This is a genomic window from Flavobacteriales bacterium (assembly GCA_016712535.1).
Taxonomy (GTDB): Bacteria; Bacteroidota; Bacteroidia; order Flavobacteriales_F; family PHOS-HE28; genus PHOS-HE28.
Genome location: JADJQW010000004.1, coordinates 115,344 through 173,014, shown reverse-complemented (window position 1 = coordinate 173,014; position 57,671 = coordinate 115,344). Strand labels below are relative to the sequence as shown.

The 57,671-nt window shown below is 61.5% G+C and carries 44 protein-coding genes (1 of these 44 only partly in view); 26 read left to right on the top strand and 18 right to left on the bottom strand.

Features of this window, described 5'->3' with window-relative positions; translation table 11 throughout:
- Positions 1-176 carry the final stretch of a dihydrofolate reductase gene (locus tag IPK70_15195; protein ID MBK8228504.1) on the top strand. The gene continues 364 nt to the left of window position 1, outside the view, so the window shows 176 of its 540 coding nt (coding positions 365-540); the start codon falls outside the window, past its left edge; the stop codon is at positions 174-176.
- Between the two features lie 39 nt (positions 177-215).
- On the opposite strand, the gene IPK70_15190 is transcribed toward IPK70_15195, so the two are convergent.
- Positions 216-1,676: a serine hydrolase gene (locus tag IPK70_15190; protein ID MBK8228503.1), complete on the bottom strand. Its 1,461-nt coding sequence runs from the start codon at positions 1,674-1,676 to the stop codon at positions 216-218.
- Between the two features lie 95 nt (positions 1,677-1,771).
- On the opposite strand from IPK70_15190, the gene IPK70_15185 reads away from it, so the two are divergent.
- The 5 genes from IPK70_15185 (at position 1,772) to IPK70_15165 (ending at position 5,750) form a co-directional block, all read left to right on the top strand.
- Positions 1,772-2,923, top strand: coding sequence for a T9SS type A sorting domain-containing protein (locus IPK70_15185; GenBank protein MBK8228502.1), 1,152 nt, complete (start codon positions 1,772-1,774; stop codon positions 2,921-2,923).
- 175 nt (positions 2,924-3,098) lie between these two features.
- Positions 3,099-3,845 (top strand): hypothetical protein, encoded by a 747-nt coding sequence (locus tag IPK70_15180; protein ID MBK8228501.1) that lies wholly within the window; start codon positions 3,099-3,101, stop codon positions 3,843-3,845.
- 206 nt (positions 3,846-4,051) lie between these two features.
- Positions 4,052-4,528, top strand: a complete 477-nt coding sequence (locus IPK70_15175; protein MBK8228500.1) for a DNA-binding response regulator — start codon at positions 4,052-4,054, stop codon at positions 4,526-4,528.
- Between the two features lie 109 nt (positions 4,529-4,637).
- Positions 4,638-5,165 carry a DUF4199 domain-containing protein gene (locus tag IPK70_15170; GenBank protein MBK8228499.1) on the top strand — a complete coding sequence of 176 codons (528 nt, stop codon included), beginning with the start codon at positions 4,638-4,640 and terminating at the stop codon, positions 5,163-5,165.
- A gap of 276 nt (positions 5,166-5,441) precedes the next feature.
- Positions 5,442-5,750, top strand: a complete 309-nt coding sequence (locus IPK70_15165) for a hypothetical protein (GenBank protein ID MBK8228498.1) — start codon at positions 5,442-5,444, stop codon at positions 5,748-5,750.
- Positions 5,751-5,783: 33 nt separating this feature from the next.
- Here the strand turns inward: IPK70_15165 and IPK70_15160 are convergent, their stop codons facing one another.
- Positions 5,784-5,951, bottom strand: a complete 168-nt coding sequence (locus IPK70_15160; GenBank protein MBK8228497.1) for a hypothetical protein — start codon at positions 5,949-5,951, stop codon at positions 5,784-5,786.
- 131 nt (positions 5,952-6,082) lie between these two features.
- Between IPK70_15160 and IPK70_15155 the strand changes: the two genes are divergently transcribed.
- Positions 6,083-6,478, top strand: a complete 396-nt coding sequence (locus IPK70_15155) for a hypothetical protein (protein MBK8228496.1) — start codon at positions 6,083-6,085, stop codon at positions 6,476-6,478.
- Here the strand turns inward: IPK70_15155 and IPK70_15150 are convergent.
- Positions 6,471-6,866, bottom strand: coding sequence for a hypothetical protein (locus IPK70_15150; GenBank protein ID MBK8228495.1), 396 nt, complete (start codon positions 6,864-6,866; stop codon positions 6,471-6,473). The two genes, IPK70_15155 and IPK70_15150, sit on opposite strands and share 8 nt — an antisense overlap.
- 9 nt (positions 6,867-6,875) lie before the next feature.
- Positions 6,876-8,006: an SRPBCC family protein gene (locus IPK70_15145; GenBank protein MBK8228494.1), complete on the bottom strand. Its 1,131-nt coding sequence runs from the start codon at positions 8,004-8,006 to the stop codon at positions 6,876-6,878.
- Between the two features lie 113 nt (positions 8,007-8,119).
- Here IPK70_15145 and hemG point away from each other — a divergent pair, with 113 nt between their 5' ends.
- The 9 genes from hemG (at position 8,120) to IPK70_15100 (ending at position 19,928) form a co-directional block, all read left to right on the top strand.
- Positions 8,120-8,665, top strand: coding sequence for a menaquinone-dependent protoporphyrinogen IX dehydrogenase (gene hemG, locus IPK70_15140; GenBank protein MBK8228493.1), 546 nt, complete (start codon positions 8,120-8,122; stop codon positions 8,663-8,665).
- A 200-nt stretch (positions 8,666-8,865) separates the two neighbouring features.
- Positions 8,866-9,825 (top strand): T9SS type A sorting domain-containing protein, encoded by a 960-nt coding sequence (locus IPK70_15135; GenBank protein MBK8228492.1) that lies wholly within the window; start codon positions 8,866-8,868, stop codon positions 9,823-9,825.
- Positions 9,826-10,444: 619 nt separating this feature from the next.
- Positions 10,445-11,068: a fibronectin type III domain-containing protein gene (locus IPK70_15130; GenBank protein ID MBK8228491.1), complete on the top strand. Its 624-nt coding sequence runs from the start codon at positions 10,445-10,447 to the stop codon at positions 11,066-11,068.
- A 19-nt stretch (positions 11,069-11,087) separates the two neighbouring features.
- Positions 11,088-11,747 carry a hypothetical protein gene (locus IPK70_15125; GenBank protein MBK8228490.1) on the top strand — a complete coding sequence of 220 codons (660 nt, stop codon included), beginning with the start codon at positions 11,088-11,090 and terminating at the stop codon, positions 11,745-11,747.
- A 197-nt stretch (positions 11,748-11,944) separates the two neighbouring features.
- Entirely contained in the window at positions 11,945-13,636 is a 1,692-nt protein-coding gene (locus IPK70_15120) for an Eco57I restriction-modification methylase domain-containing protein (GenBank protein MBK8228489.1), read from the top strand.
- A complete protein-coding gene (locus IPK70_15115; GenBank protein MBK8228488.1) occupies positions 13,633-14,337 on the top strand; it encodes a hypothetical protein in 705 nt (234 codons plus the stop codon). The genes IPK70_15120 and IPK70_15115 overlap by 4 nt, the downstream gene beginning before the upstream one ends.
- Positions 14,338-14,442: 105 nt before the next feature.
- Positions 14,443-14,676 (top strand): hypothetical protein, encoded by a 234-nt coding sequence (locus IPK70_15110; GenBank protein MBK8228487.1) that lies wholly within the window; start codon positions 14,443-14,445, stop codon positions 14,674-14,676.
- Between the two features lie 293 nt (positions 14,677-14,969).
- Positions 14,970-15,197 (top strand): hypothetical protein, encoded by a 228-nt coding sequence (locus tag IPK70_15105; protein ID MBK8228486.1) that lies wholly within the window; start codon positions 14,970-14,972, stop codon positions 15,195-15,197.
- 177 nt (positions 15,198-15,374) lie between these two features.
- Entirely contained in the window at positions 15,375-19,928 is a 4,554-nt protein-coding gene (locus IPK70_15100) for a hypothetical protein (GenBank protein ID MBK8228485.1), read from the top strand.
- 95 nt (positions 19,929-20,023) lie between these two features.
- Here IPK70_15100 and IPK70_15095 read toward each other — a convergent pair whose 3' ends face one another.
- The 4 genes from IPK70_15095 to fdhF all read right to left on the bottom strand — a co-directional run bounded on the left by IPK70_15095 (position 20,024) and on the right by fdhF (position 25,057).
- Positions 20,024-20,587 (bottom strand): hypothetical protein, encoded by a 564-nt coding sequence (locus tag IPK70_15095; protein MBK8228484.1) that lies wholly within the window; start codon positions 20,585-20,587, stop codon positions 20,024-20,026.
- Positions 20,571-20,897, bottom strand: coding sequence for a DUF4325 domain-containing protein (locus tag IPK70_15090; protein MBK8228483.1), 327 nt, complete (start codon positions 20,895-20,897; stop codon positions 20,571-20,573). The genes IPK70_15095 and IPK70_15090 overlap by 17 nt, the downstream gene beginning before the upstream one ends.
- Positions 20,887-21,963: a hypothetical protein gene (locus IPK70_15085; protein MBK8228482.1), complete on the bottom strand. Its 1,077-nt coding sequence runs from the start codon at positions 21,961-21,963 to the stop codon at positions 20,887-20,889. The genes IPK70_15090 and IPK70_15085 overlap by 11 nt, the downstream gene beginning before the upstream one ends.
- 169 nt (positions 21,964-22,132) lie before the next feature.
- Positions 22,133-25,057 (bottom strand): formate dehydrogenase subunit alpha, encoded by a 2,925-nt coding sequence (gene fdhF, locus IPK70_15080; GenBank protein MBK8228481.1) that lies wholly within the window; start codon positions 25,055-25,057, stop codon positions 22,133-22,135.
- 107 nt (positions 25,058-25,164) lie between these two features.
- On the opposite strand from fdhF, the gene IPK70_15075 reads away from it, so the two are divergent.
- The gene (locus IPK70_15075; protein ID MBK8228480.1) at positions 25,165-25,620 is read left to right on the top strand and encodes a hypothetical protein; all 456 of its coding nucleotides are present in this window, start codon (positions 25,165-25,167) and stop codon (positions 25,618-25,620) included.
- Between the two features lie 860 nt (positions 25,621-26,480).
- Here IPK70_15075 and IPK70_15070 read toward each other — a convergent pair.
- From IPK70_15070 to IPK70_15060, 3 genes are all read right to left on the bottom strand, one after another.
- Positions 26,481-26,642, bottom strand: coding sequence for a hypothetical protein (locus IPK70_15070; protein ID MBK8228479.1), 162 nt, complete (start codon positions 26,640-26,642; stop codon positions 26,481-26,483).
- 155 nt (positions 26,643-26,797) lie between these two features.
- On the bottom strand, positions 26,798-31,867 hold the full coding sequence (locus tag IPK70_15065; protein MBK8228478.1) for a hypothetical protein: 5,070 nt from the start codon (positions 31,865-31,867) through the stop codon (positions 26,798-26,800).
- A gap of 363 nt (positions 31,868-32,230) precedes the next feature.
- Positions 32,231-34,411: a T9SS type A sorting domain-containing protein gene (locus IPK70_15060; GenBank protein MBK8228477.1), complete on the bottom strand. Its 2,181-nt coding sequence runs from the start codon at positions 34,409-34,411 to the stop codon at positions 32,231-32,233.
- Positions 34,412-34,556: 145 nt separating this feature from the next.
- Here IPK70_15060 and IPK70_15055 point away from each other — a divergent pair, with 145 nt between their 5' ends.
- Positions 34,557-34,970 (top strand): hypothetical protein, encoded by a 414-nt coding sequence (locus tag IPK70_15055; protein ID MBK8228476.1) that lies wholly within the window; start codon positions 34,557-34,559, stop codon positions 34,968-34,970.
- A gap of 3 nt (positions 34,971-34,973) precedes the next feature.
- Here IPK70_15055 and IPK70_15050 read toward each other — a convergent pair whose 3' ends face one another.
- Positions 34,974-35,948: an OmpA family protein gene (locus IPK70_15050; GenBank protein MBK8228475.1), complete on the bottom strand. Its 975-nt coding sequence runs from the start codon at positions 35,946-35,948 to the stop codon at positions 34,974-34,976.
- Positions 35,949-36,053: 105 nt separating this feature from the next.
- Here IPK70_15050 and IPK70_15045 point away from each other — a divergent pair, with 105 nt between their 5' ends.
- The gene (locus tag IPK70_15045; GenBank protein MBK8228474.1) at positions 36,054-36,767 is read left to right on the top strand and encodes a hypothetical protein; all 714 of its coding nucleotides are present in this window, start codon (positions 36,054-36,056) and stop codon (positions 36,765-36,767) included.
- Between the two features lie 3 nt (positions 36,768-36,770).
- Here IPK70_15045 and IPK70_15040 read toward each other — a convergent pair whose 3' ends face one another.
- Positions 36,771-38,471, bottom strand: coding sequence for an ABC transporter substrate-binding protein (locus IPK70_15040; GenBank protein MBK8228473.1), 1,701 nt, complete (start codon positions 38,469-38,471; stop codon positions 36,771-36,773).
- 135 nt (positions 38,472-38,606) lie between these two features.
- Between IPK70_15040 and IPK70_15035 the strand changes: the two genes are divergently transcribed.
- Positions 38,607-42,104 carry a hypothetical protein gene (locus tag IPK70_15035; protein ID MBK8228472.1) on the top strand — a complete coding sequence of 1,166 codons (3,498 nt, stop codon included), beginning with the start codon at positions 38,607-38,609 and terminating at the stop codon, positions 42,102-42,104.
- Between the two features lie 2 nt (positions 42,105-42,106).
- On the opposite strand, the gene IPK70_15030 is transcribed toward IPK70_15035, so the two are convergent.
- Complete coding sequence (locus tag IPK70_15030) at positions 42,107-43,015, bottom strand: hypothetical protein (GenBank protein ID MBK8228471.1); 909 nt, start codon at positions 43,013-43,015, stop codon at positions 42,107-42,109.
- Positions 43,016-43,101: 86 nt separating this feature from the next.
- On the opposite strand from IPK70_15030, the gene IPK70_15025 reads away from it, so the two are divergent.
- From IPK70_15025 to IPK70_15010, 4 genes are all read left to right on the top strand, one after another.
- Positions 43,102-43,809 carry a ComF family protein gene (locus IPK70_15025; GenBank protein ID MBK8228470.1) on the top strand — a complete coding sequence of 236 codons (708 nt, stop codon included), beginning with the start codon at positions 43,102-43,104 and terminating at the stop codon, positions 43,807-43,809.
- A gap of 32 nt (positions 43,810-43,841) precedes the next feature.
- Positions 43,842-44,327: a GAF domain-containing protein gene (locus IPK70_15020; GenBank protein MBK8228469.1), complete on the top strand. Its 486-nt coding sequence runs from the start codon at positions 43,842-43,844 to the stop codon at positions 44,325-44,327.
- Positions 44,324-45,934 carry an Ig-like domain-containing protein gene (locus IPK70_15015; protein ID MBK8228468.1) on the top strand — a complete coding sequence of 537 codons (1,611 nt, stop codon included), beginning with the start codon at positions 44,324-44,326 and terminating at the stop codon, positions 45,932-45,934. The genes IPK70_15020 and IPK70_15015 overlap by 4 nt, the downstream gene beginning before the upstream one ends.
- A 76-nt stretch (positions 45,935-46,010) precedes the next feature.
- Positions 46,011-51,014, top strand: a complete 5,004-nt coding sequence (locus tag IPK70_15010; GenBank protein MBK8228467.1) for a gliding motility-associated C-terminal domain-containing protein — start codon at positions 46,011-46,013, stop codon at positions 51,012-51,014.
- Here IPK70_15010 and IPK70_15005 read toward each other — a convergent pair.
- Positions 51,011-51,790, bottom strand: a complete 780-nt coding sequence (locus tag IPK70_15005; protein ID MBK8228466.1) for an amidohydrolase — start codon at positions 51,788-51,790, stop codon at positions 51,011-51,013. The two genes, IPK70_15010 and IPK70_15005, sit on opposite strands and share 4 nt — an antisense overlap.
- On the bottom strand, positions 51,778-52,926 hold the full coding sequence (locus tag IPK70_15000; protein MBK8228465.1) for an aminotransferase class I/II-fold pyridoxal phosphate-dependent enzyme: 1,149 nt from the start codon (positions 52,924-52,926) through the stop codon (positions 51,778-51,780). The genes IPK70_15005 and IPK70_15000 overlap by 13 nt, the downstream gene beginning before the upstream one ends.
- 89 nt (positions 52,927-53,015) lie before the next feature.
- Here IPK70_15000 and dcm point away from each other — a divergent pair, with 89 nt between their 5' ends.
- The gene (gene dcm / locus IPK70_14995; protein ID MBK8228464.1) at positions 53,016-54,305 is read left to right on the top strand and encodes a DNA (cytosine-5-)-methyltransferase; all 1,290 of its coding nucleotides are present in this window, start codon (positions 53,016-53,018) and stop codon (positions 54,303-54,305) included.
- 5 nt (positions 54,306-54,310) lie between these two features.
- Here dcm and IPK70_14990 read toward each other — a convergent pair whose 3' ends face one another.
- Positions 54,311-55,267, bottom strand: a complete 957-nt coding sequence (locus IPK70_14990; protein MBK8228463.1) for a hypothetical protein — start codon at positions 55,265-55,267, stop codon at positions 54,311-54,313.
- Here IPK70_14990 and IPK70_14985 point away from each other — a divergent pair.
- Complete coding sequence (locus tag IPK70_14985) at positions 55,266-56,735, top strand: 1-acyl-sn-glycerol-3-phosphate acyltransferase (GenBank protein MBK8228462.1); 1,470 nt, start codon at positions 55,266-55,268, stop codon at positions 56,733-56,735. The two genes, IPK70_14990 and IPK70_14985, sit on opposite strands and share 2 nt — an antisense overlap.
- Positions 56,736-56,905: 170 nt before the next feature.
- Here the strand turns inward: IPK70_14985 and IPK70_14980 are convergent, their stop codons facing one another.
- Positions 56,906-57,601 (bottom strand): two pore domain potassium channel family protein, encoded by a 696-nt coding sequence (locus IPK70_14980; GenBank protein MBK8228461.1) that lies wholly within the window; start codon positions 57,599-57,601, stop codon positions 56,906-56,908.
- Between the last annotated feature and the right edge of the window lie 70 nt (positions 57,602-57,671).

The window sequence follows — 57,671 nt, the reverse complement described above, 5'->3', positions numbered from 1 at the left end:
TGCAGCGCTTTTTGCGGGCTGGCCTGATCGATCGGCTCATCGTCACGCAGGTACCGGTGCTGATCGGGAAGGGCATCCCGCTCTTCGGTCCGCTGGAGAAGGACCTTCGCTGGAAGCTCGTGACGAGCCGCAGCTTCCCGGGCGGGCTGGTGCAGAGCGAGTACGCGCGGCGCTAAAGTGGGGGCGCGGGCTGAAGCGATGGTGGTCTAACCCGATCACCAAACGCACCACAACCGTGTCTCAGTGCCACGAAGGTCAACCCGCTGCACGATGTAGGCGCCGGGTCGCACGGTGCGCGATCCGCCGGAAACCAGATCGAAGCGCTCGATGAGCCGACCGCTCAAGTCAAGCAGCGCTATCGAGGTTGATCCTGCCCCGGTCCAATTGATCCGGTCGTCCACGAGCAGCAGCTCCGCGTTTCGGGCATCGTCAGCAATCGTTGTTGATAGGCATGCGGGCAGGCTCCACTGGAGCAGCTCGGCGTAGACCTCCTCTTCCACGCCGTAGAACGCGCTCGTGGTGCCGAAGCTGTAGGCATTGCCGGGCGTGTACCCGTTGGTGAGGAAGACGAGGCCGAAGTCCGAGGCAGGATCCACGTACAGGTCGCTGATGAGGCCGTAGGCCTCACCGGCATGGCCGAAGAGCGCTGCGCCGGGAAAGACCACATCGCCACCGGGCTGCGCGGTGATGCGGTGCACGCCCAAGCCCCAAGAGCGGAAGAGGCCGTAGTAGTTGTCTCCGTTGCTGCCGTTCCACGTCCACTCGTTGCCCAGCATCAGGGCCACGGTGGCCGGCTGCAACAACACCGTGGCGTCGTAAGTGCCAGCGTTGGCCAGCAGGATGGCGATGCGCGCCAGTTCCAAGGCGCTCACGCGCAGACCACCCTGTGGAGCGAAGAAGAGCCCGTTGCTCCCGATCACGTACTGGCTCAGGTCGGGTGCGATCGGCACCACTCCATTGTAGTTGTCCGACTGCGGCGCGCTGTTGCGATAGAGCACGGCGAGATCGGTCACACCAGGAAGGTCCTGGACATTGTAGCTGCCATGGATCCCGAGTGGAAGGAGCACCTGCTGGCGCATGTACACGTCAAAGCGCTGTCCGCTCAGCGCCTCGATGAGCGTGCCGAGGATGCCGAAATTGGCGTTGCTGTAAGTGAAGTAGGTGCCCGGTGCTTCGGTGCGCCACATGTTGCTGGTGTAATAGTCGCCGCCGGGCACCGCCAGTTCACTGATGGGCGGCGGGGGCGTGGTCCCATAGGTGGCGCTCAGGAAGTCCGCGTACCCGGTACCGTCCTGGAAGCTGCTGGTGTGGCTCAACAGCATGCGATAGGTGATGGGCGTGGCGGGATATGCGGGGTTGCGGAAGCTGAAACCGAGCGTCGTGCTCACATCGTCATCGAGGCCGAAGGCGCCCTGCTCGTACAGGCGCATGAAGCCGATGGCGGTGACGAGCTTGCTGATGCTGGCGATGCGGTAGCGCGTGCTGTCGTCCACATCCAGGTTGAGCGCGAGGTTGCGCTTGCCCGTGTGCACCACGTCCTGCACGGCCGTGCCGCAGGTGGTGACCACGCTCATGCCAATGAGCCCATTGGCGGTGGCGACGCTCTGCAGCTGCTGCTGCAGGTTCTGGGCGTTGGCAGCAAAGGGCAGTAGAGCAAGGAGGGGAAGCGGACGCATCAGGCCGAAGGTAGTTGCTGTCTTCCGTGCGTTCGCTCGTGCGGGTGGCTTACTGATCGATGATGCGCCCGTACCTTGTCCAACACGACCTGTGCATGCGCAACCTCTTGTTCTTCGTCCTCCTTCCCTTGGGTGCTCCACTGCAGGCGCAATCCTATGTTCCGGGCCAGGCCTACTTCAGCGCGAACGGCCATATTGAGTACCGCTGCGGCGACCTTCCATTGGTGATCTCCGTACCGCACGGTGGTGCGTTGGCCCCGGCAGACATACCGGACCGCACCTGCAATGATCCGGTATACGATGTGGACGCCAATACCGTGGAGCTCGGCGACGCCATCGATTCGGTATTCGCGGTCACGGATGGGTGCCGGCCACATGTGGTGATCAACCACCTCGCGCGGCGCAAGCTGGATGCGAACCGGAACCTCGCAGATGGTGCGTGTGGCGATCCACAGGCTGTGCTGGCGTGGCAGGCCTTCCACGCCTTCATCGATAGTGCGAAGGCTCGCGTTACGGCCACAGCAGGCAAGGGCTTCTACCTGGACCTGCACGGCCACGGCCACACCGTGCAGCGCTTGGAGCTGGGCTATCTGCTGTATGAAGATGAGCTGGCGCTCCCGGACGCCACATTGAACACCTCCACCTACATCGATTTCAGCAGCATCCGCGCACTAGCGCTGCAGAACCAGTTGGCGCTCCCCCATGCGGAGCTGTTGCGAGGTCCACTGGCCTTGGGCACGCGGTTGGCCAGCCTGGGCTATCCCTCCGTTCCCAGCCAGCAGGATCCCTTCCCACTGCAAGGGCAGCCCTATTTCAGCGGAGGCTACAATACAGCCCGTCACGGCAGTTACAACGGCGGCGCGATCGACGGGGTACAGGTTGAATGCAACTTCACAGGAGTGCGCGACAGCCCGATGAACCGTGCGCTGTTCGCCGACTCGCTACGGGTGGCGCTCAGCACCTTCCTGACCGATCACTATTTCACGCAGCCGACGAACTGCACGGTCGGACTGGCCCCAGATGACCAGGCACCAACAATCTGGGTGTGGCCGGATCCGGCGGATGATCTCGTGCAGGTGGAGGTCAGAGGCAGGGCCGCAGGTGATGCCGTCCGCATCATTGATGCAAGTGGCCGCACGCAGCGCTATGGAACCACCGGAACGCCCATGGATGTGCGGTCGCTGCCTGCTGGAATGTATATCGCCCTGATAGAGACCAGTGAAGCAATCACGTTCTTCAAGCAGTGAGCGTGGATCATCACGCTTGCGCGTTGGAAGAACCACCGCAGGAGCACCCCCGAAGGCGCGGTGCCTCTGAACGCAGTCCCATCTCCGTGGCGCTCGCTGTGCGGAAGGGCATGGGGTGAGTTCCTCGCTTGATCGTGATGGTCATGCTCGAACACCGATCTTGCGACCGTGACCGATGACCATCCGGGGGCCTATCACCAAGCTCGATCGGACGTCGTACTTCGATGAGGACGGCATCCGCAGGTTGCGGTATTACCTCACCGTGGGTGAACAGCAGGTCAAGCTGGAGATACGCGAGTCGGACCCCCTGGGGCTGAACGTTGGTGACGAGGTGGTGGTGGTGCGCGGATCGGATGGTGTGCAGGTCAGCTCGCTCTACAACGTGCACGCCGATCAAGGATATGGCCCGCAATGGAAGGAGTTGAAGCGTTCGCTCGGTCAGTGGGCCGGTACGCGCGTGATCAGCGGCACCGTGAAGCACAAGGAGCGCAACCGTGCGCGGGACGACCTGTCGCGCGAGGGCTACCACACGGTGGTGTACTTCGTGGTCGAACTGGAGGATGGGGAACGCTTCCTGGTGGACGAACGGGCCGGTGGACCGGTGCGCCCCGGCCATCGGGTGGAAGCGCTCGTGGGGCGCGGCGGCCGTGATGAGTTCGACACGTTCGCCTTCCGCGACCTCACCGCGGGCACGGACAGCATGCCTTCGCCTTGGCCTGCTCGGGTGGCGTTGATCGCGAGCCTGGTCACGGTCGGCTTCCTGGTCCAAGTGGTGCGCACCAATGCCATGGATGGTCCGCGCTGGTTCATGCTCCTGTTGATCCTCGCGGTCCCCGGCGGGTTGTGGTGGATGTTCGCTACCAGTCGGTGGAAGTCGCGACGTGCGCTGGACCGGCTGACCGCTGCGGCTCACGCGGCATAGCTCGCCCAAAGCATCATCGCAGCGATCACGCCCGGCACGATTCAGCAGCCGGTGATTCACGAGCCTTCCAGGCAATCGAGGCCCGGATCACGCGGATGATGATGGATGGTCACCTGTGATCCCTTGGGATACTTCGCGGCCAACCGGTTCGCCGCGCCCGAGTACTTGGATGGGCGTGATGTGGCGAATCCCGAACTTCGGGCCGCATGTCCGCAACCGCCGAACCGCGCAGCACCGGATTCTGGCGCACCATGGTGCTCTACGGCCTGGCCATGGCCGCCTTGGTCTTCGCGCTGAAGTACGCCGAGTACAAGTTCTGGATCCGCGACCTGCGCATGGAGGTGTACATCGGCGTGGTGGCCCTGCTCTTCACTGCGCTGGGCATCTGGGTGGGGAAAAAACTGCTCGAAGGCCGGCAGGCGGCGGCGCCGGTAGCTGCCACGGACCACGCTCCTTCCCAACCGCCGAACAAGGCGGCCATCGCCGACCTGGGCATCAGCGCGCGCGAATTGGAAGTGCTCGGGCTCATGGCCAAGGGCTGCTCCAACCAGGAGATCGCCGACCGGCTCTTCATCTCCCTGCCCACGGTGAAGTCGCACTCATCCAGCCTCTTCGTGAAGCTGGATGTGAGCCGCCGGACCCAGGCCGTTCACAAGGCGAAGGAGCTGGGCATATTGGCATGAATCCGTCCGACCGAAGTATGGATCTTCGCCTTGAGCGTGCCGATCCATACCAAAGGATGAGGGTCGGGCGGCCCCGCCAGCCGTGCTTCGCAGCCAAAACAGCGAACCCATGAACAAGACGGTCCTCACCTATGGCCTCATCGCCGGCCTCATCGTAACGGTCATGATGTGGCTCACCCTCGGCAGCGGCGAGCACGATTTCGACAACGGGCTCTGGATCGGCTACACCACCATGGTCGTGGCCTTCAGCACCATCTTCTTCGCGGTGAAGTCTTACCGGGACAAGCAGAACGCCGGGGCGATCACCTTCGGCAAGGCCTTCCTGATCGGGCTGTACATCACCCTCATCGCCTCCACCATGTACGTGGCCTCCTGGATGGTGCTCAGCGCCACCACCGGGCAGGAATTCATGGCCGAGTATTATGAGCACGAGAAGGCCCGGATGGAGAGCAGCGGCATGCCCGCACCGGAGGTGGAGGCCAAGCTGAAGGAGATGGATGAGATGATGGAGCTGTACAACAACAACCCGGTCTTCAAGGCCGGTATCACCTACACGGAGATCCTGCCGGTGGGACTGTTGATCAGCCTCGTATGCGCGGGCTTGCTGAAGAGACGGGGCGTTGCACAGGCCGGGTGAGAGGCGCGATCGGCGCAGGCATGGCGCAATGGCTCATCCAACCAGGCATCAACGACTCCTGCACCTTCCTGTCGATGAGCAGCACCTCGTCGAGCACCCTGCATGCGCAAGGGCTTATACCCGCATTCGCGCTTCGGAGCCTTCAAAGGCCCGGTATTCCTAAAGGGGCCTGGGGGCCAGTTGCATGAACGAATGCGCAGACCAATGCGGCGGTCCGCATGTAGCGTTAAAGACTCCCATTATCGGCCAGCTGCGGCCAAAGGCATCATAACCTAGATGCCTATTGCTGGAAGCATGCGCGTGAAAAGCTCGGTTCTCCTGGTCCTGGCAATGGTGTTCTTGCTGAGCTCGTTCCATCATGAAACCGTACCGGCCTTCCATGCACAACGCTCAATTCATGCGGATGCGGATCCGTTCGGGTTCGACATCGTGCAGCGCACCTGCGCGCTGGAGGTGGTGATGGAGACACTGGCTCCGGACCGCGTGGAACGCATCGAGAACGAACCCGACGACAGCTTGATGCCAATGCCTTTGGATTCACATCCAGTGGGCGCCCAGCTGGCCTGCCTGCCGCCTCCCCGGTAGTTGTGTTCCTGCTGTTCAGGCCGCAGGTCAAGCTCAAGCGAACAGCCCGCGCGCCTTCGCCATCAACCAAGGAGCCATCGCTGTCACGATCGGCAACAGCGACCAGATGCGGCCCTGCGCAAGGTTGTAGTCGTAGAGCAATTCGCTCCATGGCTTCTTGAATAGGAAGTGCCCGGCCCCGAACTCGAAGGCGAGCGTCATCACCAGTCAGAGCAGTCCGTTGCTCCAAGCCTGCTTCGCATGAGCAGGACCCAGCCATCGGATGCCGATCCAGGTGGCTCCGAGATCCTTGCCGATTGCGCCATTGCATTCTGTTGGATACGTTCGCATCGATGGCCCTTCGTTCGATCACCTCCGTGCTGGTCGCTACCATATGGATTGCCACCAACGAGTTCATCCGCAACCAGTTGGTGCTGGTCGAACATTGGTCTGCGCACTACACGGCGCTTGGTCTGGCCTTCCCCGCGGAGCCGATCAATGGCGCGGTGTGGGGCATCTGGTCGCTGGCCTTTTCACTGGTGATCCTCATCCTCTCGAGGCGCTTCACATTGGTGGAGACCGCGACGCTGGCGTGGGGCATCGGCTTCGTGCTCATGTGGCTCGTGATCGGCAACCTCGGCGTGCTGCCCCTCGGCATCCTTACCATAGCCATTCCCTGGAGCATGGTGGAAGCCTTCGGCGCGGCGTGGATCGTGAAGAGGATTGCGCCTGCCAGCGCTGCTAGTTGAACAGCCCTCGCACCTTCGCCATCCACCATGGAGCCATCGCCGTCACGATCGGCACCAGCAACCAGATGCGGCCCTGCGCGATGTTGTAATCGTAGAACAGTTCGCTCCATGGCTTCTTGAAGAGGAAGTGCCCGGCGCCGAACTCGAAGGCGAGCGTCATGGCGAGCCAGAGCAGGCCGATGCCCCACGCCTGTTTCGCATCAGCTGGACCCAGCCAGCGGATGCCGAGCCAGGTGGCAACGAGGATCAGCGCGCACAGCATCACCGTGCTGATGGCGAGGCCCATGGTGAGCCCGGTGTGCGGGATGATGAACTTGATGCGCACGGTGCCATTGCCGATGGCGAGCGCCATGAGCAGGAACCAGAAGAGGAGGGATTTCCACCACATGGGTCCAACCTAGTGTTCAACCGATTGTGATGGAGCAAACCGTTCGCAAGCGCGTTGCTCCGCCAATCGCTTCAGGTTCTTCAGCTGCACCCGTTGCATCAGCGCATGCACCGGCGGGAAGAGCACCGCGCCCTGCAACCACGCTGACCACGGCGGTGTGCCCTCACCGCGCACACGCGTGACCAACCGCGAGGCGTCGCTGCCGATCGGCTCCAGCGCGAAAGCCCACGTGGTGCGGATATGCCCGCCCATGCGGTCGGCCTCCGCGCCGAGCACCAATGCCTGTTCATGTTGCACCTCCCTCACCGTATAGCCGCCATCCAGCGCCGGGGTCGCGTGCACGGTTTCTCCCACACGGCGTTCGGTCCAATCCGCGCGCAATTGCTCCACGCTGGGTTCTCCGCCGTGGTCCAGCGCATCGATGCTGTACCAGCCGCCGCGGTCGCAGCCCAGTTGCATCAGCCAGGTCCATACAAGCGCGGGCGGCGCCTCGATGTCGATGGCGTGTGTGAGCCGGTAGGGCGCATCGGGGATCAGCGCATCGCCGGGCAGCGCGCGGTCGTCATCCGCGGGAAGGTCCGCCTTGCCCAGTTGCGCCTCCAGGTGCGCCATGGCCGAAGTGCGGATCAAGTGCGAGAACGGACCGATCAGGTGGAAATAGGTCGTCTGCTTTCCCCAGCTCGCCTCGTCCGTTGCTGTGACGCGCAGCTCCAGGGTGATCCAGCTGCCTTGCTCGCGCGGTTCCACATGGATCGACCAGGACACTTTGCCCCAACCGTTCTCGTTGAACGCGGCGAATCCCTGCGGGCTGACATCCTTGAACGGGATCTCCAGGTGCCAGAATTGGCCGACGGCACCCACGACCACTTCTTCACCCGGTCGCTCGTCCAGCAACATGAAGCCGTGACCATGCGAAACGATGTCATCCACACCTAGGCCGCTCTCACCAGCCCTTGGTACGGTCTTGCCCTGCAACCGATCGGGCAGCGTGCGCAGATCGAAGAGGAAACGTACCCACGGGATGGTGGCGCCGTCGAAATGACGGGCCACTTCCCACGCTTGCTGCGGTGGCGCCTTCACCGCGATGCGGTGGATCTCGGTGTGGCGGGGGCGGGGGAGGAAGTGCTGGATGAGCCGCATGTTGGTGAAAATGCTCGTCCGGCCGCATACCCGGACTGACCTCCGTCAGTTCGCTCAGCCTAGGCCCCGGTTAGGTTCGGATCGCTGGATCAACCGATTCCGGCATCCGACCCATGCGCATCCTCATCCTCTACGGCACCGTCGAAGGCCAGACCCGCAAGATCGCCCGCTTCATGGAGGATCACCTGCAGTCCCTTGGTCATGCGGTCACGTGCTGCAACGCCATCGATGAGCCGCCATCGCCGGAGGGCTTCGAGCTCGTGCTGATCGGCGGACCGGTCCACGCGGGGCACTATCCCACGGCGCTCAAGCACTACATCCTGGCGCACAAAGCCGCGATCGACCAACGGCCCAACGCCTTCTTCTCCGTATGCCTGCACATCGTCACGGGGGAGGCCAAAGCGATGAGCGAGGCCCTGGAGGTCGCCCGCGCCTTCACCGACTCCTGCCAATGGCTGCCGTACCGCATCGAGCAGATCGCCGGCGCGCTGAAGTACCTCGAGTACGATTACTTCAAGCGCTTCATGATGAAGATGATCGTGAAGAGCCAGGGCGGCAGCACCGATACCACGCAGGACCACGAGTACACCGATTGGGCGCAGGTGAAGCGCTTCGCGGAGGAGATGGCCGCGATGGTGAAAGAGACTGCCCCAGCCTGAACGGCCCGCAGCCAAGAGGATCCCCGAAAGGTGGGTCCGCATGGCTCCGCAATGCCCGCATTCCGGGGTGATGGCGAAAGCGAAAACCCTGGCGAGGTCCGGGATTGGGAGGAGACCCTGCGGCGGTTTGGATAGAACGAAGGTTATATGGACAAGCAGGAACCACCGCATTTGATTTGTGCCACATACGAACCATGGTCATGAACAACCTCCACACATTGCTGATCGCCACTGCGCTCCCTTCGGTCCTAAGTGCGCAGAGCGTGCTCATCTACCAGAACAGTTTCGTGACACCGCTCACGGCACCGGTAAATGCTTCATGTCAGCAGGACTTCAGTGCCACGCCCGTGAACACCCTTTGGCAGGGTACGGGTTCCGGCACCTTCAGCGGCGCGTTCCAGCAGTCCAATACAGTAGAGACCCTTCTCATCAATGGCCCGGCCGATGTCTACGACGACCCCGCTGCCGCGAACGGGGATTTTTGCCTGGGCATGCTCAACACTAATTTCTTGGACAAGCTGGCCTTGCTGATCGACCGCGAGAGCCTGCCCTTCATCAATATCTCGTTGGACATGTCTGCCATCAATACCACATGCGGTGGTCCATTGACCCTGGGCACGCCCAACTTCCTGGTGGAGGCCCTTGATGCTCCCGGCGGTGTGTTCAACATCAACTCGACCGCTCCGCTGTCGAGCGATACGCTCATCGGCATCGCCCCGAACGCACCGACCGGGGCGGGCAGCTTCGTGTTCAATTGGGCAACGGACATCGGATCCCTGGATGTGGCCGGCAGCACTGACGACTTCGTGGCCATCCGGTTCACGCTGCTGAATACCGGCCTTACGCCCACGACAGCGATCTACGCCGCCTTCGACAACATCTACATCGAGGCTTCCAGTAGCGATGTGATCAGCGGCATCGTCGAACAGGCGCTTGCGCCGATGAACATCTGGCCCAACCCTGCAACGGACCGCGTTACGATCGAAGGTCTTGTCAGTGGCACGCCGGTGGAGATCTTCTCCCTCACGGGACAGCGTGTGGCGGTGCGCATGGCACCTCAAAGCGCCGCGATCGATGTCTCCGGGCTTGCCCCCGGCACTTATGTGCTGCGCACACGCGTGGATGGATCGGTGCGCAATGCGCGGTTCATCAAGTGGTAGAGCGCAGCAGCAGCATTGCCCCAGTTTCCATGGCGCGCGTCATCTGATCGCGGCGCTTTGAGGTGCCATGCGCGCATGGAATGGTGCCGGCAAGAAGAAGGGGCGGAAGCAGAGCGGACGGGTTCCTTTAAGCAGAATCATGGCCATGTGCCCAGTGTCGTCCGCTCAGAGCAGCGGACAGACCGCTGCTGAGGTGGGAGGAGGCTCTGCAATGGTCCAGGATGTGCGCTCGTCTTCACCCGTGCCGGACCATTTCGGGAATGCCACAGATGCGGATCACCACACGGTTCAGATGTTGAGCCGAGCGGCGTTGTTGCGCATCCATGCGATGCACCATTCAGGGAACAGTGATCAACCGATCATATGAGCGATATCCCTTACGGGGGACATGGCGTGAACGATCGACAACGTCGTGACCCATTCAGGGAACGTGGTCAGGACGATCGCTTGTGCCGTGGTCCATTCGGGGGACGCCGCTGCTACGAGCGGCTTAAGCATAGACCATTACGGGAACGCTGCTGAGGTGCGCGCCTTGATCGGGGATATGCCGCAATGAAGCTCGTTCCCCAAATGGAACCTGCGCACCGCACCCATCGTTGCAGCGCCCAACTCCGCGACCATGAACGTTTCCTGCATCCGCGCCGGTGTCAAGGACCTCCCTACCGGCGAATTGATCGCCAAGTCCGTCTATATAGAGGCTTGCATGACCGGCAACCCGCACTTTCCGGCCCCAATGCCCAGCCTCGCAGAGATCGCCGTGGTGCGCACCGCACTCGTGCACTGGCTCAGTGAGGCTGAGGGCGGAGCGCGCGCCGCGGTGGCCACACGCTGGGCCATACATGCGAAAATGGAGCGACTCCTCGTTCAACTCTCCAAATACGTCATGGCCCAGGCCCAAGGCGATATCGACCGGCAGGTTACCAGTGGCTTCGAGCTGCGCAGGCCCCCGCAGCGGATCACGGTCCTCACAGCGCCCGAGCAGCTAGTTGCCAATAGATCGGAACACGAGGGCGCGGTGAAACTCGCTTGGAAGCGCGTGCATGGCGCCCGCGCCTATCAGGTGTTCGTCAACGCGGGCGACGCGCAGTTGGAGGACGACTGGCGGCTGGTGGCCAGCACCACGCGCATCCGCCACGAAGTGCGGCACCTCGAGCCCGGGCGCTACCACCACTTCCGCGTGCGGGCCTTGTTCGCCGCCGGCGATGGGCCCCTGAGCGCGATCGTCGGCCGCCGCGCCTACTAACCCTTGATCCCAAGCCGCCATGCTCGTCCACACCATGACATTGCCGGAGATGGTCGCCGACGCGCGCCGCGACTACAAGGCGCTCTGGAACAAGGTGAACGCCCTGCTGCCGGGCATGCGGCGCATCCACCTGAAGGCCCGCGGAGAGACCATCACGCACCTGGTGCCCTGGACCTCGCCGCGCAAGAACCATTGGCTGCTGCATTTCAGCCTGCGCAAGGCCGGGCCGCTCATGCACCCCCTGGTGTACAGCTACGATGCGAAGGGCCGCCTCTTCGGCCTCATCGTCACGCCCACCGGCAGCAGCTATTGCATCGATAACCACCTCATCCAGCGCTACGGCGAGCGCTTCGACCCCACGGCCAATCCGCTGGACCGCCTGCAGAGCTTCTTCCACGAGAACTTCTTCTACGCCACCGAGACCCTCCACGAGCGCAGCCCCGGCGTGCGCGAGGTGCGCGTGGGCATGAACCACGGCCTGGGCCTTGGTGACTGGGACACGCACACCGACATCATCCACATCCGCACCTTCGTGAGCTTCGGGCAGCTCTTCCCAGAGCAACAGGAACTGATGGAGCGCCTCGATGCGCAGCGCGCCTGGGACAGCCTCACGCGCGGCCAGCAGATGGAACGCCTGGCAAGGGCGAAGCGGGAGGAGGAAAGGCGGAGGGCGGCGTAGTGTGGAGCACTGCCTATGGGTCGCAGGGTCGTCCGCTCAGAGCAGCGGACAGACCGCTGCGGAGGTGGGAGGAGACCCGGCGATGGTCTAACAACGGATGGAGGCACAGAGGGTCACGGCGCGCTTGATAGCGTTCATCCCTTCGTTCATTACTTTGAGCTCCAATGATTGACGGTCTTCCCGTCGCTCAGTTCCGAATGCCCCCCGCCCAACTCACCCTCCTCGACCAGAGCGAGCTTTTGGAGCTCGTCCCGGCCCTGCCCGCCATCGAGGAAGGCGACAACCATGGCGCGGTCTTCACCAAAGCGTGGGTGGTGGACCTGATGCTCGACCTCTGCGATTACCGCGCTCAGCGAGACCTGTCGCACATCCGCCTATTGGAGCCCTCCTGCGGCGATGGAGCCTTCCTCCAGCGGATCGTGAATCGGTTGTCGGATTCGTTGCGCACCCACGGCCGGGCCTTGACCGATGCCCGCGATGCCATTCGCGCCTATGACCTCCAAGGCCGCAACGTGCAGACGGCTCGGCAGCGGATCGCCGAGCTGCTTGTGGCCGAAGGTTGGGCCAACGTGGATGAGATGGTCGCGCATTGGGTACGCCATGCGGACTACCTGCTCGCTGCGGATGGTGCCGACTTCGACCTCGTGATCGGCAACCCGCCCTACATCCGGGCACAGGAGATCCCCGAAGAGCGCCGGGAACGGTACATGCGCCTGTGGAGCACCATGACGATGGGCACCGACATCTTCGTCGGCTTCATCGAGAAGGGACTGCGCTCCTTGAAGCCCGGTGGTCGGCTGTGCTTCATCGTGGCCGACCGCTGGCAGCATAACGCCTACGGACGCAAACTGCGCAAGCTCATCAGCGAACGCTACGCGGTGGACGCCATGTTCGAGATGCACGGCGTGGATGCCTTTGCAGCGCCTGTGTCCGCTTATCCGGCCATCACCATGATCCGGAACGGGAACCAGGGTCGCGTGCTCTACGCTTCAGCCCAGGCTGCGCTGGATGCGCATGGTGGCGAACGCTTGAAGGATTGGTTCACGAGGGAGACGCCCGGCTCGGTCGCCGACCCGATGTTCTCCGCCTGCGTGCTGCCCGATTGGTTCCGCACGGAAGAGATCTGGCCGAGCGGTTCGCCCGAAGTGCTCGCCTTCCTGGAGGACATGACCGAGCGGTTCCAGCCCTTAGAGGACACGGCCACGGGCACCAAGGTCGGCATCGGCATCGCCACCGGTGCGGATGATGTGTTCATCACCGATGATGCGCACGGCGTGGAACCCGATCGGCTCATTCCCTTGCTCACGTCGGCGGACATCACCACCGGTCGCGTGCAATGGCAGGGCGAGTACCTCGTGAGCCCTTGGGATGAAGAAGGCCAGTTGGTGGACCTGATGGCCTACCCCAAGCTCAAGGCCTACTTCCTCCAACATGCCGCTGTGCTCAAGAAGCGCCACGTGGCCCAGAAGCAGCAGCACCGCTGGTACGCCACCATCGATAAGGTGCACCGCGGCCTGCGCGAACGGTCCAAGCTGGTGTTGCAGGACATGAGCAGCACCATCTCGCCGGTGCTCGATACGCAGCACTACCCGCACCACAACCTGTATTGGATCACCAGCACCGGCTGGGACCTTGAAGTGCTCGGCGGCCTGCTGCTCTCCGAAGTAGCCGAGCTCTTCGTGCGGGCCTATGGGGTGAAGATGCGCAACGGCACCATGCGCTTCCAATCGCAATACCTGCGCATGATCCGCGTACCTGCGCCCGGCAGTTTGAACGATGACCTGCGCAACGCGCTCAGGCAAGCCTTCCGCGACCGCGACAGGGCGGGTGCTACACGGGCGGCACTCCTGGCGTATGGACTGAACGCACTTCCCCGTTCCACGAGATGAAGAAGGACCCGCGCAAGGAAGTGCTCGCGCTGTGGAAGCTGCGCAGCAAGGCGGAGAAGAAGGCCCGCGAAGGAGGCAGCAAGGACCTGGGCCTGCGCGCCGGTGTCACCTCGGGCCGTCATCTGGATCCGCTCTCTGAGCTGGTCCGGAGCATCTTTATCGATGCCGGTATGCCGCCCGAGGGCGTGCATTGCGGCGGCCGCAACCTGGAGATCCCCGGCTTCTACCGCCCGCAGAAGAAGTGGGACGTGGTGGTGGTCCACAAGGGCGTGCTGGTGGCGGCCGTGGAGTTCAAGAGCATCCTGGGCAGCTACGGCAACAACATGAACAACCGCACCGAGGAATCCCTCGGCAACGCCACCGACCTGCTGGAAGCCGCCGAGCAAGGGCTCATCGGCACGCGACCGCCGTGGCTGGGCTTCGTGTTCTTCATGCAGGACGACGACAAATCGCGCGGCGGTGGCAAGAGCCTCAAGCAACCGCACTTTCCGTTGGACGATGCTTTCGTGGGCGCCACCTACCAGCAGCGCGCGGCCATCTGGTTGCGGCGCTTGCTCATGAAGCGGCTCTACAACGCTGCATGGTACGCCGTGGTGAACCCCAAGCAAGGTGTTAATGGCGTGCGTGAACCCGATGCGGACCTAAGCTGGGCCAAGTTCGAGGCGGCGATACGGGGGAGGGTTGGGGAGGTGTTGGCGTGAGGCTATGTGCAGGCGTAATGCGTGGTGACGCATTCGTGTTATCCGGCGTGGGCTTCTGAGCGCCGATACGGGGAATATTCTCTACGTTCGACATGTCGAAGTAGCATGGAACAGGCTTGGCAACTGATATTGATGATAGCGTCGGTGGTTGCTGCCACAGCCTACGTGCTAAATGCGTTCCATAAGCAGAAAAAGGAACTGGAAGGGAAGATCCAGGACTTAGAGAAGAAGGTCGAAGCACACCAAGACGTGTACGACGTGCTAAAGCGCACGATGCTTGAGGGGTTGAAGGAGAAGTTTGACCCTGCAACCAAAAACAAGAAACTGAAGAACTCATGAGCTCCTTAACTCAAGGGCAGAACGAGCGGCTTCAGTACCTACTGTACCGCATCAATCAAAACCAAGCGACCGCAACGGAGCAACGGGAGTACTTGGATCTCCTCTATACCGGTGGTTACGTGTCCGAATCGGACTACCGTGCCAACCTTGCTCAATTACCACAGGTGGGTCCATCATTTGGGGAAGCCCTAGTGGGGATTGGCGTTGCTGTCTTACTGGGGATGGCGATCTCTGAGCTAATCAAGGGACGGAAGCAATGAGTGCTTCAAGTGTTGAATAGACCTGCGGAACTAATGGAGCACACCCAATGGGCCAAGGATGCCGACCTACCGGCCTTGGCCGAGCAGCACCGCGATGCCCTGGCCGAGGAGATGGCCGACATTGCCATCCTGCTCACCTACCTGGCCCATGACCTGCGCGTGGACCTTGAAACCGCAGTGCGCGAGAAGTTGGTGAAGAATGCCGCCAAGTACCCTGTGGAGAAGGCGAAGGGGGTGGCGACGAAGTATGATCGGTTGTAGCCAACTGCTCAGAGCAGCGGCTAGCCGGCTGGGGAGGTAGAGATCCTGATTGGAGTTGGGGCATATCGGTCGACAGGAAGCCCTGAGCAGGAAGGAACCTACGGCGCGAAGTACGACGAGAGGCAGGGAACCTTAATTTCCCCCGTGCTATCCCCTCTAACGCCAAAGCCCTTTGCCATGCGCCCCTATTTCATCCTAAGCGCTGTGCTCCTATGCCTGGCCACGCAAACGCTGGGTGCTGTAAACCTGATTGTCAACAGCGGTGTGGTCCCAACATCCATGAACCGTGGCGGGACCTACTCATTAAGCATTACGGTGAGGAACACCGGAACCACCGCCACCGCGACAAGTTTCCCAATCAACGTAAGTATCAACTCTACCTCGACTTACGGCGGACACACATACCTAGCCGACCTCTGGGTCAACGGCGGTATTGGTGCGATGCAAAACAAGACCGTAACGGGGAACATCACCATCCCGTGTACTTATCCTACGGGATCAAAGTTCATCCTCACCAGTGTAGACCCGACGAACATAATAGCCGAATCGAGCAATACCGATAACGACTTACCCTTTGGGGTACTCATACAAGCTACGGCGGTGGACCTTGTTCCGCTCAACTATTCCGTTTCACCATCGACCATCACGGCCGGGCAGAATGTCACTGCAACATTTGCAGTGAATAACACTGGCGGTTCGTCGACCGGAAGCAGCTTCAGTGTTGGGTTTTACCTCTCGGCGACAACTACTCTCAATGTAGGACAGGCAGATAACCTCGGTAGCCAATCAGTGTCAAGCCTAAGTGGATGCAGCCAGTCTGTTCCTTTCAACAAGTCACTGACTATACCCAGCGACAAGTGCACTAACACGTATTACCTGTTCATATGGGTTGATAACGGTCAGGTGATACCAGAAGGGACTAACGACAACAACAACTTTCAGTACCAGGCGATCCAGGTCAACGGCATTTCTCCGTCTGCTCCCGTTGCACTCTTGCCTCTTTCGTCAACCATTACGGCAACAAGCTTCACCGCACGCTGGAGCAGTGTTCCGAGCTCAACGTATCGCTTGGATGTAGCGGACAATCCTGGCTTCAGTCCCGTACTACCGGGTTACAACAACCTCTCGGTCGGGAGTGCCACAAGCCATAGCGTGACCGGGCTCACATGCAATGAGGATTACCACTACCGGGTAAGGGCCTATAATGGATGCGCCTACAGCACTTACTCAAACGAGATTCAGGTTGATACAGACCCTGGCACACCTTCCGCACCCGCCTCCATCTCGATAAGCAACGCGAGTGCGACATCACTGGTAGCGAACTGGACCCAGGCCATTAGTGCTACAGGATACTCCATTGATGTCTCACTAAGCCCAAACTTCAGTTCATTCGTCCCCGGATACCAGAGCCTGCCGCTCGGAGACGTCCTTAGTAAAACTGTCACCGGGCTAGCTTGCTGCACGACCTACTATGTACGAGTGAGGGCGAGCAACCCATGTGGCCTCGGCCCCTACTCTGACGATCAATCCGCATCAACTTCCGCGTGTTCATGCTCCTTTGATCTCAGTCTGAGCAACGTTTCAGTCCCATTCCTAGGAGTCAATAGCCAAGTCAATGTTGAGACTGATCAGTGCTGCAGTTGGTCGGCGCACTGTGCGGCGACCTGGGTGGAGCTTGCAGCTGACGTAGCAAGCGGAGTACTCTATATCGATGTCCAAACCAATACAGAACCTTTTGCACGGAGTGCGACGATTAGCGTTGAAGGCGAGACCATTGGTATTAACCAAGCGGCCAACCCCGTTCCAGCTTCAATCCACTCACCACTTCCTTCGGTTGCTCAGTACAGTGGGGTTCTGCAATCCGTGCTGCCTTTTGCTCTGTATTCTTTCTCAATTGGTGAACAGTGTCTTGGGAATCAGTTTACGTGTAGCTCGGTGTTCTTCCAAACCCCTTATGCCAGTGCACCAACCATCGCAAATGGGAAGACCGCGAATGAGTATATCCCGAGGGCGACAGATTGTTTCAGCGCAGCGCAACTCGAGAATCGATGGGAATTCAGGCAACGAGGATTCATCACGGAGAACCTTGGGATTATGTGCAATACCATTGCATGCCCTCTGAATCAATCAACAGTTAGTCATTCCGCTAACGGATGCGGGCAAAAGGATGACAGATATGCATGGGACGTGAATCTCGCTACCGATGCATGTGACGCCCACATTTCAGTCTATGCCGTAGAGGACGGCATTGTAGACCAAGCGGCAGGAAGTCATGTACGCATACGGCACACCACACCAGATGGAGAGTGGTACTCGTACTATGACAATATTGACATTGCGCCCGGTCTTCCGGTTGGGGTGCAGCTTGGCCAAGAGATTGGTGTAATTAAAAAGACGACGGCCTATCCCCCCCACTTGCATTTTGGCGTCTATTACCGCAGTGCCGAGCCTGAAGATTCGCCGATAGTTTCCGTTAACCGGCTCATTGAGCCGGAGTACGTAAACCCGTTGACGCAAGAGGCGTATGCTCTTGGAAGTTTGGAAGGGGTGTGCAGTGGAAGCATTTTGAGTGCGGCAAACATTTTCGTTCAGCGTTCTGGTCGATGGAATTGGGCTGGGATAACCGACGAGAATGGTCGGTTCAAGCTGACGGTGATACCTGCTTTGGCTGAAGGAGATAGCATTAAGGTCGTCGCATCCGGATACGAGACGCTAGCGATAGCGTTGGGATTAAGCGATATCCAAGGCCAACGCATGAGTATCCCGATGCTCCCTAGCGCGGCTAACACTACAGTCCGGAATGCCCGCGTCGCGGTATTGGAGAATGCTCCTTACTTCAGCACATCAAGTGTGGAACTGGGTATCTCAGGTGAGGGATACACATACTATGACGTGGTGCGGATCTACTACACGGAAGATTCGCTTGTTTCCGTGCCATTGAGTTTGAACCATCCAATCAGTGAACACACGGTTGGTATCAATCTTCCAGACACCGGAATGAACGTCGTTGGTGTGTATTTCAGGGGAATCGATACTGTGCTGGTTACTCAACAACTCGAATATCTCCCTGGCTCGCCGAATTATCCCCTAGAGATTCAATCGGACAACTCCGTGCTGCATGCGGAGGTATATGTGAACGATAGGTTCGTCAAACGGATTAATGGGGCGACTGAGACCTTCTCTCTATCGAACCGAGGTCATTTCATTCATGTGACAAAGCCAGGATATCGGGACACGACTTTCACAGTCGACTCAGCAGCTGTCGTGAATTTGACTCTTTTAGCGCAGCCAACTGGCGTCGGCGTGTCTTGCGATAGTACTGTCATCAACTTTCTCACTGAGGGCAAGATTCAGCACCGAAAGGGTGTAACGGTCATGGACAGCGCCCAGGCCAGCGTGATTACCTTCAAACGATGCTATGACGAGCTACAAGGACTCGGGATTGTACCCAATAGTGAACGATTCGATCTGCGCCGCCTGTCGATCTCATGGTCTCCCCTTCGATTCGCTGCCGCACTTGATCAGGCAGAGGTCTTGAGCCCGGACAGCGTTTACTTGCTGACTATTCGTGACGACACGACCTTTCAAAAGGACCTTTTCACCGAAGCGGGAAACCTTATCGCCTTCGACTCTCTTTCCCAAAAGCTCTCATGCCGGCACTTAGGCAATTCGAGCGCCTCCATCTTGAAGGAATCGGTTGTCATTGCCAAACGCAAAGCGCCAGTGCCCACCGGCGTGCTCAACATTGAAGTAGCTCTTGGAGGGACGCTAAGCCTCCCTCTTGCAAACTTCTTCATGGACCCGGATTCTTTGGAGGATGACATGCTAGTGACCGTTGAGGCGACCGAATCCGGGCTGACGGCTACAATTACCGGCGATACGATCACAATCGGCGCTTCAGGCATCCCTGGACAGTTAGACCTGACCATACGCGCCGTCCACGATGGCCTGGAGCGCCTTGCTATCCTCGATGTTCTAGTCGTGGTTCCCAGCGTGGCGGTGTCCCCCAGAGCTATGCTTGACGGCGCGCTCAATCTGGCAGCGGGGCTGCTTTCAGATAGTCTGAGGGTAAAAGGCCTCATTCCCTTGACCGAGCCTTACACTGGTCTGGGTTACTCCCACCAAGGTGGTGGTGGAGGGGAGGCCACATCTGGTACCGCGCTCGCCGTCACAGGGCCGAACGCCGTTGTCGACTGGGTGGTAATTGAACTCCGGGATGTTGGGGATCCTGCCCACGTTGTTCAATCGCGCTCGGCGCTACTACAACGCGATGGTGACATCACCGGCGCCGACGGCACATCAGCTGTTGTCTTCTCGGTCATCCCTGGCTTCTACCATGTTGCCATTCGCCACCGAAATCATTTGGGCACGATGACGGCGGATGCGGTTGCGCTCTCAAGTACGATAACCCTGGTAGATTTCACTTCGTCGGCACTGGCTACCTACGGAAGTGATGCGCGCAAATCAAGCGCTGGTATGATGGCCCTATGGGCAGGGAACACTCTGTGGGACTCGAAACTTGCATATGTCGGAGCAGCGAATGATCGCGACCCGATCCTTGTGCGCATTGGTGGCTCGGTGCCTACGAACACGACGCCCGGGTACTATCGAGAGGATGTCACTCTAGATGGCATTGTGAAGTACGTTGGGTCCTCGAATGACCGCGACCCAATCCTGGTGAACATTGGGGGCTCTGTTCCCACCAACACTCGCATCGAGCAGTTACCGTAGCTCGAACTCCCCGTCTCGAGACCATTCTGCGTAATAGAAGAGAAGCTCATGCGTTGGCAAAGACCTTCAAAGGGAGTAGCGTCGGAATGCCCTGATTAACTCTTCCTGTTAATACGGACGACAAGCTTGAAAAGGAGTTCTTCAACCCTACGCTTTGACTCGTCGAAGTACTTCCGCTCGACCTCGTCAAGCTGGAAGCAACCTCCTTTCTTCTTGCCGCCTGTGGATAGCTTCTTGAGGGTGATGCTCTCGGTATAGAGCTTCTCCATGTGCTCCTTCACACTATCGGCACCAATGGTCTCCTCAACCAAGCACTCGAGCGATCGGTACTCGGCAAACCATTGGCGAAACCATGCAATCGACGCTTGAAATGAGAGCTTGCTCTGTCCCTCAAGGAAGTCCAGCCCCCCAAGCCGATGCCTCATACCGTTGAGATGGCTAATCATCAAGTCTCGTTCGACCCTGTGTGCAGTCAAGTTCCGTTGAACAACGTGCGCGATGTAGAATCCCAGCACGGTAGTGACGAAAAGCGCGAGTAGATCAACGACATTGATCTCTCGCGCAATATTGATGAGGTGAAATTGGGTTGATAGGTAGCCGACAAAGCAGCCCACCCCGAAGATGAGCGTGGATAGGAGGAGATTAGCCCTTGAGAGCATCGGCAACGTACTCCGTGATCTCGTCAATTAAATAAGGTTCCTCTGCCGAAACGAAATCGATGTAATCCATAATCTTCAAGCCTTGGGCCTTCAAGTCCCTCTGGAGCTTCCCAAAGGACCCCTCGAGAAAGGATGTCGCATACCCCGCAGTGCCGTCCAAGAAAACGGTTAGCCGCTCACCTCTCTCGCGCGCTTGATTGAAGCGCGGCAGGAGAAGCCGTTCATAAAATTCCTCCGCACTATAATCCCCCTCACCTCTATCCCGCGGTCCTGGGAACCGGGAGAACTCGGATGCGATCTTAATTTCCATAGCCCGGTAAGTTGTCGCTGTTTGCTGTCACTTTCCATTGCAGAAAGGTGCCGTTGAAGGTCTCCTTCAGTTCTTGGTAGGTCTCATTGTCCACAAAGGCGCGCACGTTGTTCGAAATGATCACGAGATCACAAAGTTGCTTCCGTTTCATGGCATCATGGATGCCAGGCAAGCCTTTTCCGCGGTTGACCAGTTCGGTTCGGGTGCCTTCCGTTGAGCTTTTTAGCTCCCCGTTAAGGATTTGCTTCAATAGCTCCGGGTTGGGGCTGTCCCGGAACTTGTCGAAGAACAACCCGAAGAGCCCTTTCTTCTTCTTCTTCACCAAGCTCTCAAAAATTCCGACGCCATAGTCCACGAAGCTGAAGGTAACCTCGCGAGTAGCGTCGTCGTGGTGAACAGAGAGCCACCAGCGCTCCCCCATATTTCCGTAAGGGTTTGAGTGCTCCTTCGTGTTCCCCATGCACTCGATAAGCGACTTCTGCACGCCGGGACATCTTCTTTCCTCACCCCAGATCGTCCGGGCTGCCTGGCCAATAATCTCGGCTGTCTTCTCCGACCGCACGCGTTTGTCACCTTTGGTTGTGATCTCGTCCTTGCTCTCCTGATTCCGTTCAAGGACCATTCCTTGTACATGCTTGAAGAACCCCGAACGCTCGAACTCATCGCATACTTTCTCATTCTCAGGCTTGTTACCTTCAAACCGAAGGCGCTTCTTACTGAACTCGTGCGCTACCGAGCACAGTATGGCCGTGGCGTCATTCGAAAGCTGCTCGACGCCTTGAAGATTCACATGTGCGCCATGGCCTCTCTTCGCCAGTGCCATCAATCGATTCACGAACTTGATGCTCGGTTCCGTATTGTCCCTGAAGGAAAAAACATCCGGTGCCTTAACGATCTCAACCTTGTGAGAGTGCACAGCTTCTTGCCTTTCCTTCCTGCCTAGCCCATTTAGCCGTTTGTTCTGGTCGGTCTTCCAGAGCAACCAGAGCTCTCTGTCTCTCGCAGCGCGTCGTGCCCGTTTCCGGGTGAACCTCTTGTGTTTATGTTCTTGATAAACGCGCTTCATAGCATCTCAACTGTACAAACATCGGAGCAACACAGTGAACTCGGTCCGCTGTGAATTTCGCGTGACGGATTCGAGCGGAAAGCCCGCAAACGAGGAGGAAGGACGAGTGCGGACTAGTAGCGGAAAGCCGGACCCCGAGGCTTTTGCGAGGGGGCACGCCCAAAATGACCTACGGCTTCTCCACCACCTCCCCCGCCTTCCGCAAATGCGCCTTCTTCGCCTTCCGGATCCTACACGTCACCACCTTGTACTCCGGGCACATCGCGAGACTGTCACTGACGCTACTCGTGATGATGTTCAACATGATCTCCGGGAAGTGGAAGGTGCTGCTGAGGATGCCCGGCTTCACCTCGTCGGTGATACGGGCCTTGATGTCCACCTTGCCACGCGGGCTCTCCACGCACACCATGTCGCCCTCGGCGATGCCGTTCCTCTCGGCGTCGGCGGGGTTTATCAGCAGCACGTCCTCGGTGAGGATCTCGCCGTTGCCGGTGCGCCGCGTCATGGCGCCGCAGTTGTAGTGCTCCAGCTCGCGGTTGGTGGTGATGATGTAGGGGTAGTCCTTCTCGTTGGTGCGCACCTCGGGGCTCTTCTCCCACTGGTTGAAGATGAACTTCCCCAAGCCGCGCTTGAAGGTGTCGGTGTGCAGGATCTGGGTGTCGGTGCCATCGGGCTTCACAGGCCATTGCTTGCCGTTCTCCCCGAGCTCGTCCCACTTCACCCCGGCGAAGAAGGGCACGATGCGGCTGATCTCCTCCAGCACCCAGCGTGGGTGGTAGTCCTTGCTGGCGTTTCCGCTGCGCCTGCCGGTCTTCTCGGCGTAGCGCTCCATGATGTCGCAGGTGATCTGGCCGTCGGGCTTGGTGCCTGCGATGGGTTCGACCGCTGCGTTCACGCGTTGGATGCGGCGCTCGCCGTTGGTGAAGGTGCCGCTCTTCTCCAGGAAGCTGCTGGCGGGCAGTACCACGTGGGCGAGCTTGGCGGTCTCGGTCATGAAGAGCTCCTGCACCACGAAGAGCTCGAGCTGGCCCAGGGCCTTGCGCACGTGCAGCGTGTTGGGGTCAGTCTGCGCCATGTCCTCGCCCGCCACCCAGAAGGCCTTTAGGGTGCCCTCCAGCATGGCGTCGTACATCTGCGGGATCTTCTTGCCCGCGTGGTGGGGCAGCTCGACGCCGTAGAACTGCTCGTACATCTGGATGTTCGCGGGCTCGTCCACCGCGAAGTAGCCGGCGCCCTGGTGCGGCTGGCAACCCATGTCGGCGGCGCCCTGCACGTTGTTCTGGCCGCGCAGCGGGTTCACGCCCACGCCGCGGCGGCCGATGTTGCCGGTCATCATCGCCAGGTCGGCGATCTGCATCACGGTGAAGGTGCCCTGGTAGTGCTCGGTGACGCCCAGGCCGTGGAAGCTCATCGCGGCAGGTGAGCTGGCATAGGCCTTCGCGGCCTCGCGCACGAGGTTGCGATCAACGCCGGTCTCGCGTTCCATCGCGGCGATGTCCACCGACAACACTTCCTTCTTGAAATCCTCCCAGCCTTCGGTGCGTTTGTCGATGAAGTCCTTGTTGACCCAGCCCTCCTTCACGATGTAGTGCATCATCATGTTCAGCAGGGCCACGTTGGTGCCGGGCTTCAACTGAAGGTGGTACTTGGCGTAGCGGGCCAGCTCGGTACGGCGCGGGTCGATCACGATCAGGGTCTTCCCCTTCATGATCTGCTGCTTGATCTTGGCTCCCGTCACCGGGTGCGCGTCGGTGGGGTTCGCACCGATGATCATGATCGTGTGCGTGTCCTTCAGGTCGTCGATGCTGTTGGTGGCCGCGCCGGTGCCGAAGGTCTTCTGCATGCCCAGGGCCGTGGGGCTGTGGCACACGCGCGCGCACGCGTCGATGTTGTTGGTGCCCACCTGCGCGCGAAAGAACTTTTGCATGAGGTAGTTCTCCTCGTTGGGGCAGCGCGCGCTGCTCACGCCGGCCAGCGCGTCCGGACCGTGCTGCTCGCGGATGCGGATGAAGCCATCGATGATGTAGTCGTAGGCCTCGTCCCAGGTCGCGGGAACGAGCTCCCCGTTCTTCCTTATTAGCGGTGTGCGCAGCCGCTCGGGGTGGTCGTAGAAGCGGAAGGCGTAACGGCCCTTGAGGCAGGTGTGGCCCTGGTTGGCCTCGGCGTCGTAGGGCGCGGTGATGCCCGCCACCTTGCCATCCTTCACCTTCACTTCGAGGTTGCATCCCACGCCGCAGTACGTGCATACGGTGCGGGTGACCTCATCGGCCTTGGTCTCTTTGCTCTTGAACACATCGGTGATGGCGCTGGTGGGACAGGCCTGCGAGCAGGCGCCGCAGCTCACGCAATCGCTGTCCTTGAACGATTCGTTGGTGCCCTTGACGATGTGGTTGTCGAAACCGCGGCCGGCCATGGTGAGCACGAACTCGCCCTGGACCTCGTCGCACGCACGCACGCAGCGGTAGCAGCTGATGCACGCGCTGAGGTCGCTCACCATGTACGGGTGGCTCGTGTCCATCGGCGTGCTCATGTGGTTCTTCCCCTTGGGGTAGCGCACGCTATCGATGTCGAAGCCGATCTGCTGCACCACATTGTACAGCTCGTTGCGGCCGTGGTCCTCGGTCTTCAGGCGCTCGGTGTCGTAGTCGGTGAGCACCAGCTCCACGATGTTCTTGCGCAGCCGCTCCATGCGCGGGCTGTTCACGGTGATGTACATGCCCTTGCCCACGGGGGTGTGGCAGCTGGCCATCACTTTGGCAGGACCCAACTCCAACTCCTCTGTCATGCCGGGCCCCGACCCGGCATCGCGAGAAGCATCACGCTTTGGCATCGCCATCTGCACTTCAACACTGCACACGCGACACGATCCGAAGGGCTCAAGGTTGGGCGCGTCGCACAGCGTGGGCACGGGGTTGGGACCCTTGTGCCGCTTCAGGAAGGCGAGCATCGTTTCGCCCTTGTTGATCGGGTAGGCGATGCCGTCGATATAGGCGACGTCGACCTCAGTGGCCACTCGATTGGACGAGGCGGGGGCGCTCTGGGTCTTGGCCGCCGGAGGGGCAGCGGTGCCGGTCTTGGACTGAGGCTGGTTCATGACGGGAAGCGTGAAGGACGAAGATAGAGTGACCGTGGATCGGCCCCCTACCTTGGCTGGTGATGCGCGTGGTGCTGCTGATTTCTGCTTTGGCCTCCTTTTCCTGCATGGGACAAATCCCGGATCCGCTCGCGCATCGGCCCCGCCACTGGCAACGTGATGAGATCACCCTGTTCACCGCCTACCACCAAGGCCGCTTCGGTTTCGCGGAACTCGGCATCGGCAGGAACATCTATGGCACGGTGCATCACCCATTCGGTGTCGGCTACCATGCGGGCGCCGAACTGCGCGTCGATCGGCGGTCACTCGTCGGCTGGAAGGTGGGGGCTTACGCTACCGGCGGTGTTGCCATGGGGCTTCAGCTCATCAGATACCAAGAGGATGCGAGGGCGTGCACAGTGATCAGGCCCGAAATCGGCATCGGCATCTTCAAGGCGAAGGTGTGCTATGCGTACAACATCAATCTCTCGCCCTTGCGGCTCGATGGCATCAGCACGCACATGGTTACCTTGAGCCATGCATTCAGGCTGAGCCGGCTGTCGGAGGAAAATGCCAAGGAGTGAATCGTTGCACGGTGACTCTCGAGACGTGTGCTCTCGCCTCGTGATCAAGGAACGCGGTTCAATGCGCCCATCATTCGGTGAACGATTTCGTGTGCTGCCATGGAAGGGCTAACCGCACGGATGCATCGCATGATGGAGATCGAACACGGCTCGGGCATCAATCGAGGTCATGTTGCGATGTGGTGTCGAGATCGGTCTAACACGACCGATTCGATGTTGAGAGCGCGCCCAATCGAGGTGCTGCTGAAAAAAAATCAGTCGTGATTGGGCCATCTCAGCATGTCGATGAAAGGTGCTCATGAAGGTGATCCACGACCGGCTTCTCCATGCGCGGAACGAACTTGATCGCAACGTGGATCATGCATCGCGATGCATCGATGATGACTGCGCGTGATTGGTCGAGACCTCCTGAATCCCTTGTCCGGCAATGCTTTCAGGAGGTGCATCTGTTGGTGCGTGATGCATCGCAACTGAGATCATCGCGCGCATGAATGATGATGAACGACTAAGGCGATGCATCGCGATCATCATCATCGATCATCATCGCGAGCGCATCGTCGGATGAACGTTCCGACGATTTCAACAAAAGATGGTGAGCAACATTCTAGTCGCATGTAGCGTACACATGGTCAAACGATGCTAGGTTTGGCATCAAACCCATTTCACCATGGCTAAGAAAGCTGCAAAGAAGGCGACGAAGAAAGCTGCCAAGAAGGGCGCCAAGAAGGCAACCAAGAAGGCCGCGAAGAAGAAGAAGTAGTGTCGGCTCACCGACGCACGAAGGGGTCCGGTTCGCCGGGCCCCTTTGCTTTTTCACTCAATCGCTCATGCGCGCCATCGCAGCCAGCGAGGCTTCCGATTCATCGCAGCATAGCGATCGCACGCGTGCCTTCATGGCCGTCAACGGTCGCGGATCGTTCGCGCGACGGATGCACGGATCCGAAGTCGCCCAGGGCGGTGATGCCTTTCGGCGAGCGCTCATTCACGCTGATCTGATCCTCCAAGCTCTTCGGCTCCAGCAAGTGCAACCTCTGATCAGTGGCTACCACATCCGGCAAAGCCTTGGCCTTCCCGGATGAGATCGCCTCATGCGCGACGGTGAAGTGATCCGATCGGCGCCAAGAAGAAACGGGGATGAGCCTTGGCCCATCCCCGTTCGACCGATTCACCAAAGCCTTTATTCCACGATGATCCGCTCCTGCAGCAGCAGCTGGCCCATCTGCGCGACACATATGTAGAGGCCCGCAGGAAGACCTGAAGCATCCCACTCAAGGCGCTTGCCGATGCCGGCCTCGATACTGCCATTCGCGATGACCGCTACCTCAGCACCCGTAGCGCTCAATATCGTGACCCTGAGGTCGGTGCCAACCTCCAAGGCCGGCAGCATGATCCATGTGCTGCTCCGCGTGGGGTTCGGGTAGACCTGCATCCTGGCCTCTCCGTCCTGGAAAGCGCCATCGCCATGCTCGTGCACCATCAACTGCGGTGGGCAGGTGAGGAAGCCGTTGTTCATCGCGGCGCCCTGATAGCCATTGTTCAGGTTCGTCACGGCCTGGCTGATCGTCGAGAGCGGATAAGTGGCTGCGCAACCGCCCACGTGCTGGTTCGCCAGGTTGAGGAGCTGTTCCGCGGTGAGGCCAGCAAAGGTGCCCGAGGCCACCGTCATGTTCCTCAGGAGCAGGTTCGACGGGGCGAAGGATGGCAGCAGCTCATCCATCCGGATATTCAAGGTGAGCGACACGATCTGCCCAACGATGGTGTTCTGCACGGTGCTCCCGGGATTGGTGGTGACACCAACCGGCAGCAATGATGGCGTGCCGTAGTTGGGAAGCGTATTGATCACAGCCTGAGCCGAGGTGAACCGCATGGTGCGCGACCCGCAACCGATGGTGATGCCATTGGGGAACGCCGCGCTCCAATTGGTCGTCATCAATCCCGCCACGTTCCACTGCGTAGCGTTCGCGCCCCAGGTGCCTTGCGCCTCGGTCCGCAATCCGCTGCATGCCCCTGTGGAATTAGAGAGCGTGATCGTTGAGCTGCATGAGCTGGAGCATCCGTTGGCACCGGTCACCGTGACGGAATAGGTGCCCGAAGCGCTCACCGCGGCTGTGGCCGAGGACTGCGAGGGGGACGTGTTCCAGGAATAGCTGTACGGCGATTGGCCACCGGTTGCCGTCACGGACACGGTGCTCGTGCTCGCGTTCGAGGAGCAAGAGACCGTGGGCCCTGATCCGGTGGTCAGGCTCACGGCATTGCTCGTGGTGCTGCATGTGCCGTTGCCCACCACCACCGTGTAGGTGCCGGCGAGGCTCGCACTATAGGCTGAAGAGGTGGCCCCGGAAATGCTGGTGCCATTGCGCCGCCACTGATAGGTGAGGCCCGATCCGATATTCGCGCTCAAGGTCAGGGTGGCGCCATTGCAGAGGGCGCTGCTCCCATTGTAGCTGATGGAGGCTGCCGGTGCCGCGCTCACCGTAACGGTGATGCCTGATGAAACCGTGCTGCACCCGCTGCTGGTCACCAGCACCGTGTAGGTGCCGGATAGCGTGGCGGCATGGGTCGATCCCGTAGCGCCGCTGATGCTGGTTCCGTTGCGCCGCCACTGATAAGTGAGGCCGGTACCGGTGTTCGCGCTCAAGGTCACGCTGCCGCCCGAGCAGAAGGCCGTGGCGCCGCCTGCAGTGATCGTCGCGGCTGGCGCGCTGCCTGTTGCCACGGTGGTGGCGGCACTCGTAGCGCTGCATGCTCCGTTGCTGACCACCACGGTGTAGCTGCCGCTCCCCGTCGCGGTATAGGTCGAGCCCGTTGCGCCGCTGATGTTGTTCCCGTTGTTGCGCCATTGGTAGGTGAGGCCCGTGCCTGTATTGGCGCTGAGCACCACGCTGCCGCCGGTGCAGAAGCTCGTTGAGCCGCCGGCGGTGATCGTGGCGGTGGGCGAGGTGCTCGCCGTGACATTGGTGCCTGCCGATGTCGTGGAGCAGCCGCTGCTGGTCACAACGACGGTGTAGGTACCGGTCGTCGTGGCAGCATAGGTCGACGCTGTGGCCCCGCTCAGGTTCGTGCCGTTGCGCCGCCACTGATAGCTGAGGCCGGTGCCGGTATTCGCGCTCAAGGTCACGCTGCCGCCGCTGCAGAAGGTGGTCGCCCCGCCCGCGGTGATCGTCGCGGCTGGCGCACTGCCGACGGCAACTGTGGTAGCAGCGCTGGTGGTTGTGCAACCACCATTGCTCACCATAAGGGTGTAGCTGCCTGCCAACGTCGCGGTATAACTGCTCGAAGTGGCTCCGCTGATGTTCGAGCCATTGCGCCGCCATTGATACGTGAGGCCGGATCCGGTATTCCCGCTCAGCACCACATTGCCGCCTGTGCAGAAGCTGGTTGGCCCACCAGCGGTGATCGTGGCGCTGGGCGAGGTGTTCGCAGTGACGTTCGTGCCAGCGGAAGTCGTTGAACATCCATTGCTTGAAACGACCACGGTGTAGGTACCGGTCGTCGTGGCAGCATAGGTCGACGCCGTGGCCCCGCTCAGGTTCGTGCCGTTGCGCCGCCATTGATAAGTGAGGCCTGACCCTGTGTTCGCACTGAGCGTCACGCTTCCGCCGCTGCAGAAGGTGGTCGTCCCCCCTGCCGAAATGGTCGCCGAGGGCGCAGTCCCGACGCTCACGGTCGTAGCTCCGCTGGTTGTGCTGCACCCACCGGTGCTCACCACCACGGTGTAGCTGCCCGCCGTGGAAGCCGTGTAGCTCGAAGCGGTGGCACCACTGATGTTCGTGCCGTTGTTACGCCATTGGTATGTCAGGCCGGTGCCCGTGTTCGCGCTGAGCACCACGCTTCCGCCGGAGCAGAAACTCGTTGATCCACCAGCCGATATCGTGGCCGCAGGCGCGCTGGTCGTAGTCACGTAGACCGATGATGAAGTTGCGCTGCACCCACTGCCATTCGTCACGGTGACGGAATACTGCGCGGTCGTGCTCGCTGTGTAGGTCGATGAGTTCGCCCCGATGATCCATGCCCCATTGTTGCGCCACTGGTAGGTGAGGCCGCTGCCGGTAGGCGCGCTCAACAGCACGCTTCCTCCAGAGCAGAAGGTCGTAGGGCCTCCAGCGGTAACCGTCGTTGAGGGCAGCGCATTCACGGTCACGGTCACCTCCGACGAGGTGCTGCCGCAGGAACCGCTGGTCACCACCACGGAGTAGTTGCCGGCCAATGTGGCCGAATAGGTGGCCGAGGTGGCGCCGCTCAGGTTCGCGCCATTGCGACGCCATTGATACGTGTAGCCCGTACCGGTGCTCGTGCTCAGCAGGACTGCGCCACCGCTGCAGAAGATGGTGGACCCACCGACGGTGATCGCCGCAGCGGGCGCCGTAGAGGTGCCCACGCATTGGCAGCTCGCGTTCAGCGCATCATTGACCGTGCAGGAATTGCCATCGTTGCATGCCGCGCCTGGCTGCGCTGGCCCTCCGACCACGCCATTGCAATCCACGGCGGAACCAGAGGCCGTGGCGGTAGCGCCCAATGAAAGGTTGTAGTAGCTGCCGCTGGGCTCGACGGTGAGCTTCACCGCTCGTACCATGTATGACTGCCCTGCAGTGAACGGCACCGTGGTGCTCGTGTGCGATGTGCCGGGCAGCAGGCTCGTGGTGATCCGGGTGATCACGCCGGTGGTCGCGTTGATGCTGTACAGATGGTAGCCATCAACCGCTTCAGGCGATGCGGCCCAGGTGAACGAAGCGAAGCCGTTCGAGTTCCCAACGACCAGGCTTGACGGCGGCGCGACCATCTTCTGGCGCAATGAGGGGTCACCCATCAAGCCCAAATGGCATCGGCCGATGCTCCCTTGCCACCCATCGTGCAACGGGGTGTAGAGGCTCGAGTTGTTCATCGTCAACAACGTGCTGTACCCGATGTTGGCGCCCATGCCCATGTGATGGAAGTACCATCCTGGGATCGCCGACCATACGCTGGTGAGGGCCTGACCGCTGCACAATGGCGCGCGCAGGAAGTTGTTCTTGTTGTCCCAATCGCCGAAGTAGCTGCCGAACGACATGTTGAACACGCCGTTCATGTTGGTGGCCGCATACTCCTGCGTGGTGCCCACGTTCGCCGCTCCGTTATAGGTGAGCATCCCGTTCACCGTTTGCTGTGAGCCGCCACCGCAGCCGTAAGTCCAGAGATAGCTGTTGTTGTTCACCAGGTTCGACATCGGGTAAGCCACCTGATTAGCGATGGTGATGTTGGCGGTGCCCACCAGCGGAGCCATGCTTCGCCAGCCCGAAGCAGCCAGGGGATATCCGAGGTACTGGAAGTTGTCGAACATCATCCCGCGCTGGATCGGCGTCCACTGCTTCACCTTGTAGTTGTGCAGCTTGTTCAGGTAGGCGCGCGTGAGCTCGGTCTCGCTCAAGCTGAAGGCCGGCATGTCGAACAGGTCCACACGGCCCACCTGCAGCTCTACCGCGTTCGGGAAATTGCTCTGATCGAACTTGCCGTCACCAGGGACGTTCGCGTTCGCCGGACGCTGCGTGCCCCCGTTGTTCACCGTGTTGTCGGTCCAGGTTCCGTTCAATTCGCCATAGTAGCCATCGCAGGGCCATGCGCCGCTGTGCTCATCATGCCCGTCAGGAGCCTGATTGCCGGAATAGGGCACGGCCAAGTGACCCACGATGAAGAGCGCCTTGGTATTGGCCGGGTCGGCATTGTAATGCCCGACGATCGTGCTCTTCACGGTGGCCAGTGGTGTGGTGCGCGCCAGATCCGTGCGCACAACGGCCCAACCATCTGCACGCAGGTCAGTCACCAAGGTGGCCAGTTCGTTGCTCAAGCTGCTGCTGAAGGTGTTGTCCACCAAAAGGATCATGCGGCCCCTGAAATCGACCGGAGGCACCGCGATGCCCGATGCGATGTACCCCTGGCTCGTGACTCCGCCAGCCACGCGCACCACCCTGTACTCGTACTGCGTGCCCACAGCCACCGTGTTGTCGGCATAGCTGAGGGCGGAAGCTGCAGGCGTGGCGATGGCCGAGCCCCACGTGGTGGCATCAACCAGTTTCCGATAGATCGTGATCGACGTGGTGCTGGGCAAGGTGGTCCAGCTCAAGGTGATCCGTGCGGGCGACGACTGCACGGTTGCGGTCAAAGGCACTGAGGCTTTCTGCGAATGGGTCTGCGCGAGCGCTGACACTGTGGATGCCAGGAGCACGACGACCAATGCCGCCGATTGAATGAGTCCTGATCCGTTGCTCTTCATGTTCTCGATCTTGCTCGTTCCTTGGCTGATCTTCCAGTAATTCCATCCGAACCGTTGCCCCAACCCTTAAAGCCATCGAGCGCGATTCGGCTCGGCTGCGGACAGTATGATTCGGATTCTCTTGACCAACAGCGCCGAAGCTAGAAGGTTGCACCCGAATACAGAGGGTCCTGGGCCGCGAAAGAGGCTGTCTCCACCGCTCCGTTGCCCGATTCATCCGGCGTACTCCGGTGCTCGCACCGAAACCCGACCGGTTCGTCGGCTATATGCCCAATTCTACTAACGCGGCCGTGGCTTCGCCGAATGCGGCAGGAACGAAGAGGCCTCCGAAAAGGAGGCCTCTTAAGGGTTGTTAAGCAGGCATCACCGTTTCACGAACCTTGCTATGGAATTGCGCCCTTGACCATCGGTGGCGCGCACCAGATAAACGCCCTGCGACCACCGATCCAGGTCCAGTCGCACGGTTCGGTCTAAGACCTGATCATTGAGCATCGAGCGGCCATCGGCGCTGAGCACTTCATAGTACCGCGCGTCGGCCGGCAACTGCAAGGCGATCTGCCCATCCGCCGGATTGGGGTGCAGGATGATCGCATCGACCGGTGCTTCCGTCATGCCCACGCTGAACTCAACCGCAAGCACGCTCGTGTTGGTGCGGATCGGTTCGTTGAAATCAAAGAAGATGTCCGCCTCATTCTCGAGCACCTGGCCGATTCCCAGACCGCTCGCAGGACGCAAGCGGAAACTCGCGAAACCCTGGCTGCCGAGCAGGTCCGTAGTGCTGTCGGGCAAGTTGATCCCCGCGAAGTCGAATCGGAGCACGCGGCCTTCGAGCAACTGCGCAGTGAAGGCATGCGATGCGCCAAGGATCTGGAGCGAAGTGAGGTCGAAGAGCTCGGAGATGGTGTCCGTGAGATGCACATTGATCGCTTCTGCGGTGCCGGTGTTCTGGAAGCGGATGGTGTAATCCACATGCGCGTCGAGGTCCAGGAAGTAGATCTCGTCGCTCGTCCTGCTGCTGGTAGTGGCCAGTTTGTCGTTGGGGTCATAGGCGCCGATGATCGTGCGCGTAATGCTGTAGCTATCGTTCGAGGCGTTGCTGTCGGCAGGATCGGCCACAGCGCTGGCCGCGGCATCCACCACTGTACCGATCAAACCGGCATTCGCTGGAACAGCCAGGTTGACGACGAATTGCACCGTGCTGAAGGGCGCCAGCTCAGCAATGGCCCACTGCACCGATCCGCCGCCTGCTGCTGCAGGCGATCCGCTTGCTGACGTGAAGAGCAACAAGGGGTCGTACGCAAGCGCGACCTCAACGCCACTGATGGCGAAGGGACCATCGTTCGTGATGGTGAGCGTATATGCGACTGGGAAGCCAGGCCGGTGCACGCCAGCCTGCAGCGAAACGAAGGCGTCGGGCCCTGCAATAGGGTCCATCGCGGCATCGATCACCTCTGACATGTCCGCTGCGTCGAGGGAGAAGGCGGCCGGGAGTGCCGGGCAAAGCGCGTCGAACCCGGAGATGGCGGCATTCAGTTCGTAGTCGCCATAGAAGAGCTCCGTCCCGTAGAGTCCGTTCGCATCGGTGAGGATGAAATGCTCCCCGGGCTGCACGGTGAGCACGCGGTAAGGCAGGCCGATGTCCGACCCGTTCTGCAGGCAATCACCATTCAGATCGGCGAAAGCGACTCCGCTCAGCGCACCACAGGGATCCGATGAGACCGGCACATCGATCTGGAATGATTGGCTGCACCAGCCACCGCTCGTGCCCGGAGGCGTTGATGGCGTGCTGCCGGCGCTCACCCAGATCACATAACTCCCGGGTGCGAGGTTCGTTGCGGTGAACACGTTTCCATTGAGCACGCCATTCGCGGTGCCCGGATTCACCAGGATCGAATCCGCATCGGTGAACTCCACCACGAATCCGCCCGTGCTCCCGCCAGGGCAACTGCCCGTTACCACCAAGCTCACGATCTCCGGGTTCATCGGCCCCACCGCATCCAAACCGCTCACCGTGCCCGTGCAGCCATTGGCATCGCTCACCGTCACGCTATACGTCTCGTTCGCGCAGAGCGAATTGAAATAAAGGCCGTTCGGGCTGGCCCCGCCGCTAGGTCCCGGCGGATCGAAGGTGACCGTATAGGGCATCGTGGCGCCGCTCAGCGGGATGTAGTAGTTCCAGTAGGCATCACACGCACCAATGCAGGACCATGCCGGGAACGGATCGATGATCGGAGGGAACAGGTCCGGCGTGAGGATCACGGTGGCATCACTCGAAAGCTCATTGCCGAGGTTGTCGGTGACCGTGAGCGTGTAAGTGCCGGGCGGCACATCGGAGAGTCCCGTAGTGCCCTGGCCTTGCGGCGGCGGCGGGGTCCATAAGAAGGTGTAAGGCGCCGTGCCGCCCCATACCGACGCAATGATGCTGCCGGTAGCGCTTCCGCAGGTGGCGTGCTGAACGCTGAATGCGATGTTGAGCGGACCTCCTTGCGCGAAGAGGATCGTACTGAACACCAGAAGGAATGAAGCGAGTAAGGTCCGGAGCATGGGCGGTGGTTTGGTTGCAGGCAAGACGCATGTTGGGTGCAAGCGGGTTGCCCAAGATGAGTGGCCGTTAATACTTGCCAACCGTGAGCATCCCATGCGCTCGCCGCAAGGAGGTATGCGCGCAGAACGTCCTTCTTTTGCGCGCATGAACATTCATCCCAGACTGATCGAGACCCGTGTGGCCACGCTCGAGCGTGCCGCCAACGATGTGGTCGAGGTACGGATCAAGCCGGATGTGAAGCTGGATGCGGAGGGAGTCGGTGAGATCGTGCGCGCCAAGCGGCAATTGTGCGCCGCGGAGGCCACGGACATCCTCATGGTACTGCCGCACGATGTGGATTTCGAGCTGAACGTGCTCGCCTTTGACCACCATGCGCTTCATGGCGGTTGCGGCCTTGCGCGACGATTGGCCTTCGCCGCAACAAGCCCGTTCAATGAGCGCTTGGCGCGGATCTATTTCCGCTATCACCCGCGCGATGGGGAGACTGAGGTCTTCCTGGATGAGGCCGATGCACGGGCCTGGCTCACGCAGGGATTACCTCAGCCATCGCTCTCGTAGCGTTCAATCCTTCACGAGCTTCATCAGCTCCTTCAGGTCGGGCGCCAGGATGATCTCGATGCGGCGGTTCTTCGCCTTATCGGCCGCATCCACCGGCACGAATTCGCTTCGCCCCGCGGCGGTCACGCGCAATGGATCGAGCTTGCTGCCTTCCTGCATGATGCGCACCACGCTGGTCGCGCGCAGCACGCTCAGGTCCCAATTATCCTTCACCGCACTGCCGCCGAGCACCTTGTCGGTGTCCGTGTGGCCCTCCACGAGCACGTTCAGTTCCTTCTCCCCTTCGATGGCCTTGGCCAGCTTGATGATCAGCTCCTTCCCTTTCGCATCGACCGCGTAGCTGCCGCTGGGGAAGAGCAGTTTGTTCTCCATGCTCACGTAAACGCGGCCATCCTTCTGCACCACGGTAAGGCCCTTGCCCTCGAATCCGGTGAGCGCCGCGCTCACACGGTCCTTCAGGCCTTTCATGGCGGCATCCTTCGCTGCGAGCTCGGCCTGCAGCGCAGCCAGCTCCGCTTCGCGCGCGGCCAGAGCCGCCTGCTTGTCGCCGACGCGCTTGGCCAGCGCCGACACCGAATCCTCCCGGTTCATCAGGTCAAGGCGGAGCGCTTCAAGGTCGCTGAGCAGCTTGCGGTTCTCCGTGCCGCTGCCAGCAAGCAGCTTATTGTACTTCTCCAAGAGCTCGTTGTTGAGATTGTTGATCTTGTCGTATTGAGCCGTCATGGTGCGCAACGAAGTGCCCATCACGGAGGTGTCCTGCTCAAGGCGCACCAGCCGCCGCTTCATTTCGTCGTTGCTCCCGCGCAGCTCCGTCAAGGCCGTTTCGGCTTCGCGGGCCTTGGTGCCGGCGGCATCGGCCTCAGCCAGCGCGGCGCTCGCACGGGCCTTCTCTTCTTCGTATTTGCGGCTGGGCACGCACGCCGCGAGGAGGAGCGTGGCCGTGAGGAGCATGAAGGACGTGTTGCAGGTGATGCGCATGGTAGGTCGTTCGACTGCCAAAGGTGCCGTCCGTCACCTGTGCGGGCATGATTCATGGAACATTATTTTTGAACAGCGCGTTCCATCCGCGCGAACCGCATGGCCATGCAGACCCTCCCGAAGGATTGGGCATACGCCCCCGCGCTTGATGCCGAGCTGAAGCGCTATTTGCTGCTTGGTTACCTGCAGAAGGTCCAATGCTCCTTCACCGCTCGGAAGCTCTACCCGCACCTATCGGATCTTGAGGCGCATATCGCTGAGCTGCGCGGCTTGCGACTGCAGCTTGAACGGATGCAGCAAGCACTGGTGGGCGACATGATCGGCTTCGATGCCGACACGGGCCATGCGGTCCGTGAACCGTTGCCGAGCGACCCTTGGATCGGCGTGGTGGAAGAGGTGATCGGCTCATCGCTGCCACGATTGCATTCGGTGCTCGCCGATGGCCGGGCACTGCGCGACGAGATCGCGAAGGGGATCCGTTTCGGTCCGGTGGGCCTGCTGCCGCTTGAGCCGAAGGAAGGATGGCTGCTTCTGCGCGCGGGACGCGATGCGAGCGCTTATGCTTTCGAGCTCGCCCTGGTTCGGTCGCCGTACGGAGATGACCCGCTCGCGATCCTGCGCACGCGCTATGTCACGAGCTACAGCATGAGCATCGCGAACACCTTCGAGCGGATCAAAGGCGAGCTGATCGCGCGTCGGCCGCAGCTGCCGAACCCTGCGGTCTTCGCGTTCGAAACGGACTTGAGCCTGCCGAGGATCGAGACCTACATACCCGTGGCCAAGCAACTGCTCTACGAGGTGATCCGAAACGCGGCCTGAGGCTCAGCGGTCACCGTGGGGTTCCATCCACACGGTGCGGAGGTCTCGGTACTCCATGCCGTTGATCGGGAAATCCTTCACCCACGGCTGCACCAAGCGAACGGACCGCTCATGGTAGAGCGGGATGAATGGCAGGTTCTCCATCAACCGGTCCTCGGCGAGCGCCAGCAGCCGCATCCGCTCCGAAGATTCGGAGGTTTGGCCCGCAAGCGCGAAGAGCGAGTCGAACCGCGCATCCCGGTGCCGCGTGCTGTTGAGGAATGAAGGCTCACTGGTGTCGGCAGGCGCGTTGCGACCATAGAAGAGCGCGAGGAAGTTCTCGGGGTCGGGGTGGTCGACGATCCAGCCTTCGCGCCAGAGCAATGGCTGGCCCTGCTCCACCCGCTGGAAATGCTGCTCAGCGGGCAGCACGCTGGTGATCACACGCGCTCCCAATTCCCGTTCGAGCATGTTCTGCGCGGCCTCAGCCACTTTCACATAACCGAACCCGTTGTTGTTCACCTGCATATGCACGGTGGGCAGTCCCTTGCCTCCCGCATACCCCGCTTCAGCGAGAAGGCGCCGCGCCTCCACCGGATCGTAACGGAGCCCACGAACCAACTCATACGGATAGCCGCTCAAGCCTGGAGCCACCGCGCCGTGATCGGCTACCAGAGCAAGTCCATCGAGCACGCTGTCAACCAACGCCTGCCGGTCAATGGCCAACGCGAACGCACGCCGCACGAGCGGGTCGTCGAATGGAGGCCTGCGCGTATTGAGCCCGTAGAACTGGATGGATAGCGCTGATGCCATCTGCACGGTGTACCCCGCGTCCGGGCGCATGGCGTCTGTCCTGCCGACAGGCAGCTCATACACCACGCTCAGTGCCCCATTCAAGAAGGCCTCGAGTTCCTTCTCCTTGTCAGGCTCGAACGTGTATCGCACGGCATCGAGGTAGGGGAGCGTTGCCCCATCAGCATCGGTGCCCCAATAATGCGGCCACCTCTCCATGACCATCGCATTGCCCCGATCGAAGCTCTTCACGCGGAACGGCCCGGTGCCCACGGGCCGCCATCGAGCATCGGCTCCATATTGCTCGAACGCTTCCGAGGGGTAGACCCAGCAGCCTTGGTGCGCCAGCACTTGCAGGATCCCGGGCCATGGCGCCGTGAGATCGATGCGCACGGTGCGGTCATCGGGCGCACTGATGCCCTTCACCGGTTCCGTGGCCGGAGCTCCACTGGCGTAATGGGCGTTGGCACCAACCACGCGGTCCTGCAGGAGCCAGAACATGAAGTTCTCCGCATCCTGGGTGCAGATGCGGGTCAGGCAAAGGGCAACATCCGCGGCTTTGAGCAAGCGGCCCTTCCCGTCCGGGAAGCAGTCCGCGTCATGGAACCGGACGCCTTCGTGCAGGGTGAAGGTGTAGGAAAGCCCTGATGGGTCAACGGCCCAGGATTCGGCTAGGCCCGGGACAATGGAGAGGTCCTTGGGATTCATGCGCACAAGCCCCTCGTAGATCTGGGCTCCTATGCGATGCGCTGCGGCCTGCTGAAGGCTGAGCGGGAACAGGCTGCGCAGCTCCTCGCTCTCATTGGCGCTGAACACGCCACCGTAATACTTGCCCGATGGTGATCTGCGTTCACGGGGCGCATCCGGGCCGCCGCAGGAGATGATCAGACCCAGAACAACGAGTAAGGGTGCCTTGCGGCCAGGGAACGACATTGTGGATGGTGGCGGGTAAAAGTATCAGGGCGCTCCACGCTGGTGCGGGGCGCTTGAAGGCGTCCATCAACAGCGTCTTGGTGAAGAGGATGCCCGCACAGCAAGGACCTTCAGCCGGTACATTTCCGCGATCACATGCATGAATCGACCGGCACCACGGGCACGGCACGCCCTGCTTCGCTGCTTTCATGCGGGCTGATCGCCGTGCTCTTGGCAGGAAGCGCCAATGCGCAATCGAACCTGCGCGAGCGCTGGGTGAAGCCGGTGCGCGACACTCTGCGAATCGATACCGTGAGCCTGGTGCCCGGGAGCCTCGCGCTGATCGCCGATAGCGTGCCGGTGCCGCCGGAGCGCTACATCGTGCTGCCCTACCAGGGCCTGGTGATATGGAAGAACGCCCCTGATTCGGTGCTTGCGCGCTACCGCGCGATGCCATTGATGCTCGGCGGCCGCTTCCAGCACAAGGATCCGGCGCGGATCACCAGCGATCCGGCTCGGCCCGACCCTTTCCGCTATGAGCCGCCGAAGCAGGAGGCCGACCTCATGGGGCTGCGCGGATTGCAGCGCAGCGGCAGCATCTCACGTGGCGTGCTCTTCGGCAACAACCAGGACCTGTCAGTGAACTCCACGCTGAACCTGCAGCTCGGCGGGCGCCTGACGGACAGGATCGGCGTGGCCGCCAGCATCACCGATAACAACATCCCCATCCAATCCGGCGGCAACACCGCGGAGCTCCAGGACTTCGACCAGGTCTTCATCAAGCTCTTCGAGGAGAGCGATCGCGGAGCAGGCAACCGGTGGGAGCTCATCGCCGGCGATTTCGTGCTGCAGAAGCCGAAGAGCCACTTCCTCACCTACCTGAAGAAGGCGAAGGGCCTCAGCTACGACCTGAACGGGCGGATAGGCGATGCGCGCACGAGCACTGGCGTGAGCGCGGCCATTAGCAAAGGCAAATTCGCGCGGAACGTGATCCAGGGCCTCGAAGGCGTGCAAGGCCCGTATCGCCTGCGCGGCAACGAGATCGGCTCGGTGATCATCGTGCTCTCCGGCAGCGAGCGCGTATACATCGACGGGCAGCTGATGAACCGCGGGCAGGAGAACGACTACGTGATCGACTACAACACCGCGGAGCTCAGCTTCACGGCGCGCCAGCTCATCACCAAGGACCGCCGCATCACCGTCGAGTTCCAATACTCCGACAAGAACTACGCGCGCTCGCTCCTGCGCTTCGATCAGTCCATCCGAAAAGGGCGCACCACGTTGCGCTTCAACGGATACAGCGAGCAGGACCACCGCAACCAGCCCTTGCAGCAGGGCCTTACCGAAGCGGAGCGGCGCGTGCTCGCAGATGCCGGTGATGATCCGCTCGCCGCAGCCACCATCGGCGTTGACAGCACGGGCTATCTCACGGATCAAGTGCTCTATCGACGCACGGACTCGCTAGGCTATGATCCGGTCTTCGTGTACAGCACCGACCCTGCCGTTGCGCTGTACCGTGTGGTCTTCAGCCAGGTGGGTGTCGGCTCCGGCGACTACGTCTTGCAGGAATTCACGCCCAACGGCCGCGTGTTCCGGTGGGTCCCGCCGGACACCGTCGATGGCGCGGTGCTGCGCCGCGGCGACCACGCGCCAGTGCGCCTCCTGGTGGCGCCGCGCGCGCAGCAACTCCTCACGCTCGGCGTGGAGCACCGCTTCAATGCGCATTCGAGCGTGGCCGCTGAGGGCGCATTCAGCCATCTCGATGCCAACACGTTCAGCGCGCTTGACCGCGCAGATGACGATGGCTTCGGCCTGCTCCTGAAGGGAACGCATGCGATCCCCATCAGCGGGAGCGACAGCTCGCTCCATCTCGTGCTGGGCGCCGAAGCGGAAAGCGTGAGCCGTCACTTCCGCTTCGTGGAACGCTATCGCGCCGTGGAATTCGACCGCAACTGGAATGTCCTCGGCCTCGACCTGGCCACGGACCAATTGATCGCTGGCGCCACCGTAGGCGTGCGCGGCAGCAAGCTGGGCCGGGCGTCGTACGGCTTCGGCACCTTCCAGGCCGATGGCCTCTACTCAGGATGGAAGCACGACCTGCAGAGCGACCTCCATTGGAAGCGATTCGACTTGACGGGCACGGCGAGCTGGTTGCGCGCCGACGCCTCCCGCAGCAGCGACTTCGTGCGCAACAAGGGCCAGGCGCGCTACAGGCTGAAGCCGCTCACGATCGGCCTGAAGAGCGAGAACGAGCGCAACAGGTTCACTACGGAACCAACCACCGGACTGCAAGCGGGATCCTATGCCTTCGAGGATCTTGAGGCCTTCGTGCAATCGCCCGACTCCGCAGGCAACAAGTGGCGGGCCTCTGCCGGCCGGCGAACGGACCATGCCCTGCGCGATGGCGCGCTGCGCACCAGCACAATCGCGGATGCCTACTCCGCAACCGTGGACCTGGCAAAGAATCCGCGCAACCGCTTCGCCGCCACCGGCACGTATCGCGCACTTCGCATCGTGGACAGCACGCTCACTGCGCAGAAGCCGCAGGACACCTACCTGGCCCGCGTGGATTACGACCTCACGCTGTGGAAGGGCGTGGCCATCCTGGACCTCTTCAATGAATTCAGCTCCGGCCTCGAGCAGCGCCGCGAATACCTCTACGTGCAGGTTCCAGCTGGCCAGGGACTGTACATCTGGAACGATTACAACGGCAACGGCATCAAGGAGCTGAACGAGTTCGAGCTGGCCAACTTCGCTTATGAAGCGGACTACTTGCGCGTGTTCGTGCCGAGCAACGACTACGTAAGGAGCTTCGGCAATCAATCCAGCGCATCGCTCGACCTGCGGCCCGGCGTGAAGTGGGCCGATGCCAAGGGACCGATGGGCCTCATCGGCAAATTCTCGGATCTGTTCTCCATGCGCGTTGACCGCCGCTCGGCCAACCCCGATCCGCTCAAGGTGCTCGATCCATTCGCGCCAGAACGCACCGATACACTGCTCACGTCCTTCGCTTCCAACGTGCGCAACACCGTGTATTATGACCGCGCCAGCCGGATCTGGAGCGTGGATCACACCTGGCAGAGCGACCGCTCGCGCAATCTCCTGCTGAACGGATACGAATCGCGCTCACGCGAGTCGAACACCGTCCGCGCCCGGATCAACATCACCCGCAGATGGACGCTCGATGCGGAGGGCGAGCGCGGCCGGTCGGGCAATTCCTCGGACCTGCTCTCGGGCCGTTCATGGGCCATTGAACAGGACGCGCTGCGCCCACGGCTCACCTGGCAGCCGAACACCAGCGTGCGCGCACTGGCATCGTACAAGGCCACCAGCAAGCGCAACCGCGCGGAATTCGGCGGCGAGAAGGCCGAGTCGCATGATCTCGGTCTCGAGTTCAGGTACAACACGGCGGGCAAGGGCAGCTTGCAGGTGACGGCGAACTGGGTGGAGATCCGATTCGAGGGCGCCGTGAACAGCGCGCTCGGCAATGAGATGCTGGGCGGACTGCGGCCTGGCACCAACGGCACCTGGAGCGTGAGCCTGCAGCGCAACCTCAGCGGCAACCTGCAGGTGGACCTTACATATAACGGACGGCGCAGCGAAGGCGCGCCCGTGATCCATGTGGGCGGGGCGCAGGTCCGCGCATTCTTCTAAGGCTACTTCAAGTCGAAGTTCGCCTTCGACACGAGCGAGCCGGCCTCGTAGATCTCCACGATGTACTGACCCGTGCGCAGCTCCTCACCGCCTGTCCAGAAAACGCAGGCATCCAGCGGCTGGTTCTGGTAGTTCACATCGCGCTTGGCGCTGTACTCGCCTTCGACGCCGTTGAACTTGAAGCGGTTGTTGCCCTCGTTCGTGGGGAGCACCTTGCCATCGGGGCTTATCACGCGCATGTAGAGCGTCTTGTCGCCTGCATCGGTCACCTTGTTCTCGCCCAAGGTGAAGCAGCATTTGATCATCTCCGCCTTGCTCGCACGCTCAGTGTCGACCTGTTTGCCGCTGTTGCGCACGAAGAGCGCGCCGGCCGTTATGGTGGTGGTGTGCAGCACCGCCCCCTTGGCCACCTTGCCTGCAAGCGCCTCTTTCTCGGTTGCCAGAGCCTGCTTCTGCGCCTTCTCCTCGCCCAGCTCTTGGGTGAGCTGCTGCTTCTCGGCGGTCAGCTCTTGATTGGCGCGGTTCAGGGAATCGATCTGCGCGATGTAGTTCTTCATGATCGAGCGCAGCGTCTCGGCTTCCTTCTTCGCCTTCGCAAGGCTGTAGTTCCCGCTCTTCACCTTGTCCATCAGTTCCTGGATCTGCTGCTTCTGCAATTCCAGTTCCTGGCGGATGGTGTCGTTCTCGGTCTGCAGGGAATCGTAGCTGTTCAGCGTGCGTTCCAGCATGCCCAGCACATCCTCGTTCCGGGTCTCGAGGGCAGCCACCTGCTGTTGGCCCACCTCCACCTCCTTGCCGCGCTGCATCAGCAGCCATAGCATCACCACATTACTGATCAGCAATAGGACCACCAGCAGAAGCAGTCCGGTGTTCGAGCGGTTCTTCCCCGCTTGCGGTGAGTTCGGTTCCATACTTTGTAAGGAGGCGTTACAGCGGGCTAAATTACTCCCGCTCGGGGGGGCATCCTCCGGACGCAGGCCCGCTTATCAACACGAGCATGGGAAAACCACGCGGCACGCTCGGCATATGGCTGCACGATGCATGGGGGCTGCTTGTGCCGCAGCGATGCGCTGGTTGCGACACGGCCTTGCTCAGCCACGAGGATTGCTTGTGCGACGCCTGCTTGCGAGAGCTGCCACGCACGCACTTCAACAACGACCCGCAGAATCCCGTGGAGCGGCTCTTCCACGGGAAAGTGGAACTGGCATCCGCAGGCGCGCTCCTCAGATTCAGCGCCCACGGCATGGTGCAACGCATCCTTCACCGCATCAAGTACAAGCACGACCGTGAAGCAGCGATGCTCATCGGGCAGCTGATGGGCGAAGAGCTTAAGGCCTGCCGCCGATTCGACGGGATCGATGCGGTGATCGCCGTGCCCCTGCACCCGCGGAAGGAAAGGCAGCGCGGCTTCAACCAGAGCCGGCTCCTGGCCGAGGGCATCTCCGGAGTTCTTCCGTTCGAACCCATGCACCGCTTCCTGCAACGCGCTGAGCGCACCAGCACGCAAACGCGCAAGGGCCGCTTGGATCGCTGGCGCAATGTGAAGGAAGCCTTCGAACTCACGGACCCGATGTCCTTGCGTGACCGTCATGTGCTGCTCGTGGATGATGTGGTCACCACCGGGGCCACGGCTGAAGCGTGCGCTGCGGCGATCCTCTCGGCCCCCGGTGCGCGGGTGAGCCTGTTCACCGCAGCCGCTGCTTAGCGGGTACTTTCGCGGCCCGCATCGAAGAACGCATGACCACTCCATCGAAGAAGAACTCGGCCGAACGAGTCGCCGCATACGATTCGCTTGGCCCCCAGTGGAAAGAGCTCCTCGATGATGAGCGCGACCCCATCGCGGCCATGGCCAACTTCTCCGCGCTCATCAAGGAGACCTTCGGCTGGCACTGGGTGGGCTTCTATCGCGTAGTGGGCGCAGAACTGGTGCTCGGGCCCTTCCAAGGCCCGGTGGCCTGCAGCCGCATCGGTTTCGGCAAGGGGGTCTGCGGAAGCGCTTGGAAGGAGGAGCGTACCCTGGTGGTGCCAGACGTCGGGCAATTCCCAGGGCACATCGCGTGCAGTCCGCATTCACGCTCAGAAATCGTTGTGCCATTGCGCGACAGCGGTGGTCGCGTGGCCGCCGTGCTCGATATCGATAGTGCTGTGCTGGACGATTTCGGAACTGTTGACGTACATGGCCTGGAGGCCCTGTGCGAGACGCTGCAACCCCTGTTCGAATGATGCGTGGAGCCGGCGCCGTGCTCTTCGCGCTGCTCGTCTCCGGATGCGCGCAAGTGCGCGAAATATCAGGCGGGCCAAAGGACGAATCAGGTCCGCGCCTGGTGAGCGCCTCACCTGCCTCCGGCAGCTTGCGTTTCGCTGGTGGCCGTTTCGTGCTGCGGTTCGATGAGCGCGTGCAGGTGAAGCGACCCGCCGCCGGATTGCTGGTTTCGCCCCCGTTGGACCCGCCGCCAGCAATCAAGCTGACGGGTGCTCGCGAAGCGGAAGTGAGCTGGAGCGGCGCGCTGCGACCGGGCACCACCTACAGCTTCGCCGTAGGTGAGGCCATCCAGGACCTGACAGAGGGCAATCCGGCCGTTGGCCTCACCTACATCTTCAGCACGGGCGATGCGCTAGACAGCCTTGCGATCACCGGCGCGGTGTCCAACGCCTACACCTTGGCGCCGCAGGAAGGCGTGCTCGTTTCAGCCTATGCCCCGGAAGACTCTTCGGCATTCACCCAAGGCCGGCCCGCCTTCGCTGCAAGAACAGACAAGGAAGGGCGATTCGTCCTGCGCCACTTGCCGGACCAAATGCTGCGCATCACGGCATTGAAAGACCTCAATGGAAACTACAGATACGACCTGCCTGCTGAAGAAATCGCGTTCAGGCCGGAACCGATATCGCCGCACGCGCCCAGTGACAGCCTGGCCAGGCTGTTGAGCCTGCGCCTCTTCCAAGAGACCAGTGCGCAGCAGCGTGTGGTCTCCACCTCCATCACCGATGATCGTGCATGGCGCATCGTGCTCGCACGGCCGGCGGAACGCATCGCCGTGCGCGATCTGTCCCGTGAAGGCGGAGCGCTGAACTGGGCGTCTGAGTGGGGCGTCATGCGGGACACCGTTCATATCTGGCCATCCGACACCACCGCGCTCGGGGAGGGCCGCTATGAGCTGAGCACTGAGGATGGCCCGCTGGACACCCTTCGGTACCGGCCGCTGCGGCCGATGCCATTCGCCCTCACCGTGCACTCGGTCAAGTCCACGGTCACCATGGGGGCCAGCACGATGATCCGGGCCTCGCGACCCATAGCTGAAATCGATCAGCGCCTGGTGCGCTTGATCGCGGACAGCACGGAACTCGCATGCAGCTTGAGGCCCGACAGTTCCGATTCGCGCACATTTACCGTGGAGGTCGATGGACCGCTGCCATCATCGGCGCAGCTGCTGCTCCTTCCCAAAGCGCTGCGCGACATCTACGGCGGCACGCACGACACCCTGCGAATCGTGATGGGAGCCGCACCAGCGTCGGCCACGGGAATCCTGCGCGTGACGGTCGCCTCAGAACCGGAGGTGAGCGGACCGCTTGTCCTGGAGTTGCTCGACGCGCGCGGCATCGTGGTGCGCAAGCGAATCGATGTGAGGCCAGGTGAGCGCGTGAGCTGGGAGCGCTTGGAGCCGGGCATTCATTCGCTTCGCTTGATCGAGGATGCCAATGGCAATGGCCGATGGGATGCGGGGCGTTGGCAAGAGCAGCGACAACCGGAGCGGGTTCGTCTGCATGGCGAGGCCATTCAGGTTCGCGCAGGCTGGGACCTTGGAATCGACTGGAAATTGAAGGGCGATTAGCGCTCGCTGCTCCTACGGAACCCTGATGGGCAAGGACCGTAGAAAGCCCGCCGTGAACCACTCTTCGACGGCTTGGATGAGCCCTCATGACCTGAACCGCGCTTACTGGCGCTTGCTCTCGCTCGGCTACCTGGCCGCCTCGGCACTTGCCCTGGTCGCGCAGCCGAGCAGCGCATTGCCAACCCGCGGCAAGACCTTCTGGACCACCTTCATGCAGAACGGCTTCGGGGCTCAATCCCTGAAACTGCATGTTGCAAGCCCCATTGCGACCGCTGGAACCATCAGCATTCCCGGCCTTGGCTGGAGCCAGCCCTTCAGCGTGGGCGCGAACAGCGTAGCGATCATCGACGTGCCCACATCAGCCGAGCTCACCGGCTCTGGCGCCATCCAGAATCGCGGCGTGCTGATAGAGGCGCAGGATACGGTGAACGTATTCATGGCCAGCTTCCAGAACTACACGCATGACCTGAGCCAAGTGCTGCCCATGACATCGTTGGGCACCACGTACCGGGTTGAAGCGCACAACGGTTTGCCCAACTTCAACAATCTGCACAAGAGCGAATTCGCCGTGCTGGCCACGGAGGATGGAACGCAAGTGCGGATAACGCCTTCAGCCCTCACAGCGAACGGCCAGGCCGCTGGGGTGCCATTCATCGTCGACCTGGATGCTGGCCAAGCCTATCAGGTGCAGGCCGCAACCGATCTGCTGAACCTCACCGGCAGCCTGATCGAAGCGACTGACCAGAGCGGGCCTTGCCGTCCGTTCGTGGTGATCGGCGGCAGCATGTGCGGCACCTCACCCAATGGCTGCTCGGCATGCGACCACATCTTTGAGCAATGCCTGCCGATATCCGCTTGGGGGACGCGCTACCATACGATCATGGCCCAAGGCGCCACCACCATCACCTATCGCGTGATGGCGCATTCCGACGGCACCCTTGTGACCATCGCCGGAGGCGCGCCGATCCTGCTCAACGCAGGCCAGCGCCATGAGGTGAATGGCGCCACTGCCCCGGTCTGCATCGAAGCCACGCACCCAGTGAGCGTCGCGCAGATCATGGAAGGCTATAGCTGCGCCGGCAACGGCGACCCCTCGCTGGTGATCCTCTCGCCGGTGGAGCGCACGTCGCGCAGCGCGCGTTTCCACACCAGCAACAGCCCGCAAGTGAATGCGCATAGCCTGAGCATCGTGGTGCCGGCCTCGGCTACCGGGCAGGTGCAGATCGATGGCGTTCAGGTGAACCCTGCGCTCTTCCAGCCTTATGCGGATTGCGCGGACCGGGCCCATGCCAAGGTGCCCGTAGCCGCCGGCCAGCACAGGATCACCTGCCCGGCCGGATTCCAGGCATACGCCTTCGGCATCGGATTCGGCGAGAGCTACGCCGCGTCCGTCCACGACATCGCACGGATCAGCACCCAGCAGGACAGCACGGTTTGCGGCTCCGGCACCATCACGCTGAGCAGCCCCACACCGCTCAGCAATGCGGAATGGGTGGCCTTGAGCGCACCGGGCACGGTGATCGGGACCGGCAACAGCATCACCATCACGCCAACGCAGAGCGAGAGCTACCGTGTGAGCGGCCTGCTCCCCGTGAGCGGCTGCCCTAGCGAGTTCACCTACAATGTGGGCATCCCGCTCACCATTCCCACCTTGCTGACAGCGAACGGGCAGCAGACGATAAGCTCATGCCAGTACGAGCCCGTGCAACTGGGACTGCTGCCGCCACCTGATCCCGCCTGGTTCAACATCAGCTGGTGGCCCAGCAGCAGCCTGACCAATGCTGGCTCGAACGCGCCGCAGGCCACGCCCTTGGCCACCACCTGGTATGGAGTGCAAGTGGTGAGCCCGACCGGTTGCGGCGATATGACCGACAGCATCCTCGTGACCGTGCAGCCCGGCGCCATCGTGGAGCTGGATGTGAGCGCCGAGCCTGCCACGGTGTGCTTGGGCAACAACACGCAACTGAATAGCCGTGTCCTGCGCACAGTGGCGCATGACGAATTCGACGCGCCACCGGGCACGATGTGGGCCGCGGTGCAAGGCGGTGCGATCAGCATAGCATGCGGAAGCGCGAATGGCTCCGCGCTCTACTTCAACGGCAATGGCCAGCGAAGCACGCAGACAGCGGCCTTCAACACCACAGGAGGCGGCTTCGTGCGCTTCCGATTGAAGATCGCCGATGGCATCGCGCCCTGCGAGGATGCCGATCCCGGGGACGATGTGGTGCTTGAATACTCGAACAACAACGGCCTCAATTGGACAGCGGTCGCCACTTACAATGAAACGGATTTCCCGGGCTTCACGCCGGTGAATGCGCCGATACCGGCAGCCGCGCAGACCGCGAGCACGATGTTCAGGCTGCGTCAGCTCGCCAACCAGGGAGCCGGGCACGACAACTGGGCCATTGACGATTTCCTGCTCACCCGTTACGATGATTCCTTCGCGGGCTACGCGTGGTCGCAAGCCGCAACGCTCAACGACCCGACGAGCCATGCGCCTGTGGCCACGCCGTCAACGAGCGGATGGTACGTGCTCAGCGCCACCGACCCGACCGCGGGCTGCGTGTACAAGGACTCCGTGTACGTGACCGTGGCCCCGGCATTCGATCTCAACGTAACGCCCAGCGCCACGCTCTGCTCCCTCACCGGCGTTCAATTGAACGCCTCGCCCAGTTCAGGATCGAACATCAGCTACTCCTGGACCCCGAACAACGGCTCGCTCAGCGACCCTTCCATCGCCGACCCCATTGCCAGCCCTGCGCAGACCACGACCTACTCCGTGACCGCTATCAGTGGTGACGGTTGCGCAGCCAGCGGGCAGACCACGATCACCGTAGGTCAGCTCTTCGCGTTGAGCATCACCGCCGCGCAGACCACGCTCTGCCCCGGTCAAAGCACGCTGCTGAACGCCGCGGTGAACGGGAGCGGGAGCATGACGTATTCATGGACGGGTGCCGGCCTGAGCAACGACGCCATCGCCGACCCAACGGCAACACCCACCTCGACCACCACCTACACCTGCACCGCCACGCACACTGCCACAGGCTGCCAGCTCAGCGCTTCGATCACCATCACGGTGAACAGCGGCTACAGTGCCGATGCAGGCGCTGACCTTACGCTCTGCTCCGTGCTTGGACACCAACTCAGCGTGCAGCACAATGTGCAAGGCGCGAGCTTCAGCTGGTCGCCAGCCGCGAACCTGAACTCCAGCAGCATCCAATCACCTTCGATCCTTGTTGACGCCAGCGCCATCTATACCGTGACCGTGACCGATGCATTCGGGTGCTCGGTGAGCGATCAGGTGACCATCACTCGCGCCTTTGCCGGTGTTCCTTCATCGCAGAACGTGAGTGCCTGTGCTGCCGCGCCGCCCACGCTCACCGCTCCTGCTGCGGGCGTAAGCTACTTGTGGAGCACCGGTGCAACAACGCCTTCGATCGTGCCTGGCCAGAGCGGGCCGCACACGGTGACCATCACCGATGCGAACGGTTGCCAAGCCATCTGCACTTTCAACGTCACATTGCACGAAACGCCCATCGTGGACCTGGGCCCCGACCTGAGCGTGTGCGGAGCATCGCAGCAGAACCTGAATGCCGGCAATCCCGGCGCAGCTTACGCGTGGAGCACAGGCGCAGCGTCCCAGACCATCAGTGTATCGGCCACCGGCAACTACAGCGTCACGGTGACCACGCCGCAAGGGTGCAGCGCCAATGATGCGGTGAACGTGCAGTTCAATGCGCTGCCCGTGGATGCCTTGCAGGACGCGAGTGCATGCATCACATCGCCGCCGACCTTGGATGCGGGTAATCCGGGATCCGCCTATGCGTGGAGCACTGGGGCCATCACGCAATCCATCACCCCCGCGACAAGCGGATCCTACAGCGTTACGGTGACCACCGCGCAGGGATGCGCCGCGACCTTCGATGCCGAGGTGACACTGGCACCGGAGATCACGGTGACGTTGGGCAACGACACCACCATCTGTCAGGGCCAGCCCATCACCATCGATGCGGGCAACACCGGCGCTTCGTTCACCTGGAGCACCGGAGCGCAAACGCAGAGCATCAGCACCGGCGAAGCCGGCAACTACTCCGTTACGGTGAGCAACGGCTACTGCGCGGCGACCGATGCCATCGCCATCGACGTGGCGCCCGCACCCGTGAATGCCCTGAGCGATGTGCTCCGCTGCGTCGGCGAGAGCGCCACGCTCAACGCAGGCAACGCCGGAGCGACCTACCTGTGGAGCACTGGCGTCACCACGCAATCGATTACGGTGAGCGCATCGGGCAGCTACTCGGTAACGGTAACGAATGCTGCAGGCTGCGCCGGAACCTTCAGCGCCAACGCCGAGTTCATCGCACCGCCTTCGGTGGAACTCGGACAGGACACGGTCCTCTGCGAAGGGCAGCTCCTGCAGCTGGACGCGGGCAACCCGGGTTCCACTTACCAATGGAGCAACGGCAGCACCTCCCGTGCGATCATGGTCGGAACGCCGGGCACGTACTCCGTGACGGCGCACAACGGCGCCTGTTCGCGCTCGGATGCGATAACGGTGCATTTCAACCCTTCGCCCGCGCGCATGGCGGTGAATGAGTTCCACGCGTGCCTCGACGATGAGCCGCGCTACGTGGTGATCGATGCGGGCAATGCCGGCTCGCGGTATGATTGGAGCACCGGTGCCACCACGCGCGTGATCATGGCCAGCGCCTACGGCTGGTATTATGTGCACATCACCAACCAGTACGACTGCTCAACCGCCGATAGCGCCCGCGTGATCGAGCATTGCCCGGCCACCATCTTCATCCCGAACACCTTCACGCCCAACGGCGATGGCGTGAACGACATCTTCATCCCGCAAGGCAAGAGCATCGCCACCATGGTGCTGCGCGTGTTCAACCGCTGGGGAGAGCAGCTCTTCGAGAGCGAGGACCCCACGCTCGGCTGGGACGGCACTTTTGCTGGAGAGATCGTACCGGACGATGTGTACGTCTGGCGCCTCGAATACGCCTTCTACACGGACAAGGAGGGCACCGTCGGCGTTACGCAGAACCAGCTCGGCCACATCCAGGTGCTGCGTTAGAGGAGCAGGTCGAAAGCATCGGCCTCCATGGCCACCGGGAATCTCGCGCGGAAATCCTCCAGCGTGTTCCAATCGAAGGAGCCAGTGGCACTGCCCTCTTGCGATGGCTCAACGCAAGCCATCAACTCGCCGCGCGGATCGATGAGCGCGCTGTCGCCACTGTAGTGGATCCCCTTGCCATCCATGCCCACGCGGTTCACGCCCGCCACGTAGCATTGGTTCTCGATGGCGCGCGCGATCAACAGCTGGCTCCACGGGAAGCGCCGCGCTTCAGGCCAATTGGCCACATACAGGATCGCATCGTAATCGCCCCTATTCCGCGCGAAAACCGGGAAGCGCAGGTCGAAGCAGATCTGCAAGAGGATGCGCCAGCCGCGCCAGCTCACCACAATGCGCTCGCTGCCAGCGCTATAGTGCTGCGTCTCGTTCGCGAAACGGAAGAGGTGGCGCTTGTCGTACACGGTCACCTCGCCATCGGGCTTCACGAAGAGCCCACGGTTGAAGCACTTGCCTCCCTGCATGATGATCGCGCTGCCATAAAGCGCAGCATCGACCGATGCGGCCTGTGCGCGCATCCAGCCCACCGTGGGTCCGTCCATGGTCTCGGCCAGCTCCTCGCTGCGCATGCTGAAGCCCGTGGTGAACATCTCCGGAAGCACGATCAGGTCCGTGTCGCCCTTCAGCAGCGCGATGGCTTCCGAGAACATGCGGCGGTTGGCATCGGCATCCTCCCAATGGAGCATGCGCTGCACGATGGAGACCTTCAGATCCTGCATAGGCGTTCGATGGCGGCGTCCAAGGTATCGTCGCGCTTGGCGAAGCAGAAGCGGAGCAGCCGCTGATCGGCGCGCGGCTGCTTGTAGAACGGCGATAGCGGTATGCTCGCCACGCCGTGATCCCGGGTCACGCGCTCGGCGAATGCGCGATCGCCCTCTTCGCTGATGGCGCTGTAATCAGCGGTCTGGAAGTAGCTGCCTTCGCAGGGCATCAGCCGGAAGCTCGAGCCGCGCATGCCCTCAGCGAAGCGGTCGCGCTTTGCCTGATAGAGCGCGTGCACCTGCGCGTAATTGGACGGATCCGCGATGTAGCCGGCAAGCGCATGCTGCATGGGCGTGCTCACGCTGAACACATTGAACTGGTGCGCTTTGCGGAACTCGCCCATCAGCTCCTTCGGGGCGAGGGCGTAGCCCATCTTCCAGCCCGTGGCGTGGAAGACCTTGCCGAAGCTGAAGACCACGAAAGCCCGCTCGCGCAATTCAGGATAGCGGATCACCGATGCATGGGGTTCGCCATCGAAGACCAAGTGCTCGTACACCTCGTCGCTCAGCAGCAGGATGCCCGTTCCCCGCAGCATCGCCGCGATGCGCTGCATATCCGCGTCGCGCAGGATGGTGCCCGCAGGGTTGTGCGGCGTGTTGATCATGAGCAAGCGCGTCCGCGGGTTGATGGCCTGCGCCACGGCCGCATGGTCGAAGCGCATATCGGCACCGAGGCCCACATGCACCGGCTTGCCGCCGAAAAGCTCCACGGCAGGCGCGTAGCAATCGTAGGCCGGATCAACGATGATGACCTCATCGCCCGCATGCACCAAGGCCGCGATGATGGTGAAGATGGCTTGCGTTCCACCTGCGGTGATGGTGACCTCGGAGCCGGGTTCGTAGGCATGGCCGTAGAGCCGTTCGGCTTTGGCAGCTATGGCCTCGCGCAGCGCTGGCAGTCCCGGCATGGGCGCATACTGATTGTGACCAGCGCGCATGGCGGCATGCACCAGATCGCTCAGTCGCTCATCAATGGGAAAGTCGGGGAAGCCCTGCCCCAGATTGATGGCACCATGCTCTTGAGCGAGCTGGCTCATCACGGCGAAGATGGTGGTGCCCACGTCGGGCAGTTTCGAGCGCAGGATCAAGGGCATGGGCCGAAGCTAAACGGGTTGCCCATGCGGGAGCGGTTGCTCAGGACTTGATCGCTGAGCCCGGGCGCGATATGTTTGGCGCGGCACCGATGAAGGAACCGATCCGGGTAGTTGAGCTGTTCGCCGGAGTCGGTGGATTCCGCATCGGTCTGGAGCAGGCATCAGAGCGCTTCCGGGTGGTGTGGAGCAACCAATGGGAGCCGGCTCGGAAGAATCAGGATGCCTCGGATATCTACGTTGCGCGCTTCGGTGCGCATGGCCATGAGAACCGCGACATCGCGACGGTGCCGGCCAGCTCGGTCCCGGATCACGATCTGCTCGTGGGCGGCTTCCCTTGTCAGGACTATTCCGTGGCCAAGACCCTGAAGCAAGCGAAGGGCATCGCGGGGAAGAAAGGCGTGCTCTGGTGGGAGATCCACCGCATCCTCGAGGCCAAGCGCCCGCCATTTCTCTTCCTCGAGAACGTTGATCGCCTGCTCAAATCACCGGTGAAGCAGCGCGGGCGCGACTTCGCAGTGATGCTGGCCTCGCTTGCCGACCTCGGCTATGCCGTGGAATGGCGCGTGATCAATGCTGCTGATTACGGCATGCCGCAACGCAGGCGGCGCGTCTTCTTCCTGGGCTGCCATGCCGGCGCAAGCATGGCCAGCGCGATGCAGGATGCGAATCCATGGGAGTGGATCGCGAGCACCGGGCTCTTCGCCGAGGCGTTCCCCGCAGCGCTTGGCGCCTCGGGCTTCGCGGCGTTCAGCATCGAAGGCGACCTCGCACACTTGACGCAGCGATTCAATAAAGGGAAGAGCGCGACCAGGGGGCCCTTCGCGGAAGCCGGCATGATGCATGGCCGGAAGGTCTGGACCACACGCGTAGTGCCGGCCTACGATGGTGCGCGCACCACGCTCGGCTCGGTGCTGCAACCGGAGAGCAAGGTGCCCGCCACCTTCCGGATCAGCGCGCATCAGCTCGCGCAATGGAAATACCTGAAGGGGAGCAAGAGTGAGTCGCGCACCAGCAAGAGCAGTGGATTCGCATACCGCTATTCCGAAGGCTCCATGGTCTTCCCGGATGCATTGGATAAGCCATCGCGCACCATCATCACCGGAGAGGGCGGATCATCGCCCTCGCGGTTCAAGCATGTGGTGCGCACAGGCAAAGGCATACTGCGCAGGCTCACCCCCATCGAGCTCGAGCGCCTCAACATGTTCCCCGACGACCACACCAAGGGAGCAAGCGATGCGAGGCGCGCCTTCTTCATGGGCAATGCGCTCGTGGTGGGCATCGTGGAAAGAGTGGGCGCGGTGCTGAAGGAGCGCGTCGGCCAGGCTGCAGCTCCGCGCATCGTGAAGAGCGCCGGCCTTAGGGCGGGGCGCAAGCCCTGAACCGCTCAGAATTTACTCAGACGGTATTTGCGGCCATTGCTCTTGAAGAGGTATCCGCTCCCTTCGGTGCGTTTCTCCAGTCCATCCTCCTCGGCGAAGAGCTTCGCGAAGTACTCCGCCACTTGCGCATCGGTCATGGTCACCGCCTTGCCGTTGTTGAGCGCCTCCGCGATGTACGCATCCACCAGTTGCGGGAACGCTTGCGCGAAGAGCGCGCTCGTGGCGAACACGTCGCAGCCGACCACCTTGTCGCCGCTGATGGCGATCACGCCGACCACATGGCTGTTCGCTGCGGGCAGGCCCAGCAGCTTCTCGCGGTAGCGCTGCCGGTCAGCTTGGAATTCCCTGTCCTGCATCAAATGGGCATAGCTGCCGCTGCGCGTATCCGTTTCATTCTTCTTGATGTCCTTGGCCACCTCCTCCCAAACGCGGGTCTGCTCCTTTTCGACCGCAGCGGCCTTCCGCGCCTTTTGGCCCACAACGCCGATGGTGCCCTTGAATTCGTGGCCGGTGCTTCCGGCTTGCCAGCGACCGTGCTCCACGCAGAAAGCCCCGATGCTCAGGGTTGCGCCCGGCAGCACGATCACATCCTGCGCCAGCATGCGGTCTTGCTTCCCGCCCACCACCACTTCGCCCTGCATCAGGTAGATGGTGTCCTTCGAGGTGTTCTCCACCTGCAGCGTGTTCACCGTGGCACCGCCTTCCTGCTCCTTCACCTTCAACCGGCCATCCTGAAGGGCCTTGTTCATGGGCACGAGCTCGCCCATGTCCTTGTAAGCATCCCGATAGGCGTCGTTGCCCATGATTGGGATGAGGCGGAGCTTCTCGCAATCGAAGCGCCCCGAGGCCTCTTGAGCGAATACGGGTTGGAGGTTCTCCGCATTCATCTGGGCCGTGCCGATGACGGTGGCAACGGCGAAAGGGGCAGCAAGTGCGAGGCGGAATGATCTGAGCTGGAGCATGGTGGTAGGATTGGTGGATGGCGGTACACGCCGCCCGCTGAACGGTTCATTAACGGAGAAGCTTGCATTGGAAGAGCCAACGCTTCTAAATGCCTTCAAGGCCGCGAGGAAGGGTGATCCGTGGCCATTGACCAACTTCGCCTTGATGTTCTATGGGCTATTGAAGATCCTGGTTCAGATCTGCACGGGGGTCTACTTCAAGCGGATCGTCCTGACGGGCCTGGAGAAGCTGCCTGATGGCGGGCCTGCCATCATCGTGGCCAACCACCCGAACACGCTCATGGACCCCTTGCTCATCGCTGCGGCGGTGGAGCAGCGGATCGGCTTCGTGGCGAATGCTGGATTGTTCCGGAACCGCGCGCTCGCCGCCCTGTTCCGCTACTTCCACGTGATCCCCATTTTCCGCAAGAAGGATGTGGCCCCCGGCGAGAAGCCCGACAACACGCAGGCCTTCGGGCAATGCCATCAGTACCTCGCGCAACGCGGCACCCTCCTCATCTTCCCCGAAGGGAGCAGCCACTACGAGATCAACCTGCGCGAGATCAAGACCGGCACGGCGCGCATCGCGCTCAGCTACGCAGGGCCGGGCGAGCTCTGCATCGTGCCCATCGCGCTCGACTATTCCGACGCGATCCAGTTCCGAAGCATGGTGCGCGTAACAGTGGGCAAGCCGATCATGGCTTCAGCGTATCGCGAAGCGCACCGGCACAACGAGACCGAGGCCGTTGAGGCTTTGACGTCCGATATCCGGAAAGCACTGGCCAAGAAGCTGCCGTGGACCACCGGCAAGGATCAGGAGGACCTGCTCATCAAGGCGCACAACTTCTTCACCACCTATGCGACCCCTGCCGCTGATCTGCATGAGGACCCGCGACGATCGCTCCTCGTGCGCAAGCAGCTCGCCGATGCCCTGCACCGATTGCGCGACGCGCGACCTGAGCTGTACGCACGCACCGGAGCCCGACTGCTCGCCTTCTTCGACGCTCTGCGCTCCGATCGACTCACGCCCGGCTTCTACACCAATGCGTTCCTGCAGAGTAGTTTCCTCCTGCTGTGCATCGGTTATCTGGCGGAGCTCCTGCTGCTGGCGCCGCTTTACCTATTCGGCTTGATCACCAATTACCTGCCATACATCCTGCCCTCACAGGTGTTCAAGGCATCGCGGCTCGACATCGAATACAAGGCGCCGGTTCAGATGATCGTCGGCTTGATCTGCTTCCCGATGTTCTATGCGCTCGAGACCTGGGCCTTCCATCAGTACATCGACGAGGGTGCATGGACCAATCTGCTCTTCGCGCTGGCACTGCCGATCGCAGGATATGCCACCATGTGGTACTGGACCGAGGTCCAGCGATTCGTTCGAATGCTGCGCTTCCGCTTCGTGGTGCCAGCAGCACGCAAGCACGAAATGCTCCGCGAGCGCGATGCCATCCTGGAGGCCATTGCCGAGGCCCGGAAGAGCTTGTGATCAGCAAGGCTCTCTCCGGATCGGCGGGGCTGCGGAGATCCCAGAGCGTTCTTCGCCTCCTGCGGGGCCCTGTTCATTCACTGCCGGCCCGTGTCCATCGATGGGGCATTCCGACAAGCTCATCGAGGACCGAAGCGGCAGAGCGAGAATCGTTGCAGGCTTAGGCGTCCTCAGCGCTTATCCAAACCCTCGAAGTAGCCTTTGTTATGGCCCAAGCTGAAGAAGCTGATGAAGAGGGCGATGTAGCTCAAGTAGAACACCGATTGGATGGAGATCACCAGCTTGCCGATCCCGCTGATCGGATAGTACTCGCCGAATCCGATTGTGCTGGTGATGACGAATGACACGTACACGGCATCGGTCCACTTCATGAGCGGGAGATTCATGTACTGGCCATCCATGTGGATCACCGCGAACGCAAAGACCACTTCCAGGTAGTTGATGAAGATGAGCAGCTTGGAGCGGCGGTAAGAACGGGGCGAGGGCAGCGCATCGGAAGCGAAGATCAGGGTGGGGATGTACAAGAGCGTCTCCATGGTGAACCAGATCACCAGCCCGAGCACCACCGGCTCGCCCCACCAGCCCAACCAGAGCACAACCAAGGGAAAGACCGTCTTGAGGAGCACGAAGACCTCAACGGCCAGGTCCTGATGCACGGGACCGGATCGCCAGAACGCATGCTTGATGTAAACACCCGGGAAGAGGAACTGCGATGCGGCCAGGATCAGGCGCACCAGTTTCTCGAGCCCAGCATCCTCCTCGAACGAATTGTTCCAGATCGCAACCACGTTCTTCCAACGCCGCTCCAAGGTGCTGTGCCGCTCACCTTCGTTCATGGAGGGCTTGCCCATCAGGAGCTTGTTCATCGTTCTTCGCATGGCTCTTCAGCTCGATTCAGCTGCATGCCAGCAAGGTATGGAGGCGCTCATCGCCGCG

Coding starts and splice junctions, on each gene's coding strand:
- hemG (MBK8228493.1), top strand. CDS start 8,120: ATGCGCATCCTCATCCTCTACGGCACCGTCGAAGGCCAGACCCGCAAG.
- IPK70_15005 (MBK8228466.1), bottom strand. CDS start 51,790: ATGCAGGATCTGAAGGTCTCCATCGTGCAGCGCATGCTCCATTGGGAG.
- IPK70_15020 (MBK8228469.1), top strand. CDS start 43,842: ATGACCACTCCATCGAAGAAGAACTCGGCCGAACGAGTCGCCGCATAC.
- fdhF (MBK8228481.1), bottom strand. CDS start 25,057: ATGAACCAGCCTCAGTCCAAGACCGGCACCGCTGCCCCTCCGGCGGCC.
- IPK70_15185 (MBK8228502.1), top strand. CDS start 1,772: ATGCGCAACCTCTTGTTCTTCGTCCTCCTTCCCTTGGGTGCTCCACTG.
- IPK70_15075 (MBK8228480.1), top strand. CDS start 25,165: ATGGGACAAATCCCGGATCCGCTCGCGCATCGGCCCCGCCACTGGCAA.
- IPK70_15170 (MBK8228499.1), top strand. CDS start 4,638: ATGAACAAGACGGTCCTCACCTATGGCCTCATCGCCGGCCTCATCGTA.
- IPK70_15090 (MBK8228483.1), bottom strand. CDS start 20,897: ATGGAAATTAAGATCGCATCCGAGTTCTCCCGGTTCCCAGGACCGCGG.
- IPK70_15115 (MBK8228488.1), top strand. CDS start 13,633: ATGAAGAAGGACCCGCGCAAGGAAGTGCTCGCGCTGTGGAAGCTGCGC.
- IPK70_15085 (MBK8228482.1), bottom strand. CDS start 21,963: ATGAAGCGCGTTTATCAAGAACATAAACACAAGAGGTTCACCCGGAAA.
- IPK70_15065 (MBK8228478.1), bottom strand. CDS start 31,867: ATGAAGAGCAACGGATCAGGACTCATTCAATCGGCGGCATTGGTCGTC.
- IPK70_15035 (MBK8228472.1), top strand. CDS start 38,607: ATGCATGAATCGACCGGCACCACGGGCACGGCACGCCCTGCTTCGCTG.
- IPK70_15040 (MBK8228473.1), bottom strand. CDS start 38,471: ATGTCGTTCCCTGGCCGCAAGGCACCCTTACTCGTTGTTCTGGGTCTG.
- IPK70_15165 (MBK8228498.1), top strand. CDS start 5,442: ATGCCTATTGCTGGAAGCATGCGCGTGAAAAGCTCGGTTCTCCTGGTC.
- IPK70_15025 (MBK8228470.1), top strand. CDS start 43,102: ATGGGAAAACCACGCGGCACGCTCGGCATATGGCTGCACGATGCATGG.
- IPK70_14980 (MBK8228461.1), bottom strand. CDS start 57,601: ATGAACAAGCTCCTGATGGGCAAGCCCTCCATGAACGAAGGTGAGCGG.
- IPK70_15100 (MBK8228485.1), top strand. CDS start 15,375: ATGCGCCCCTATTTCATCCTAAGCGCTGTGCTCCTATGCCTGGCCACG.
- IPK70_15030 (MBK8228471.1), bottom strand. CDS start 43,015: ATGGAACCGAACTCACCGCAAGCGGGGAAGAACCGCTCGAACACCGGA.
- IPK70_15130 (MBK8228491.1), top strand. CDS start 10,445: ATGAACGTTTCCTGCATCCGCGCCGGTGTCAAGGACCTCCCTACCGGC.
- IPK70_15055 (MBK8228476.1), top strand. CDS start 34,557: ATGAACATTCATCCCAGACTGATCGAGACCCGTGTGGCCACGCTCGAG.
- IPK70_15135 (MBK8228492.1), top strand. CDS start 8,866: ATGAACAACCTCCACACATTGCTGATCGCCACTGCGCTCCCTTCGGTC.
- IPK70_15145 (MBK8228494.1), bottom strand. CDS start 8,006: ATGCGGCTCATCCAGCACTTCCTCCCCCGCCCCCGCCACACCGAGATC.
- IPK70_15190 (MBK8228503.1), bottom strand. CDS start 1,676: ATGCGTCCGCTTCCCCTCCTTGCTCTACTGCCCTTTGCTGCCAACGCC.
- IPK70_15155 (MBK8228496.1), top strand. CDS start 6,083: ATGGCCCTTCGTTCGATCACCTCCGTGCTGGTCGCTACCATATGGATT.
- IPK70_15050 (MBK8228475.1), bottom strand. CDS start 35,948: ATGCGCATCACCTGCAACACGTCCTTCATGCTCCTCACGGCCACGCTC.
- IPK70_15180 (MBK8228501.1), top strand. CDS start 3,099: ATGACCATCCGGGGGCCTATCACCAAGCTCGATCGGACGTCGTACTTC.
- dcm (MBK8228464.1), top strand. CDS start 53,016: ATGAAGGAACCGATCCGGGTAGTTGAGCTGTTCGCCGGAGTCGGTGGA.
- IPK70_14985 (MBK8228462.1), top strand. CDS start 55,266: ATGGTGGTAGGATTGGTGGATGGCGGTACACGCCGCCCGCTGAACGGT.
- IPK70_15175 (MBK8228500.1), top strand. CDS start 4,052: ATGTCCGCAACCGCCGAACCGCGCAGCACCGGATTCTGGCGCACCATG.
- IPK70_15010 (MBK8228467.1), top strand. CDS start 46,011: ATGAGCCCTCATGACCTGAACCGCGCTTACTGGCGCTTGCTCTCGCTC.
- IPK70_15120 (MBK8228489.1), top strand. CDS start 11,945: ATGCCCCCCGCCCAACTCACCCTCCTCGACCAGAGCGAGCTTTTGGAG.
- IPK70_15095 (MBK8228484.1), bottom strand. CDS start 20,587: ATGCTCTCAAGGGCTAATCTCCTCCTATCCACGCTCATCTTCGGGGTG.
- IPK70_15110 (MBK8228487.1), top strand. CDS start 14,443: ATGGAACAGGCTTGGCAACTGATATTGATGATAGCGTCGGTGGTTGCT.
- IPK70_15045 (MBK8228474.1), top strand. CDS start 36,054: ATGCAGACCCTCCCGAAGGATTGGGCATACGCCCCCGCGCTTGATGCC.
- IPK70_15150 (MBK8228495.1), bottom strand. CDS start 6,866: ATGTGGTGGAAATCCCTCCTCTTCTGGTTCCTGCTCATGGCGCTCGCC.
- IPK70_15000 (MBK8228465.1), bottom strand. CDS start 52,926: ATGCCCTTGATCCTGCGCTCGAAACTGCCCGACGTGGGCACCACCATC.
- IPK70_15105 (MBK8228486.1), top strand. CDS start 14,970: ATGGAGCACACCCAATGGGCCAAGGATGCCGACCTACCGGCCTTGGCC.
- IPK70_14990 (MBK8228463.1), bottom strand. CDS start 55,267: ATGCTCCAGCTCAGATCATTCCGCCTCGCACTTGCTGCCCCTTTCGCC.
- IPK70_15015 (MBK8228468.1), top strand. CDS start 44,324: ATGATGCGTGGAGCCGGCGCCGTGCTCTTCGCGCTGCTCGTCTCCGGA.
- IPK70_15160 (MBK8228497.1), bottom strand. CDS start 5,951: ATGACGCTCGCCTTCGAGTTCGGGGCCGGGCACTTCCTATTCAAGAAG.
- IPK70_15125 (MBK8228490.1), top strand. CDS start 11,088: ATGCTCGTCCACACCATGACATTGCCGGAGATGGTCGCCGACGCGCGC.
- IPK70_15060 (MBK8228477.1), bottom strand. CDS start 34,411: ATGCTCCGGACCTTACTCGCTTCATTCCTTCTGGTGTTCAGTACGATC.